Raw genomic sequence first — 57,671 nt, forward strand, 5'->3', positions numbered from 1 at the left:
GCTTGTCGTTGGGGTCGAGGGGGAAGTGGTAATAAGGGATCTGATGCCAATCAGCCAAGGGCTTGAGATCCGGGTGGTTGGACACCACCGCCGCGACGTCCATCGACAACTGGCCGATGCGCTGGCGGTAGAGCAAGTCGTTGAGGCAGTGATCGGCCTTGGAGACCATGATCACTACTTTCGGCCGGTAGTTCGGCGCCGTCAGTTCGAAGACCATGCCGAACGCCTGCCCACGCTCGGCGAGGCCGGCGCGGAAGGACTGTTCGTCGAAGCCATCGGGCTGACGGAATTCCACACGAATGAAGAAACGGCCCGATAGCCGGTCATCGAACGAGTGGTGCTCGGTGACGTAGCAACCCTGCTCGAACAGAAAACGCGTCACCGCGTCCACGGTGCCGAGCACGCTGGGGCAGTCGGCGGTCAGAATCCATGTGTCTGGGGCGCGGCTCATGGGGCGGTGACTCCTGTTTCAAACGCGGTGTTCACAGAGGGCCCGGTACTGGAGCTGGCCTGTGCTGGAATGCCTTTTTGTGGCGAGGGGGCTTGCCCCCGTTCGGCTGCGAAGCAGTCGCAAACCTGCGAATCCGATTTACCTGATGAAACACGTTGGCTGGTTTTGGGGCGGCTTCGCCACCCAACGGGGGCAAGCCCCCTCACTACAAAAAGCAGCCATAACCGTCAATCGTGTCAGGCCTGGACGCTGAGGCCGTACTCGGCCGACGCATCCTGCAACCACAACCACCAGTAATCCGAGAAGCTGCGGCGGATCAGCAGTTCCCAGGTGTCTTCGGCGGTGTGGCGAATCATCAGCTGCGACTTGGCGAACACCGTGCCGACCGCTTTGCCGACCGGAAAGTTGTTCGGGTGCACGTCGTAGCTGGTGGACTTCATCAGCACCTGACGCACGTTCGGCCCGCTGAGTTCGAGCACTTGCTGGCCGCCGCTGACGTTGACGATCGCAATGTGCAGATCGCCCAGCGCTTCGCGCAGTTTCTGTTCGGCGGCGAACTCTTCACCGCTCGGCACGATCAGCAGCCACTCATCCGGGCCCATCCATTGCAGGCTGGTTTCGCCTTTGACGATCACGCTCAGGGCGCCGGGCAATTCGATGCCCAGGGCCTTGTGCACACCGGCGGCGAAGGCTGCATCGTGGCCATCGCCACGAATGGTCAGATGGCCGAGAAGTTTCTTTTCACGCACGATCACGCCGGCGTTCTTGCGGCCCTTGCCGACCAGGCTGGCGAGGTCGGCATGGTGCAGCGACGACTCGGCACGGGCACCGGTGGTTGGGCGTTGTTGGTACACGTTGGCTGTGGTCATAAAGCACCTTCCTGAATTCTGACTTGAACCCTTTGCAAGCAGATCTACCGCTATCGCGAGCAGGCTCACTCCTACAAGGGGTACGCGATCACCTGTAGGAGTGAGCCTGCTCGCGATGAAGTCACCGCGGTGCGACTGCACTCCACAGGAGCCGAACCATCAAATGTTCTGCCGATCACCCTTCGGATCGAAGAACACCGAAGAAACAATCTCCGCCTCGATCACGCTGCCATCGGCCAGCGGTGCAAACACTCGCTCGCCCATGCGTTTGAGACCCCCCTTGACCACACCCATGGCAAACGAATAGCCGAGGGAGTTGTGCGCGTAGCTCGAGGTCACGTGGCCGACCATGGTCATCGGGATCGCCTGCTTGGTGTTGAACACCAACTGAGCGCCTTCCGGCAGCCAGACGTTCGGATCGATCGGCTTCAGGCCCACCAACTGTTTGCGCTGATCACGCACGCAGTCTTCACGGTTCATGCCGCGCTGGCCGATCCACGAAAACGGTTTGGTACGACCCACGCACCAACCCATGTTCAGGTCGTCCGGGGTCATCGAGCCGTCAGTGTCCTGACCAACGATGATGAAACCCTTCTCGGCACGCAGCACGTGCATGGTTTCAGTGCCGTACGGCGTCAGGTTGTACTGCTTGCCGGCCTCAACAATCTTCTCCAGAACCCCCATCGCGTAGTCGGCCTGCACGTTGACTTCGTACGACAGCTCACCGGTAAACGAGATGCGGAACACCCGCGCCGGCACACCGCCGACCAGACCTTCTTTCCAGGTCATGAACGGGAACGCTTCGTTGCTCAGATCGATGTCGGTCACGGCGCTGAGCAGCTTGCGGCTGTTCGGCCCGGACAGGGTCATGGTCGCCCAGTGGTCGGTGACGGACGTGAAGTACACCTTCATCTCCGGCCATTCGGTCTGGTGATACAGCTCCAGCCATTGCAGCACGCGAGCCGCGCCGCCAGTGGTGGTGGTCATGACGAAATGGTTGTCGGCCAAGCAGGCCGTCACGCCGTCGTCGAAGACCATGCCGTCTTCTTTGCACATCAGGCCGTAACGGGCCTTGCCCACGTCGAGCTTGGTCCAGGCGTTGGTGTACACGCGGTTGAGGAACTCGCGGGCATCCGGGCCTTGAATGTCGATCTTGCCCAGGGTCGAGGCGTCGAGCAGGCCGACGCTGTCGCGCACGGCTTTGCATTCGCGCTTCACGGCCGCGTGCAGGTCTTCACCGTTTTTCGGGAAGTACCAAGGACGCTTCCACTGGCCGACGTCTTCAAACTCGGCGCCGTTCTTCACATGCCAGGCATGCAGCGCGGTGTAGCGAACCGGTTCGAAGATGTGCCCACAGTGACGACCCGCTACTGCACCGAAGGTCACCGGCGTGTAGTTCGGGCGGAACATCGTGGTACCCATCTGCGGGATGGTCACGTTCAGCGAACGCGCGGCAATCGCCAGACCGTTGACGTTGCCGAGCTTGCCCTGATCGGTGCCGAAGCCCAGCGCGGTATAGCGTTTGACGTGCTCGACCGACTCGAAACCTTCGCGGGTCGCCAGTTCGATGGCGGCGGCGGTGACGTCGTTTTGCAGGTCGACGAATTGCTTCGGTGCCCGCGAGGTGCCCTTCTCGTGCGGCACCTGGAACAGCGCCAGGGTCGCTTCTTCGAGACGGCTCAGGGCTTTGGGCAAGGTGCCTTCGACCACACCGAAACCGGCTTCACTGGCAGCGCGAGCGCCCCCTTCGAAACCATCGGCCAGCGAATCGCCGAGGCCGTAGACGCCGTTGATGCCACCGACGCACACACGTTTCTGCGGCGCTTCGCCCGGTACGAAACCGAGGATGTCTTCACGCCAGGTCGGCTTGCCGCCGAGGTGCGAAGCCAAGTGCACAACCGGGCTGTAACCGCCGGAACTGGCGATCACATCGCAGTCGAGCCATTCACCCGGGCTGGTCACGGTGTGGGCTTTGACATCGATCGCAGCAACGCGGGCAGCGGTCACACGCTTGCTGCCACGTGCCTCGATCACGGCGCTGCCGGTGAGGATGCGGATGCCTTTGGCGCGAGCTTCTTCCACCAGCGCACCACGCGGGTTGCTGCGCGCATCGGCGATGGCTACCACTTGCAGGCTGGCGTCGAGCCAGTCCAGCGCCACGCGGTAGGCATGATCGTTGTTGGTGGTCAGCACCAGCTTCTTGCCCGGTGCCACGCCGTAACGGCGCACATAAGTCGAGACCGCACCGGCGAGCATGTTGCCCGGCACGTCGTTGTTGCCGTAGACCAGCGGACGCTCATGCGCACCCGTCGCCAGCACTACACGCTTGGCGCGAACGCGGTGGATGCGCTGACGCACCTGACCGATTGGCGCACGGTCGCCGAGGTGATCGGTGAGGCGTTCGTGAATGGTCAGGAAGTTGTGATCGTGGTAACCGTTGACCGTGGCGCGCGGCAACAGCAGCACGTCCGGGGTGTTCTTCAGTTCAGCGATGACGCTGGCCACCCACTCCACCGCCGGCTTGCCGTCGAGGCTTTCGCGGGAGTCGAGCAGGCTGCCGCCGAACTCTTCCTGCTCGTCAGCCAGAATCACCCGGGCACCGCTGCGCGCAGCGGCCAGGGCTGCGGCGAGACCGGCAGGGCCCGCGCCGACGATCAGCACGTCGCAGTGCTGGTTCATGTAGTCGTAGGTGTCCGGATCGACTTCGGTCGGCGAACGGCCCAGGCCGGCAGCCTTGCGAATGTACTTCTCGTACGTCATCCAGAACGATTGCGGGTACATGAAGGTTTTGTAGTAGAAACCCGGCGGCATCAGCTTGCCGCCGACCTTGCCGAGAATGCCCATCATGTCGTTGTTGACGCTCGGCCAGCCGTTGGTGCTGGTGGCGACCAGGCCTTGGTACAGCGCCTGTTGCGTGGCGCGCACGTTGGGAATCTGGGTGGCTTCGGTCGCACCGATCTGCAGCACCGCGTTTGGCTCTTCGGCACCGGCGGCGAAGATCCCGCGGGGACGCGAATATTTGAAGCTGCGGCCGATGATGTCGACGCCGTTGGCGATCAGGGCCGAGGCCAGCGAGTCGCCCTCGAAGCCTTTGTAGCTCTGACCGTTGAAGGTGAAGCTCAGCACTTTGTTGCGGTCGATCCGTCCACCGTTGGACAGGCGATTGGTCTGGCTCATACCTTCTCTCCCAGCGCCGTCGTGGCTGTTTTCGCCGTATCAGCCTTGTCGGTGAATTGCGGCTTGGTGCCGATCTTGTAGGTTTCGAGAATCTCGTAGGTCACGGTGTCGCGGGTGACGTTGAAGTACTGGCGGCAACCGGCGACGTGATCCCACAGCTCATGGTGCAGACCGCGCGGGTTGTCGCGGAAGAACATGTAGTCGCCCCACTCTTCATCAGTGCAGGCAGCTGGATCCAGTGGACGCGGAATGTGCGCCTGGCCGGATGCGTGGAATTCCTCTTCGGAGCGCAGTTCGCCGCAGTGAGGACAGAAGATATGCAACATGGGGATTTCTCCTGTTAGTGGGCAACCGCAGCAGCGCCGTGTTCATCGATCAACGCACCGTTGTGGAAACGGTCGATGGAGAAAGGTGCGGCCAACGGGTGCATTTCACCCTTGGCCAGGCTCGCGGCAAACACGTTGCCCGAGCCGGGAGTTGCCTTGAAGCCGCCGGTGCCCCAACCGCAGTTGAAGAACATGTTCGGCACCGGGGTTTTCGAAATGATCGGGCAGGCGTCCGGCGTGGTGTCGACGATGCCGCCCCACTGCCGGTTCATGCGCACCCGCGACAGCACCGGGAACATTTCGACGATGGCCTGGATGGTGTGTTCGATCACCGGGTACGAACCGCGTTGGCCGTAGCCGTTGTAGCCGTCGATACCGGCGCCGATCACCAGGTCGCCCTTGTCGGACTGGCTGATGTAACCGTGCACGGCGTTGGACATGATCACGCTGTCGATAATCGGTTTGATCGGCTCGGACACCAGCGCTTGCAGCGGGTGGGATTCGATCGGCAGACGGAAACCGGCGAGCTTGGCCATGTGCCCGGAATTACCGGCAGTGACCACGCCGACGCGCTTGGCGCCGATGAAGCCCTTGTTGGTTTCAACGCCGATGCACACACCGTTTTCCTTGCGGAAACCGATCACTTCGGTCTGTTGGATCAAGTCCACGCCCAATGCGTCAGCTGCACGGGCGAAGCCCCAGGCCACGGCATCGTGCCGGGCGACGCCGCCGCGACGCTGGACGGTGGCGCCCATCACCGGGTAGCGGGTGTTTTTCGAGCAGTCGAGGTACGGGATCTCGTCCGCGACTTGCTTGGCGTTGAGCAGCTCGCCATCGACGCCGTTAAGGCGGTTGGCGCTGACCCGACGCTCGGAATCACGAATGTCCTGCAGGGTGTGGCACAGGTTGTAGACGCCACGCTGAGAGAACATCACGTTGTAGTTCAGGTCCTGCGACAGGCCTTCCCACAACTTCATCGCGTGTTCGTACAGGTGCGCCGACTCGTCCCACAGGTAGTTGGAGCGCACGATGGTGGTGTTGCGCGCGGTGTTACCGCCGCCCAGCCAACCTTTCTCGACCACGGCGACGTTGGTGATGCCGTGCTCTTTGGCCAGGTAATAGGCGGTCGCCAGACCGTGCCCACCACCGCCGACGATGACCACGTCGTAGACCTTCTTCGGCGTTGGCGTGCGCCACATGCGCTGCCAGTTTTCGTGGTGGCTGAGGGAGTGTTTGAAGAGGCCGAAGCCCGAATAGCGTTGCATAGTCATTTACTCCAAACCGCTCAGCGATAAACCGGGTAGTCGGCGCACAGTGCCGCGACGTTCTTGGCCACATTCGCTTCAACGTCGGCGTCACCGAGGTTGTCGAGAATGTCGCAGATCCAGCCGGCCAGCACTTCGCACTGAGCGACCTTGAAGCCACGCGTGGTGACGGCCGGGGTGCCGATGCGCAGGCCCGAGGTCACGAACGGCGATTGCGGGTCGTTCGGCACGGCGTTCTTGTTGACGGTGATGTGGGCGCGGCCGAGGGCAGCGTCGGCATCTTTGCCGGTCAGGCCCTGACGGATCAGGCTGACCAGGAACAGGTGGTTATCGGTACCGCCGGACACTACATCGTAGCCACGTTTGATAAACACGCTGGCCATGGCCTTGGCGTTGTCGATCACTTGCTGCTGATAGGCCTTGAAGCCTGGCTCCAGCGCTTCCTTGAAGCACACCGCCTTACCGGCGATGACGTGCATCAGCGGGCCGCCCTGGGCGCCGGGGAATACCGCGGCGTTGAGCTTCTTCTCGATCTCTTCGTTGGACTTGGCCAGGATCAGCCCGCCACGCGGACCGCGCAGGGTTTTGTGGGTGGTGGTGGTGACCACGTCGGCGTACGGTAGCGGGTTCGGGTACAGACCGGCGGCGACCAGACCGGCCACATGGGCCATGTCGACGAACAGCAGCGCACCGACCTTGTCGGCGATCTGCCGGAAGCGCGGGAAGTCCAGGGTCTTCGAGTAAGCGGAGAAACCGGCAACGATCATCTTCGGCTTGCACTCGACGGCCAGACGCTCGACTTCGTCGTAATCGATCAGCCCGGTGTCGGTGTTGATCCCGTACTGCACGGCGTTGTACAGCTTGCCCGAGGACGACACTTTGGCGCCGTGGGTCAGGTGACCGCCGTGGGCCAGGCTCATGCCGAGGATGGTGTCGCCCGGCTGGATCAGCGCCAGGTACACGGCGCTGTTGGCCGACGAACCGGAGTGCGGCTGGACGTTGGCGTAATCGGCGCCGAACAGTTGCTTGGCGCGCTCGATGGCCAGCGCTTCGACTTTATCCACATGCTCGCAGCCACCGTAGTAGCGCTTGCCCGGATAACCTTCGGCGTATTTGTTGGTCAGGCCGCTGCCTTGCGCTTGCATCACGCGTTTGCTGGTGTAGTTTTCCGACGCGATCAGCTCGATGTGATCTTCCTGACGTTGCTCCTCGGCATTCATCGCCGCCAGCAGTGCATCGTCGTAACCCTGGATCTGGTCTTGCTTGCTGAACATCGCGTCTCTCCCAGCGGCTTCTGTGCGCCATTTTGTCTTGGTCAGGCACGCCGCTTGCGACAGTGCCCTTTGATGCGATGGTATGACCGGCGCAGACAGCTCAAATGCCTACGGACGCCACGCAAAGGTGCGTTTACGACATGGCGGGAAATGACTCGGAGAATGCATTCCCCCTGTAGGAGCTGCCGAAGGCTGCGATCCTTTGACCTTGACTCTAAAAGATCAAAAGATCGCAGCCTTCGGCAGCTCCTACAGGGGTTATGCGATCAAGTGGCGAATAGCGAGCAACAGGAGGAAATGCGCGGGATAGAGCGCGTACGCCCAGCGGCGCATAGGCAACGGATGGATAGAACCGGAGTGTCGCAACAAGAACATCCCAAGCAATGGCGCCATCAGACACGCCGCGATGCCGAGGACTGCCACGACATTGCCGAACTCTGCCGCCTCATACAGCACCTGCCACTGATTGCCCGCCAGACACACCAGCCCCGGCAGCAGGCTGAAATACCAGGGGCGACGGAACACCAGCAGCAACGCCAGCGGCAACAGCACGCCGAATACGCCGAACATCAGCCACGGTGAAAACAGCGCGGCCAGCAACAAGGCTCCGACGCCCAACAGTCGCGACAGCAGCGTGCGATCCTGCCAACCCCGTGCCACCAGCAGCCCCAGCGCCAGGGTCGGCATCACGTTCAAGGTGTCGGGATCAGGAATGTACAAGCGGTAAGGAATTTCACTCACCGCGCTGAACAGCAACAGCCAGCCGAGATAGCGCCATTCGGTCTTCTGCGCACCGGCACGGGAAAGATTCGCCGCCATCGCCAGACAGAACCACGCAAACGCCATGCGCCCCGGAACATACAGCCAATCGGCGCTGATCCCGACATATCGCAGGTGATCGAGCAGCATGCTCAGCAGCGCCAGCCACTTGAGCAAATCCAGCGCGCCGTCGCGTTTAGTCACGTGCATAATCGGGCCACAAACTGGTAATTTTCTGACAGCGACATCCCGTGTGCTCCCCGGAAGATCTTCGGTAAAGTGCGCACCCTCATTGACCACGAGCCTTCACAAGAGTCTCGACCACGGAAGCCGGCCATGACCGACAAGAGCCAACAATTCGCCAGCGACAACTACTCCGGTATCTGCCCCGAAGCCTGGGCTGCCATGGAACAGGCCAACCACGGCCACCAGCGCGCTTATGGCGACGATGAATGGACCGCACGCGCGGCCGACCATTTCCGCAAACTGTTCGAAACCGACTGCGAAGTGTTCTTCGCCTTCAACGGCACCGCCGCCAACTCACTGGCACTGTCGTCGCTGTGCCAGAGTTACCACAGCGTGATCTGCTCGGAAACCGCCCACGTCGAAACCGACGAATGCGGCGCGCCGGAATTCTTCTCCAACGGCTCTAAACTGCTGATCGCCGGCACCGAAAACGGCAAGATCACCCCGCAGTCGATCCGTGAAGTTGCGCTCAAGCGCCAGGACATCCACTACCCGAAACCGCGCGTGGTGACCCTGACCCAGGCCACGGAAGTCGGCAGCGTCTACACCCCGGAAGAAGTCCGCGCCATCAGCGCCACCTGCAAGGAACTGGGCCTGCACCTGCACATGGACGGCGCACGTTTTTCCAATGCCTGCGCGTTCCTGGGCTGCACGCCAGCCGACCTGACCTGGAAGGCCGGCGTCGACGTGCTGTGCTTCGGCGGCACCAAGAACGGCATGGCGGTGGGTGAGGCGATCCTGTTCTTCAACCACAAACTGGCCGAAGACTTCGACTACCGCTGCAAACAGGCCGGGCAACTGGCGTCGAAAATGCGTTTCCTGTCGGCGCCGTGGGTCGGCATCCTCGAAAACGACGCCTGGCTCAAATACGCCCGTCACGCCAACCACTGCGCGCAATTGCTGGCTGAGCTGGTCAGCGACATCCCGGGCGTGGAGTTGATGTTCCCGGTACAGGCCAACGGCGTGTTCCTGCAACTCTCGGAACCGGCCATTGCCGCCCTGACCGCGAAGAACTGGCGCTTCTACACCTTCATCGGCAAGGGCGGCGCACGCTTCATGTGCTCGTGGGACACCGAAGAAGAGCGCGTACGCGAACTGGCTCGCGACATCCGCGAAGTCATGTCCGCCTGATTACATGGCAAATGAACTCCTGGATGAGGGGATCTCCTGTAATGAGTTGACCCCTTGTGGCGAGGGAGCTTGCTCCCGCTGGGCTGCGTAGCAGCCCCAAAACCTGAGTGGGCGGCTCGTCAGACAAACCGTATTGCCTGGGTTTACGACTGCTGCGCAGCCGAGCGGGAGCAAGCTCCCTCGCCACAAGTTCACTTCGCCGCCCCTATCGCGACAGCTGCTTGGTCTACATTGTTTGTCGAGCCTCCGCTCACATAACAATAAGCAGGAGCATCGGCATGTCGTTACAAGGCAAAACCCTGTTCATCACCGGCGCCAGCCGTGGCATCGGGCGTGAGATTGCGCTGCGGGCCGCGAAGGACGGGGCCAATATCGTGATTGCGGCCAAGAGCGCCGAAGCCCATCCGAAATTGCCCGGCACCATCCACAGCGTCGCCGCAGAAGTCGAAGCGGCCGGCGGCAAAGCGTTAGCCCTGCAAGTGGATGTGCGTGATGACGACGCCGTGCGCCAGGCACTGGCCCAGGCCAACGAGCATTTCGGCGCGATCGATGCACTGGTGAACAACGCCGGGGCGATCAAGCTGACTGGCGTGCAACACATCGAACTCAAGCGCTTCGACCTGATGCACCAGATCAACACCCGCGCCGTGCTGCTATGCAGCCAAGCCGCCCTGCCCTATCTGAAAAAGTCCGCCGGGCACATCCTCAACCTGTCGCCGCCGCTGAACCTGGCGAGCAAGTGGTTTGCCCAATTCAGCCCCTATACCGTGACCAAGTACGGCATGAGCATGCTGACGATGGGCATGAGCGAGGAATTCGCCAGTTACGGCATCAGCGTCAATTCGCTGTGGCCGCAGACGATGATTGCCACGGCGGCGATCGAGTTTCAGCTGGGCAGCCGGGAGTCGTTCAAACAGGCGCGGACACCGGCGATCATGGCGGATGCGGCGCATGTGATTTTGAGCAGCCGTGGGCGGCAGATCACTGGGCGGTTGTTGATTGATGAAGAGATTTTGCGTGAGAGCGGCGCGACTGAATTCGATCATTACCGCTTCGAGCCGGACAGCAGCGCGGCACTGATGCCTGACTTATTTGTAGATTGAAATACTTACCCCTGTAGGAGCTGCCGAAGGCTCGGGCCGCGATCGGACGATCTTTTGATCTTGTTTTTAAGATCAAGATCAAAAGATCGCAGCCTTCGGCAGCTCCTACAGGGGGGCGCGATCAGAATTCGATTCTGACGTCGCCTTTGGGCACACTGCAGCACGACAAGATAAACCCTTCCGCCTCGTCGTCCTCGGTAATCCCGCCGTTGTGCTCCATCTCCACTTCGCCCCCGAGCTTCATCACCTTGCAGGTCCCGCAAATCCCCATGCCGCAGGCTTTCGGGATCATCAGCCCCAGCTTGGCCGCCGCCGCATGCACCGTCTCGCCCGGTGCCACGCGAATGCTCTTGCCGGACGCGGTGAACTCGACCTGATGCAGATCCGCCGCATCGATTTCCGGTGCCTCGGCGGCCTGTTCGGCTTGTTCCACTGCATCGGCGCGGGCTTCCGGTGGCGTGGCGCCGAAGGATTCCTCGTGGTAACGCGACATGTCGTAGCCAGCGGCTTCGAGCAGGCGCTTGACCGCAGTCATGTACGGTGTCGGGCCGCAGCAGAACACTTCGCGCTCAAGGAAGTCCGGCACCATCAGTTCCAGCATCTTGTGATTGAGGTAGCCGCGATAGCCGGCCCATGGCTCGCCCAAGCCATGCTTCTCACAAATCAGGTGCAAGCTGAAGTTGTCAATCCGCGACGCCATGTGTTCCAGCTCGCGGTGATAAATGATGTCTTTCGGCGAGCGCGCGCTGTGGATAAAGGTCATGTCGACGTTGGCGTTGGTGTCGTAGAACCAGCGCGCCATCGACATGCACGGGGTGATCCCCACGCCGCCGCTGAGATAAAGCACTTTCGGGCTCGGGAAGTCGATGGCGTTGAACAGCCCGACCGGGCCGTGCACCGCCAGCTCCTGCCCTTCATGCAACGTGTCGTGCAGCCAGTTGGAGACCTTGCCGCCCGGCACGCGCTTGATGGTCACCGAAAAGCTGTACGGCACCGACGGTGAGCTGGAGATGGTGTATGAACGCATGATCGGCTGGCCTTCGATTTCCAGCTCCAGGGTCACGAACTGCCCGGGCTTGAAGAAGAACAGGATCGGCTGGTCGGCCATGAAGCAGAAGGTGCGCACGTCCCAGGTTTCCTGGATGACTTTGACGCAACGGACGATGTGGCGGCCATTGGCCCAGGTCTGGGTGGTGACCGGATTCAGGAAGCTGTTGGACATGCTGTTCTCCACGGCCGACTGCCGGCCTTAATGTGGCGATTCTGCGTATAGCGCGAACCGCCCGTTTACCTATCCGCGACATCGGCATACTTATCGCGACCAGCCCCCAACCACCGGGGGTTGCGCGTCGGGAACAGATTGCGCCATGTCGCCCATGGATAAGGTTCCGGGCAGCGCCGGCCCCACACTCGCCTCACACAAGACGAAACCTTTACACCTTGCGTAGCACCCTGATCAGCCACTTTTCATCGGCCACACAGAATGGCCTCGAGGATCACATCGATGGACGTCACCGCAAAAATCAGCCTGGGCGATCCGCTGGAACCCGCACGCAAGGCCACTGCACAAATGCTGCAAGAGCGCGAGCGCACTTTTTCGCTGCCGCAACCGTTCTACAGCGATGAGCGCCTGTTCGATATCGACATGCAGGAGATCTTCCAGAAAGAGTGGTTGATCGCCGGCATGACCTGCGAAATCCCGGCCAAGGGCAACTACTTGACCCTGCAGGTCGGCAAGAACCCGATCATCGTCATCCGTGGCGGCGAGGGTGTGGTGCATGCTTTCCATAACGTCTGCCGCCACCGTGGCTCGCGCCTGTGCACCAGTGAAAAAGGCAAGGTCGCCAAACTGGTCTGCCACTATCACCAGTGGACGTACGAGCTGGATGGTCGCCTGCTGTTCGCCGGCACCGAAATGGGCGCCGACTTCGACATGAAGCAATACGGCCTCAAACCGGTGAACGTTAAGACCGCCGGCGGCTACATCTTCATCAGCCTGGCGGAAAATCCGCCGGCCATCGATGACTTCCTGTCGACACTGAACCACTACATGGAACCGTACGACATGGAGAACACCAAGGTGGCGGTGCAAACCACCTTGATGGAAAAGGCCAACTGGAAACTGGTGCTGGAAAACAACCGCGAGTGCTACCACTGCAACGCCTCGCACCCGGAACTGCTGAAAACCCTGCTGGAATGGGACGACGTTACCGATCCGCGCGCCGATCAGGCGTTCAAGGATCACGTCGCCGCCTCCGCCGCTGCGTGGGAAGCCGAAAAGATCCCTTACGCCCACGCCAGTTTCGGCCTGCGCAACCGTATCGTGCGTATGCCACTGCTCAAGGGCACCGTGTCGATGACCCTGGACGGTAAACAGGGCTGCGCCAAACTGATGGGCCGGATCAAGAATCCGGACCTGGGCTCGATGCGCATCCTGCACCTGCCGCACTCGTGGAACCACTGCATGGGCGACCACATCATCGTCTTCACTGTGTGGCCGATCAGCGCCCAGGAAACCATGGTCACCACCAAATGGATCGTGCACAAGGACGCGGTGGAAGGTGTGGACTACGACATCGAGCGCATGCGCCAGGTGTGGGATGCGACCAACGACCAGGACCGGCGTCTGGCCGAAGAGAACCAGCGCGGGATCAACTCCACCGCCTACCAGCCCGGGCCGTACTCCAAGACCTATGAGTTTGGTGTGGTCAACTTCGTCGACTGGTACAGCGAGCGGATGCTGAGCAACCTTGGCGCAGAGCCAGCGCCGTACCTCAAGGGCGTTCCGGTTCAGGGCTAAACAAGAACGAAAGATCGCAGCCTGCGGCAGCTCCTACCTGAGGAATGCATTTCCCCTGTAGGAGCTGCCGCAGGCTGCGATCTTTTGACGTCTGCGCTCACACACCAGCAGAATTGTATGAAATCCGATCAACCGTGATTCGGACCTTACCTGGCGGGGCCCGCAGGGTTTGGCAAACAAGTTATCCACATAGCCACCCACAGCAAATGGGGACAACTGTGGATGAGATGGAAAAATAGCGGTGAATAAGTAAAGAAAAAACGTGACTTATCCAGAAGAGCGGTTTGAGAAATGGATTGTACGCTTTTTGATCAGATATCTATAAGCCACGTCTTTCATGGCCTGTAGAGGATGGCGAACACGTTATCCACAGAAGCGCCAACAGACTTCGGGGGTAACTTTGCAGGTTCTGTGGAAAAGCTTCTGAGACTGTGAAAAACCGGGCTCTACTGAGCGTCTTCGCGGTGAGAATCAGCAACTTGATCATTTTTTAATCAACCCCATGTAAGCCACGTTTTATATGGCTCTTAGGGGATAGCGAACATCTTATCCACAGAAGCGCCAACAGAGATTGGGGGCAACTTGTGCCGTTAGTCTTTGGAAAAAACCAGAAAAAACCGTAACTTAGGCTGGTTGTTTTTTGATCGGACGGCTGCAGGGCTTGATTGGCGTGGGGTCTGGGGATGGGCGAACACGTTATCCACAGATCCGCCAACAGGGTTTGTGGGTAAATACCACGATATCGCCGAACGGCACATACCTGTAGGAGCTGCGGCACGCTGCGATCTTTTGATCTTGATTTTAAAGATCAAAAGATCGCAGCCTCGTTTCACTCGACAGCTCCTACACGGGGTTTGCGGGATGTCAGCGGACGACGCCCTCTTCGATCAGGAGTTTGAGGATCGCTTCAGCGCCGGCCTGCGCCGTGACGCCCTTGAGTACCTGCCCACCGCCACCACTGGCCTTGGCCGTGGCAGCTTTCATCCGGTCAGCGCCGCTCTTGGCCTTGATCACTTTCAAGCGTTTCGGCCGTGGTTTGGCCGGTTGCAACGTGGCGACGGCCAGCAGTTCATCGTCCAGCACCTCCACGTCTTCGGCATTCAACATACCGCGTCGCGCCGGGCCGTAAGCGCTCTGCCGCGGCTTGGGCGCGGCGTTATCCACAGTCGCCAGAAACGGCAGGCGCACCTTCAACCGCCGCCGCTGCCCGCGAGGCAAGGCTTGCAGCACCAGCGCCGCACCGTCGTTGATCGACTCGACCTGCGCCAGCCCCACCACCAGCGGCCAGCCCAGCCCTTCGGCGAGCAGAAACGGCAGCATCCCCGAACCTTCACCGGTTTCTGCCTGACTGCCGGTCAGCACTACTTGCGCACCGGCGTCGCGCAGGTACGCAGTCAAGGCCGGCAAGGCATCGGCGCCAGCAGGCTGTTCCAGTACATGCATTTGCTCCAGGCCCATGCCCAGATAAGCGCGCAACGCCGGTTCCGCGACATCGCCTGCATGCAGCACTTGCAGGTTATCCCCAGCCAGTTGCAGGCCCAGTTCCACGGCGCGGGCGTCCTGCTCGGCGCGGCGTGGCCGTCCCGAGGTCGGGTGGGCGCCGATGGAAACCAGGCTGATGACATTGGTGTTCATAACTGTGTCCTTCCCTTAAGCCGCATCGCGCTTGGCGTCGTTGCGGTAAGCCGCTACCGCCGCGATCAAGGCTTGAAGAATCTCCGCGCTCTCGCCGATCACCGACAGGTCGGCGCGTTTGATCATGTCGCAACCCGGGTCGAGGTTGATCGCCACCACCTTGTCGCAGGCCCCGATGCCCTGCAGGTGCTGGATCGCCCCGGAGATACCCACAGCCACGTAAACCCGCGCGGTGACCCAGGTGCCGGACGCGCCGACCTGACGGTCGCGAGCCATGAAGCCATCGTCCACCGCCACTCGCGAGGCGCCTTCGGTGGCGCCGAGCGCAGCAGCCGTTTCATGAAACAACTGCCAGTCCTTGACCCCGTTACCGCCGGAGAAGATGAATTCGGCTTCAGCCATCGGAATCGCCGCCGGATCCACCGCCACGGCGCCCAGATCTTCGATCCGCGACAGGCTGCGCGCCACCGTTGTGGATAACTCCACGGGCAGTGCTTCGTGACGGGTTTCGCTGACCGGTTCCGCACATTCGGCCGAGGCCAGAATCAGGCGGGCGATAGGTCGCGCCAGGTCTTGCAGGCCCGCACCGGCGCGGCCGATGCACGCTTGATCCTTGACCTGCCACACCCGCGTCGCCGGGCGTTCGCCCAGTGCTGCAGCAAAACGTCGGCCGAGTTCGCCGCCACCGCTGCGGCTGTCCGGCAGCAGCCAATGGCGCGGATTGAATTGGTTATCCACAGCCCGCAGGCCTTGTACGCGTTGCTCCGGTGCATAACCACTGAACTCGTCGCCCTCCAGCACCAGCAAGCGATCGACGCCTGCCGTGGCGAAGGCGTTTTCCTTGTGTTCGCCGAACACCACCGCCAGCACTGCGCCGTCCTTGCCGGCCAGTTGGTGAGCCAGGCCCAGCAAGTCGCGGTCGTGGCTGCTCAGGCGGCCGCCGACCATGTCCGGCACCACGCTGATGTAGAACGCCGGGGCCGGTACCTGATGCAGTGGCAATTGCACTTCAACCGTGGCCGAGCGCTTGACCGCCCCGCCCTGCTGCGCGCCGCTGCGGTCAATACGCTTGATGCCGTTGGGGCCGATAAAACCGATGCCGTGCAGGTTCTTGCGGATGATGCCGTTGGGCCCCATCCAGCTGTGTTGCGCCGGTTGCATCGCCGCGTGCAGCGGGTGCAGACGGTTACGCGCAATCCATTCGGCGCGTGGGTCGCGGCGGATAATGTCGCTCATCAGTGGGCCTCCGCAGGTTCACGTTTGGCCGGGGTAGTCGGCTTGCTTGGTGCGGCGTCTTCGAGCAACGCATCGGCCACCAGTTCGGCGATGTCCTTGATCAGCGGACGCGGTTCGACCACGCCTTCGAGCATCGCCGTGCACTGTGGGCAACCTACGGCCACCAGTTCGGCACCGGTCTCGCGAATGTCTTCCATGCGCATGTCGGGAATCCGCTGCTTGCCCGGAATGTCAGTGATCGGCGCGCCGCCACCGCCGCCGCAGCAGCGAGAACGGAAGCCGGAACGTTGCATCTCTTTGACCTCGATACCGAGGGCGCGCAGCACTTCACGCGGCGCCTCGTACTCGCCGTTGTAACGGCCGAGGTAGCACGGGTCGTGATAGGTCACGCTGTTGCCTTTGTGCTGACCGAGGTTCAGCGCGCCGGCCTGAATGATCTCCGCCATGTAGGTGCTGTGGTGCTGCACCAGGTAATCACCGTCGAAGGCGCCGTACTCGTTTTTCAGCACATGGAAGCTGTGCGGATCGCAGGTGACGATGCGGTTGAAGCTGTATTTGGCCAGGGTCTGGATATTGCGTTTGGCGAGTAACTGGAAGGTCGCTTCGTCACCGAGACGACGGGCCACATCGCCACTGTCGCGCTCTTCCAGGCCGAGCACGGCGAAGTCGATTTTCGCGGCTTTCAGCACTTTGACGAAGGCGCGCAAGGTGCGCTGGTTGCGCATGTCGAAGGCGCCGTCGCCGACCCAGAACAGTACGTCGGTAGATTTCTTCTCGCTGAGCAGATTGAGGTTCAGATCCGCCGCCCAGTTCATCCGCCCGCCCGGAGCGAAACCGCCAGGGTTGTCGGTGGCGATCAGGTTTTCCAGAACCTCGGCGCCCTTGTTCGGGGTCGCGCCTTTTTCCAGAGTCAGATGGCGGCGCATGTCGACGATGGCGTCGACGTGCTCGATCATCATCGGGCACTCCTCGACGCAGGCGCGGCAGGTGGTGCATGACCAGAGGGTCTCGGCATCGACCAGACCGTTGACGATCGGCTGATGCGGATTACCGCTGTGTTCGCCCACAGGTTTGCCCGGATACGGGCTGCCAGCGAACTTCGCGTCAGTGCCGCCAGCCAGGCCGACGACCATGTCCTGAATCAGTTTCTTCGGGTTCAGCGGCTGGCCGGCAGCGAAGGCCGGGCAAGCGGCTTCGCACTTGCCGCACTGCACGCAGGCGTCAAAACCGAGCAGTTGGTTCCAGGTGAAATCCTTGGGTTTTTCCACGCCCAATGGCGCGCTCGGATCATTCAGATCCAGCGGTTTCAAACCGGTGGAACGGCCGCCGCCAAAGCGCTCGGCGCGACGGTGCCACGCCAGATGCAGGGCACCGGCGAAGGCGTGCTTCATCGGCCCGCCCCAGGTCATGCCGAAGAACAGTTCCGACACGCCCCACAGCACGCCGATCCCGAGAATCGCTGCGAGCAACCAGCCGCCGAAGTTCTCCGGGAGAATTCCGGCCACCGGCAGCGTCACCAGAAAGAACGAGGCGGAAAACGCCAGCAGGCTTTTCGGCAGGCGCATCCACGGGCCTTTCGACAGCCGTGCCGGCGGGTTGAGCCGGCGCCGGTAAACGAAGATCGCACCGACGAACATCACCGCCGTCATCAGCAGCAGCGCATAACCGAGGATGCGGTTATGCAGGCCGAAACCGTGCACCAGAATCGCCAGCACGATTGACGCCACCGCACCGCCCGCCGTGGCGACGTGGGTGTTGGCGATGTATTTGTCCCGCGCCACCACGTGGTGCAAGTCGACCATGTAGCGCTTGGGCATGGCGAACAGGCCGCCGATCAGGTCGACCTTCGAGGCCCGGCCCCGACGCCACATGGCCACCCGTCGCAACGCGCCCAGCACCGCAAGGCCCAGGGCTGCGAACAACAGGATTGGAAGAAGGGTGTTCAACATAGGTGAAGCTCCCACCAGTACAGCCTGGAGAAACACGGTCTAGGTGTAGGAGCTGCCGAAGGCTGCGATCTTTTGATCTTGCTTTGAACAACAAAAGTCAAAAGATCGCAGCCTTCGGCAGCTCCTACAGGGTCATGTGCAAGTCCTTAGAAATCCTTGCAGAGGCGCAGGGCGTCGTAGATGGCCGCGTGGGTATTACGCTGCGCCACGCAGTCGCCGATGCGGAACAGCAAGTAGCCGTCGCCGGTGGTGCTCAGCGAAGGCTGCGGCTTGATCGCGAACAAGGCGTCAATGTCGATCTGGCCCTTGTTACGCGAACCGTCCTTTAGCCCGTAATACAGCTCCTCGTCCGGACGCACGCCGTTTTCCACCACCACCTGATCGACCACCCGCTCCTCTTTCGCGCCGGTGTATTCGTTCTCCAGCACCGCCACCAGCTTGTCGCCTTCGCGGTAGACCTTCTCCAGCATCATGTCGCCGGTCATGATCACTTCTTTCGGGTACATGCTGCGGTAATAGGTCGGGAACGACGTACCGCCGATGGCCACGCCCGGCTTGATGTCGTCGGTGACGATCTCGACCTGGCTGCCCTTGTCGGCGAGGAAGTCGGCGACCGACATCCCGGTGAATTCGCAGATGGTGTCGTAGACCAGCACGTTTTTGCCCGGCGCGACCTTGCCGTCGAGCACGTCCCAGCTGCTGACCACCAGCCCTTCGGCGGCGCCCCAGTGTTCGTTCTGCTCGAGGAACGGATGACCGCCCACCGCCAGCACGACCACATCCGGACGCAGATCGAGGATGGTCGCCGCATCCGCAGCAGTGCCCAGACGCAGGTCGACTTTCAGCCGCGCCAACTCCAGCTGGAACCAGCGGGTGATACCGGCGATCTGGTCACGTTGCGGCGCTTTCGATGCGGTAGTGATCTGCCCGCCGATGAATTCTTTCTTCTCGAACAGGGTCACGTCGTGGCCACGCTCGGCGGCAACGCGTGCGGCTTCCATCCCGGCCGGGCCGGCACCGACTACCACGACTTTGCGTTTCGGCCCGGTGGATTTCTCGATGATGTGCGGCACGCCCATGTATTCACGGGAGGTCGCGGCGTTCTGGATGCACAGCACATCCAGCCCTTGGTACTGACGGTCGATGCAGTAGTTGGCACCGACGCACTGCTTGATCTGGTCGACCTGGCCCATCTTGATCTTGGCGATCAGGTGCGGGTCGGCGATGTGCGCGCGGGTCATGCCGACCATGTCAACGTAACCGCCTTCGAGGATGCGCGTGGCCTGGTTCGGGTCCTTGATGTTCTGCGCGTGCAGCACCGGCGCTTTCACCACTTCCTTGATCCCGGCCGCCAGGTGCAGGAACGGCTCCGGTGGATAACTCATGTTGGGGATAACGTTGGCCAGGGTGTTGTGGGTGTCGCAGCCCGAGCCGACCACGCCGATAAAGTCGATCATGCCGGTGTCATCGTAGTACTTGGCGATCTGCTTCATGTCCTCGTGGGACAAGCCGTCCGGGTGGAATTCATCACCGCACAGACGGATGCCGACGCAGAAATCGTCGCCGACTTCCTTGCGCACAGCCTTGAGTACTTCGAGGCCAAAACGCATGCGGTTTTCGAAGCTGCCGCCCCACTCGTCGGTACGCTTGTTGACGCGCGGGCTCCAGAACTGGTCGATCATGTGCTGGTGCACGGCGGACAGTTCGACACCGTCCAGACCACCGGCCTTGGCCCGTGCAGCGGCGGTGGCATAGTTGCCGATGACGCGCCAGATTTCTTCCGGCTCGATAGTCTTGCAGGTCGCGCGGTGCACCGGTTCACGGATGCCCGACGGCGACAGCAGGGTCGGCCAGTGCTCGCCGTCCCAGCGCGAGCGACGGCCCATGTGGGTAATCTGGATCATGATCTTGGCGCCATGCTTGTGCATGGCGTCGGCCAGATTCTGGAAGTGCGGAATGATCCGGTCATCCGCCAGGTTCACCGATTTCCACCAGCCTTGCGGGCTGTCGATGGCCACACTGGAAGAACCGCCGCAGATCGCCAGGCCGATGCCGCCCTTGGCTTTCTCTTCGTAGTATTTGACGTAACGGTCGGTGGTCATGCCGCCGTCAGTCGCGTAGACCTCGGCGTGCGCGGTGCTGAGCACGCGATTGCGGATGGTCAGTTTGCCGATCTGGATCGGCTGGAACATTGCTTCGAAAGCCATGGCGCGGTCCTCGACTTACAACGGCTTGACGATGAACAGGCCGTCGTCGTGGCCCTCTTCGGAACCACCGTAGACCTGCTCGGCCACGGTGCGGATCTGGCTGCCGCGTGCGGCGAGGATCTGATCCATGGCGCCGGCAAACCAGCCGGTGAACATGTAGTCGACCTTGCGCCCGACCTTGCCGTAGACGTAGACGAACGCCGAGTGTTCGAGCTTGACGCTGGCGGTGCCTTTGTCGAGGTCGATGTCCTGAATCTTGAACAGGCCCCAGCCGCGTTGCGACAGGCGCTTCATGTAATGCTCGAACACTGCAACGCCTTCCAAGCCGTGGCATTCGGCTTCTTTTTCACACCAGTGCCAGGCGGACTTGTAGCCGGCCTTGTAGAGGATTTCGGCGTAGGCGTCGGCGCCCAGCACTTCCTCGATGCCCATGTGGTTGTTGACGAAGAAATGCCGCGGTACGTACAGCATCGGCAGGGCGTCGGAGGTCCAGACACCGGTTTCGCTGTCGACTTCGATTGGCAATTGCGGGGCGATCTTGGCCATGGAAACTTAACTCCAGAAAATTCGGTTTGTTGCCCCCGGCACGGACGGCCGGGGGAAAGGATTCAGAGAAGCGGCTTACTCGCCCCAAACGTCCTTGAGAACGTTCACCCAGTTTTCACCCATGATCTTGCGTACCACGCGCTCGGAGTGGCCGCGCTTGAGCAGGGTTTCGGTCAGGTTCGGGAACTCGCCGACGGTGCGGATGCCCAGCGGGTTGATGATCTTGCCGAAGCTGGTCAGACGACGGGCGTAGCCCTTGTCGTGGGTCAGGTATTCGAAGAAGTCCTGACCGTGACCCTGGGTGAAGTCGGTGCCGATGCCGATGGCGTCTTCGCCGACGATGTTCATGGTGTATTCGATGGCTTCGGCGTAGTCGTCGATGGTCGAATCGATGCCCTTGGCGAGGAACGGCGCGAACATGGTCACGCCGACGAAACCGCCGTGATCGGCAATGAACTTCAGCTCTTCATCGGACTTGTTGCGTGGGTGCTCTTTCAGACCCGACGGCAGGCAGTGGGAATAGCAGACCGGTTTTTTCGATTCGAGGATGACTTCTTCGGAAGTCTTGGAACCGACGTGGGACAGGTCGCACATGACGCCGACGCGGTTCATCTCGGCGACGATTTCGCGACCGAAGCCCGACAGGCCGCCGTCACGCTCGTAGCAACCGGTGCCAACCAGGTTCTGGGTGTTGTAGCACATCTGCACGATGCCGACGCCGAGCTGCTTGAACACCTCGACATAGCCGATCTGGTCTTCGAACGCATGGGCGTTCTGGAAGCCGAAGAGGATGCCGGTCTTGCCCTGCTCCTTGGCGCGACGGATGTCGGCAGTGGTGCGCACCGGCATCACCAGGTCGCTGTTTTCGCGGATCAGCTTCTGGCTGGCGGCAATATTGTTCACGGTCGCCTGAAAACCTTCCCACACCGACACAGTGCAGTTGGCTGCCGTCAGACCGCCCTTGCGCATGTCTTCGAACAGCTCGCGGTTCCATTTGGCAATGATCAGACCGTCGATAACGATGCTGTCGGCGTGTAATTCGGCTGGGCTCATCAGGCGTCCCCTTATTGGCGATTCATGCGCCGAATCGTCTGCCGGCGCTTTGGGGCCAGCATATGCCTCGGTGCCGGGGCGACCGGGTGCAAAAACGACAGGGGAATTGCCGAAAGCGTCAATCCGCGACAAAGGGTCACCAGGCGACCCGACCGGCCACCTGTTCAAGCCCGCAAGCTTGAGCCAGAATCTCCCGCATCTTGGATACACCACTGGATTAGAGCGGCGACAACCATGAAATCGATCTTCCTGGCCCTGGCACTGATTGCGACCGGCGTACACGCCGCCGAAGACACCGACAACAACCCCTGCGACGCGGTGGAAAACGACGTCCAGACCCTGGAATGCTCAACCTACAGCCGCACCACCGCCGAAGACCTGCTCAAGGACAACTACGCCAGCCTCAACGAGCGCATGCAGGCCACCTACGGCAAAAACGCGACGCAACTGGCCGACATCACCGCCAAGCTGAAGACTGCCCAGCAGCAGTGGCTGAAGACGCGGGATGCCGATTGCGCGGTGGAAGCATTTCCGGCGACGACGGGAAGCAAGGCCTTTACGATTGCGCAGAATGATTGCGTGGCGCGGATGAGTGATGAACGGTCGGAGTTTTTGGAGTCGATTGGGCAGGAGTGATTCTGGAAGTTCGGCAACATGCCGACAAACGTTGTTGATTGGCCGATTGGGAAATATAAGTAAAGATTCGAATATCTTATGAAAGACTTATATTTCCAGCGCCATGAATCAATCTGCCGACATCCAAATCATCAACGATGCCGAGGGCAATCCCGCCTTCGTAGTCATTCCCTATGCGCAATACGTCGCACAGAAAATGCAGCCCGACCTGATCCCGCATGAGGTGGTCAGTCGAATGGTCGACGGGGCGACACCGATCCGTGCCTGGCGCGAACACCTGAACCTGACTCAGGAAGAAGTGGCGAAACGTCTGGGAATTTCCCAGCCGGCGTTCGCTCAACAAGAAACGGTAGCGAAGCCACGCAAGGCAACCCGCGAGAAAATTGCAGCAGCATTCGGCATCACGCCCACTCAACTTGAGTTGTAGGCTGCCCTCTTCATTCAAAGGAATTCCCATGAACATCTGCGGCATTGAAATCAAAGGCAGCGAAGCGATCATCGCCGTGGCCTCCCTTGACGGGGCAACGCTGAGCCATGTGGCGCTCAACACCAAGAAAATCGCCCTCGACGATGACGACGAGGCAGCCAACGTCAAACGCTTCGCGGCGCAGGTCGCTTCGTTTGTGCGCGAGCATTCGATTGACCGGATTGCGATCAAGAAGCGCAGCAAGAAGGGTGAGTTTGCCGGTGGGCCGACGACGTTCAAGATCGAGGGGGTGTTTCAGTTGCTGGAGGGCTGTGAGGTGACGCTGTTGTCGCCGCAGACTATCAATGCGCAGGCAAAGAAGCATAATTTCGAGCTGCCGGGGACGCTGAACAAGTATCAGCATGAGGCTTACAAGGCGGCCTGTTCGGCGTTGCTGAAGAAGTAACAGGATCAAACTGTAGGAGTGAGCCTGCTCGCGATGACGGAGTGCCAGTCGACATCATTGCTGTCTGATTGACCGCTATCGCGAGCAGGCTCACTCCTACAGGGGGTTTGTGTGCATTCATTCAGGCTTGCGCAGTACGCCGGTCTTCACGGGGGCAGCGCGTAAAGCGTGCGCGGTAGCTACGGGTGAAATACGAAGGTGATTCAAAGCCGCAGGCGATGCTGACTTCAAGCACGCTCATATCCGTCTGGCGCAATAACTGCCGCGCCTTCTCCAGCCTCAAACGCAGATAGAAATTGCTCGGTGTATCGTTCAGATGCAAGCGGAACAAGCGCTCCAGCTGCCGCCGTGTCACCTTGATCGATTCCGCCAGTTGCAGCGTGGTCAGCGGTGGCTCGCTGTGTTGTTCCATCTCACCAATCACCTGGACCAGCTTCTTGTTGCTGATGCCATAGCGCGTGGCGACTTCCATGCGCTGGTGGTCCTTGCGCGGGCGGATCCGCCCCAATACAAACTGCTCGCTGACCTGAATCGCCAGTTGCGGGCCGTGGGCCTGGGCGATCAGATCGAGCATCAAATCGATGGACGCGGTGCCGCCCGCCGAGGTGATGCGCCGGCGGTCGATCTCGAACAGTTCCTGGGTCACGCTGAGCTGTGGATAAGATTCCTTGAACGCATCGATGGCTTCCCAGTGCAGGGTCAGGCGATGACCGTCGAGCAGGCCCGCTTCAGCGAGAACGAAGCTGCCGGTGTCGATGGCGCCGAGGGTCACGCCTTCGTTGTCCAGCCGCCGCAGCCAGTGCTCAAGGGTTGGCGTGACGAACTTCAGTGGTTCGAACCCCGCCACCACCAACAAGGTCGCGCCTTTCTTCAACGGCTCCAGCGCCGCGTCGGCGTTGACCGACATGCCATTGCTCGCCAGCACCGCCCCGCCATCGGCGCTGAGCACATGCCAGCGGTACAACTCGCCACGAAAGCGGTTGGCCACACGCAGCGGTTCGATCGCAGAGATGAAACCGATGGCGGAGAACCCCGGCATCAGCAGAAAGTAGAAATCCTGGGACATGGGCGCACTCGATTCGCGGGTAACGAGAGGGAGGGGAGCGTGGATCGTTGATACGCCGATTGTCGTCAGCGTTCAAGCGCACAGGTCGCTACAGTGCAAGAGCCAGTCGCCGCAGTGCGCTTTCACGGGGGCATTGCTGCGTAACTTGGCATCACCGGCGCATCAGACGCCGGGAACCACAATAAACGACCTGCCGAGGAACCCGACATGAAACGACTGATCAGCAGCTGTGTTCTTGCACTCAGCGGTACCGCTTTCTTGAGCGCCAGCGTCATGGCGGCCGAACCCGCCTCGTGCCAGAACGTACGGATGGGCGTAGTGAACTGGACCGACGTGATCGCCACCAGTGCCATGACCCAGGTCCTGCTCGACGGCCTCGGCTACAACACCAAACAAACCAGCGCCTCCCAGCAAATCATCTTCGCCGGGATCCGCGATCAGCGTCTGGACTTGTTCCTCGGCTACTGGAACCCGCTGATGACCCAGACCATCACCCCGTTCGTCGACGCCAATCAGGTCAAGGTTTTGCCGGCGCCAAGTCTGAAGGACGCCCGCGCTACCCTCGCGGTGCCGACCTATCTGGCGGACAAGGGCCTGAAGACCTTCGCCGACATCGCCAAATTCGAGAAGGAACTGGGCGGCAAGATCTACGGCATCGAACCGGGTTCGGGCGCCAATACGCAGATCAAGGCAATGATCGCCAAGAACCAGTTCGGCCTCGGCAAATTCCAGCTGGTCGAATCCAGCGAAGCCGGCATGCTCGCCGCCGTTGATCGGGCCGTGCGCCGCAAGGAAGCCGTGGTGTTCTTCGGCTGGGCGCCGCACCCGATGAACGTCAACGTAAAAATGACTTACCTCACCGGCAGCGACGACGCCCTCGGCCCGAACGAAGGCATGGCCACGGTGTGGACCGTCACCGCGCCGAAATACGCGGAACAATGCCCGAACGTCGGCCGTCTGCTGAGCAACCTGACGTTCACCGCCGAAGACGAGAGCCGGATGATGCAGCCGCTGCTCGATCACAAGGACGCCTTCGAATCGGCCAGACAGTGGCTCAAGGATCACCCAGAAGACAAGCAGCGCTGGCTCGACGGTGTGACCACCTTCGACGGCAAACCGGCCGCTGAAAACCTGCAACTGACCAGTCAATAACTCACCCCGAATCAACCCTTCGCAGCCCGAAAAAGGGCTGCGAACAGACCCATCACGCCTGAAGGAAACCGCACCATGAACCACGACGTCATCATCACCTGCGCACTCACCGGTGCTGGCGACACGACCGCCAAGAGCCCCCACGTGCCGGTCACCCCGAAACAGATCGCCGCTGCCGCCGTAGAAGCTGCCAAGGCCGGCGCCACCGTTGTGCACTGCCATGTGCGCGACCCGCAGACCGGCAAGTTCAGCCGTGACGTGGCGCTGTACCGCGAAGTGATGGAGCGCATCCGCGAGGCCGACGTCGACATCATCGTCAACCTCACCGCCGGCATGGGCGGCGACCTGGAGATCGGCCCGGGCGAGAAGCCGATGGAGTTCGGCCCGAACACCGATCTGGTTGGCCCGCTGACCCGTCTGGCCCACGTCGAAGAACTGCTGCCGGAAATCTGCACCCTCGATTGCGGCACCCTGAACTTCGGCGACGGCGACACCATTTACGTCTCGACGCCTGCGCAACTGCGCGCCGGTGCCAAGCGCATCACCGAACTGGGCGTGAAGGCCGAGCTGGAAATCTTCGACACCGGTCACCTGTGGTTCGCCAAGCAGATGATCAAGGAAGGCCTGCTCGATAACCCGTTGTTCCAGCTGTGTCTGGGTATCCCGTGGGGCGCCCCGGCGGATACCACCACCATGAAGGCCATGGTCGACAACCTGCCCGCCGACGCGGTGTGGGCCGGGTTCGGTATCGGCCGGATGCAAATGCCGATGGCCGCGCAAGCGGTGCTATTGGGCGGCAACGTGCGGGTCGGGCTGGAAGACAACCTGTGGCTGGACAAGGGCGTGCTGGCAACCAACGGCCAACTGGTCGAACGCGCCACCGAGATCCTCAGCCGCCTCGGCGCCCGGGTGCTGACCCCGGCTGAAGGTCGCAAGAAAATGGGCCTGACCCCGCGCGGCTGACCTATCCCCAACACGGGCCTGACTGTCCCCATCTTCAACCTGTAGGAGCTGCCGAAGGCTGCGATCTTTTGACTTTGATTTTTAGAAGCAAGATCAAAAGATCGCTGCCTTCGGCAACTCCTACAGGGATCACCTTACTCGGGAAAATCACTATGAGCTTTATCACCGACATCAAAACCTTCGCCGCCCTCGGCAGCGGTGTCATCGGCAGCGGCTGGGTCGCCCGTGCCCTCGCCCATGGCCTCGACGTGGTGGCCTGGGACCCGGCGCCCGGCGCTGAAGCCGCGCTGCGCAAACGCGTGGCCAATGCCTGGGGCGCGCTGGAGAAAAACGGCCTGGCGCCCGGCGCATCGCAGGATCGCCTGCGCTTTGTCGCGACCATCGAGGAATGCGTGCGCGATGCCGACTTCATCCAGGAAAGCGCCCCGGAACGCCTTGAGCTGAAGCTGGAGCTGCACAGCAAAATCAGCGCGGCGGCCAAACCCGATGCGCTGATCGGTTCGAGTACTTCGGGCCTGTTACCGAGCGAGTTCTACGAGAGTTCGACCCACCCTGAGCGCTGCGTGGTCGGGCACCCGTTCAACCCGGTGTATCTGTTGCCGCTGGTGGAAGTGGTCGGTGGCAAGCACACCGCGCCCGAGGCCGTGCAAGCGGCAATGAATGTCTACGAATCCCTCGGCATGCGCCCGCTGCACGTGCGCAAGGAAGTACCCGGTTTTATCGCCGACCGTTTGCTCGAAGCGCTGTGGCGTGAGGCGCTGCACCTGGTCAACGATGGTGTAGCGACCACCGGTGAGATCGACGACGCGATCCGTTTTGGCGCCGGTCTGCGCTGGTCGTTCATGGGCACGTTCCTGACTTACACGTTGGCCGGTGGCGATGCCGGGATGCGTCACTTCATGTCGCAGTTCGGCCCGGCATTGCAGTTGCCATGGACTTATCTGCCAGCGCCGGAACTGACCGACAAGCTGATTGACGATGTGGTCGATGGCACCAGCGACCAGCTCGGTCGTCACAGCATTTCGGCGCTGGAGCGCTATCGTGATGACTGCCTGCTGGCGGTGCTTGAGGCGGTGAAGACCACCAAAGAGAAGCATGGGATGAGTTTCAGCGAGTAAACATCAACATCTGTGGTGAGGGAGCTTGCTCCCGCTGGACTGCGCAGCAGTCCCAAAACCCTCACATGCGGTTCATCAGCCAGAACGCATTCACCGGTTTTACGACCGCTGCGCGGCCGAGCGGGAGCAAGCTCCCTCGCCACACAGTTGCATGTCAGACAATATTTTGGAGTTCCGCCATGCCCACCCTCACCACCTACCAGACCACAATCATCCCCGACTGGGTCGACTACAACGGCCACCTGCGCGACGCCTTCTATCTGCTGATTTTCAGCTACGCCACCGATGCCCTGATGGACCGTCTCGGCATGGACAGCAATAACCGCGAAGCCAGCGGCCACTCGCTGTTCACCCTCGAGCTGCACCTCAACTACCTGCACGAAGTGAAGCTCGACGCCGAGGTCGAAGTGCGCACGCAGATCATCGGTCACGACAGCAAGCGCCTGCACCTTTATCACAGCCTGCACCTGACCGGTGACGACAAGGAACTGGCCGGCAACGAGCAGATGCTGCTGCACGTCGATCTCGCCGGCCCGCGTTCGGCGCCGTTCACCCCGGACACCCTGAGCCGCCTGCAAGCCATCGTCACCGAGCAAGTCGACCTGCCGGCCCCGGCTTACATCGGTCGGGTCATCGCCCTGCCACCCGCCCGGTAACCCCTCCAACACAAGGAGCCACCATGAACACCGCTGCCGCTGTTGCCGACTTCCGTACTTATCCGTTGATCAGCGCGCTGAGCGGCGTGCAGAGTCTGGCGGATCGCGTTTCGATTGCCTGGGCCGATGGCCGCATCAGTCCGTTTCACCATGTCTGGCTGCGGGATAACTGCCCGTGCGAGCAGTGCGTCTACAACGTCACCCGCGAGCAGGTATTCGAGATCGTCGATGCCGCGCCGGATCTGGCCCTCGCCAGCGCCCAGATCGACAGCGACGGCTGCCTGCGCATCGACTGGCAGGACGGCCACCGCAGCCGCTTCGACCCCGGCTGGTTGCGCGCCCACGCTTATGACGACGCCTCCCGCATCGAACGCCTGGCCGCCAAGCCCAAGGCTTACCTGTGGCGCAGCGATTTGCAGTTGCCGGTGTTCGACTACGCCACGCTGATGAATGACAACGGCGCCCTGCTGCAATGGTTGATCGCGGTGCGTGACATCGGCCTGACTCAGGTGCGCGGTGTGCCCACTGAGCCTGGCTCGCTGAAGCTGATCGCCCAGCGTATTTCGTTCATCCGCGAGAGCAATTTCGGCGTGCTGTTCAACGTGCAATCGAAGGCCGATGCCGACAGCAACGCTTACACCGCTTTCAACCTGCCACTGCACACGGACTTGCCGACCCGCGAGTTGCAACCGGGGCTGCAATTTCTGCATTGCCTGGTGAATGATGCCGAGGGCGGCGAAAGTATTTTTGTCGATGGTTTTGCGATTGCCGATGCGTTACGGCTGGAAGCGCCGGAGCTGTTTCAGGCGCTGTGCGACATCCCCGTGGAATTCCGTAACAAGGATCGCCACAGCGACTATCGCTGCCTGGCGCCGATCATTGCCCTGGATGCGTTGGGCCGGGTCGCGGAGATTCGCATGGCGAACTTTCTGCGCGGCGCGTTCGATACGTCGGCGGAACAAATGCCGCTGCTGTACCGCGCCTATCGACGCTTGATTGCGCTGACCCGCGAGCCACGGTTTCGGCTGATGCAGCGGCTTAATCCGGGGGAACTGTGGTGCTTCGATAACCGCCGCACATTGCATGCGCGCAATGCGTTTGACCCGGCCACCGGGGCGCGGCATTTCCAGGGCTGCTACATCGATCGGGATGAGCTCTTGTCGCGGATTCTGGTGTTGCAACGCTGATCCGCTAAAAGCAAAAGATCGTCCGAAGGCTCTGGCCGCGATCGGACGATCTTTTGACTTTCATTAAATTAAAAAAGCCCCGATACAAGCCGTGACAGGATCGGGGCAGAGGGTACTGTTGAGGAGCTGCCAGTCGAGGGTGACCAAACCGTCTGTAGCGAGCTTGCGCCAGTGTGCCCACTCCATTTTCCAATGAGTTAGCCGAAAACGACCTGTTCATAGCCGTCGCAGCCACTGCGACAAATCGCCCTTGCCGTCACTCCCCATGCCTACCAGAATCGAGCCACGACCTCCGTTGCCAAAGAAGGATGCGCGTCATGATGTATGCCGATTTGATTGATCAGGAAGATTTGTTGGGCCAGCTCAAGGCGCTGGGTTTTCAAGTGCCGAGCGGCTCGACCGCCGAGCAGGCCTGTGAGTGTGCCGTACGAGGCCTGGATAACGTTCGCGCGTTTGAATTGCGCAAGATGGTCAAGGACATGTACACCAGCGGCGCCAGTATCCAGCCTGCGGTGCGTCAGGCGATCGACAAGCAGTTGTTGCCGGCGTTGGCGGATTACCAGCAAAGCCATAGCGCCTGACAGACGATCAAAAGATCGCAGCCTGCGGCAGCTCCTACAGTTGAAATGCGTTCCCCTGTAGGAGCTGCCGCAGGCTGCGATCTTTTGCTTTACAGCCTTACGCTGGCAAACGTCGACTCATTGCGCGCCTGACTCAACGCCGACATCGGCCCCGACAGCGGCGACATCACGATCGCCTGCGGCAGCGGCATCATCGCCACTTGCTGCGTGGTATTGGAGCCTACGCGCTCGTCACGCGGCGGAATGCCGAAGTACTCGCGGTAGCACTTGGAGAAGTGCGGCGTCGACACGAAACCACACACCGAGGCCACTTCGATGATCGACATCGGCGTCTGCTTGAGCAGTTGCCGCGCGCGGATCAGGCGCAGCTTGAGGTAGTAGCGCGACGGCGAGCAGTGCAGGTATTTCTGGAACAGCCGCTCCAGTTGGCGACGGGACACGGCGACGTACACCGCCAGTTCGTCGAGGTCGATCGGCTCTTCGAGGTTGGCTTCCATCAGCGCGACGATTTCCTGCAGCTTCGGCTGGTTGGTGCCGAGCATGTGCTTGAGCGGCACCCGCTGATGATCCTGCTCGTTGCGGATGCGTTCGTAGACAAACATTTCCGAGATCGCAGCGGACAGTTCACGACCGTGATCGCGGCTGATCAGGTGCAGCATCATGTCCAGTGGCGCGGTGCCGCCGGAACTGGTGAAACGGTTGCGATCGAGGGTGAACAGACGGGTGCTCATCGCTACGCGCGGGAAAGCTTCCTGCATCGCCGCCAGACATTCCCAGTGCACGCTGCAATCGAAACCGTCGAGCAGCCCGGCGCAGGCCAGGGCCCAACTGCCGGTGCACACCGCGCCAAGACGCTTGGACTGACGCGCCTGGCTCTGCAGCCATGACACGTGTTCACGGGTCACGGTGCGTTGAATGCCGATCCCGCCGCAGACGATCACAGTGTCCAGGGGAGGGGCTTTGTGCATGGAGGCATCCGGAGTGATTTGCAGACCGTCACTGGCCCACACCTGGCCGCCATCGACGGTAAGGGTGCTCCAGCGATACAGCTCACGACCAGACAATTGGTTGGCCATGCGCAGGGGTTCGACTGCGGAGGCCAGAGAAATCAGCGTGAAATTGTCCAGCAGCAGAAAGCCGATGGATTGAGGCGCACGGTTCTGGGGTTGGGCCCCGGAGTTGAACGTCGTCATCGCGGTATCTCCTCACACAAAGCGGGTGATGGCCTCAGGCGGAGGCTCTTGTTATTGCCATCGTTCTCGCGTGGGAGACGGGCTTTGTTATGACAGAGCAATTGCCATGCCTAAAATTGAATGGCCGTTCAATAACTCCTGAAAACGACGTCGCGACGTGTCTATTCAAGACGTCCGGCAAAGGCTGATTCGAAGTGCCATCAGCGGCGCTGAAAGCCCTGCCCCGGTGCCTGTGAGCAGATCGGTAGCACTTGTGGGAACGGGCTTGCGCGCGGTTGTTTCGGAGTGTCACCGCAAGCACGGGTGACGGACGGTAGGGGGCGCAAATGACGCACTGCGGGTGGGAAAGACTCTTATCTGATTGCGACGCGCTAAAAGGTGGCGTGATTTGATTAGCGTGTTCACTTGGTGAGCAGTTTTGACTGGTCTGGCGCTATCGCGAGCAGGCTCACTCCTACAGGGGAACGCATTCCAAGTGTAGGAGTGAGCCTGCTCGCGATGCGGCCGACTCGGTCTCAGCACTCGACCGCGCTAACAGCCAGCCCACCGCGCGATGTCTCTTTATATTTGTCGTGCATATCCGCACCGGTATCGCGCATGGTGCGGATCACTCGGTCCAGCGAAATGAAATGCTGACCATCCCCGCGCAAGGCCATCTGCGCCGCGTTGATCGCCTTCACCGCCGCAATCGCATTGCGCTCGATGCACGGCACCTGCACCAGGCCACCGACCGGATCGCAGGTCAGGCCCAGGTTATGCTCCAGGCCGATTTCCGCCGCGTTGCACAGTTGCTCAGGCGTCGCACCAAGGATCTCCGCCAGCCCGGCCGCCGCCATCGCGCAGGCCGAACCGACCTCGCCCTGGCAGCCCACTTCAGCACCGGAGATCGAAGCATTCTTCTTGCACAGAATGCCCACCGCCGCCGCACCCAGAAAGTAGTCGACGACGTTGGCGTCGGTGACCGCCTCGCTGAACTTCATAAAGTAGTGCAACACCGCCGGGATGATCCCCGCCGCGCCGTTGGTCGGCGCCGTGACCATGCGCCCGCCCGCCGCGTTCTCTTCATTCACCGCGAGGGCAAACAGGTTGACCCACTCCATGGCACTGAGGGTCGAGCCGATCACGTTGGGCTTGTTCAATTCCTGCAGGCTGCGATGCAACTTCGCTGCACGCCGGCGCACGTTCAGGCCACCGGGCAAGATGCCCTCGTGCTTGAGGCCCTGCTCGACGCAATCCTGCATTGCCCGCCACAGCGTCATCAGCCCGGCACGAATTTCCTCTTCGCTGCGCCAGACCTTTTCGTTGGCCATCATCAATTCGGCGACGCGCAGATTGTTCTGCTTGCACAGCTCCAGCAGCTCCACCGCGCTGGAAAAGTCATAAGGCAATTCGGTGCGATCCAGATCGACCACGCCGCTGGACGCCTGCGCTTGATCCACCACAAAACCGCCACCGACCGAATAGTAGGTATCGCGATGAATCTCCCCGTGATCGCCTTCGACAATCAGGGTCATGGCGTTGGGATGGAACGGCAGGTTCTCGTCGATCAGGCGCATGTCGCGTGCCCAGACAAACGGCACCGACAAGCGACCATCCAATAGCAGGGTGTGGGTTTCACGCAGCGCCTGGATTCGCGGACCGATCTGCGACGGGTCGATTGCGTCCGGCCACTCGCCCATCAAACCCATGATCACCGCGTTGTCGCTGCCGTGACCGATGCCTGTCGCCGACAGCGATCCGAACAATTGCACTTCTATACGACGCACCTGTTCGAGCAGGTGCCGGTCGCGCAGCGATTCGACAAACAGGGCGGCGGCGCGCATCGGGCCGACGGTGTGGGAACTGGACGGGCCAATGCCGATTTTGAACAGGTCGAAAACGCTGATAGCCATTGCTGCAGAGCTCCTGAGGATGCCGTTCCCGGGCATTAAGCGCCCGCTGGCGGAGCTGCTACGCTCAAGCTGCGATCCGCCGGAATGCCCGCATCATCGGGCTTTTGTCAGGTCGCCCGGCGTCTGACACCGACGCACTCATGCCCACCAGCGCCGCGCCGTTTTCGTCCCGGTTTTTCGCCGTTTTTATGCAGTTCAGATGGCCGATCGGGGCAGAAAAAAGCTGTAAACGACGTCACTGACACTAGATACGACCATCCCTGTACTGGATACGACGCACCCTGTAGGCGTCAGATTTTCACTGGTACATGATCGTTATGACTCGATTGCAAGGCGCCGTGGTAGAGCTGTCTCCAGAACGCCATCCAACCGCAACCCATAAGTGCGGTGGTCCAGTCGGAACACTGCCAAAAAAAACACCTAGGAGTCCATCCATGAAAGGTTCCCCGTCGTTGTTGTTGGCCGCCATGCTGAGTCTGCCGTTACTGGCTCAAGCTGCAGAACCCGCTCAGTGCAGTACCGTGAACTTCTCCGATGTTGGCTGGACCGACATCACCGCGACCACCGCCACCACCTCGGTGGTACTTAACGCCCTCGGCTACAAGACCAAGACCACCATGATTTCCGTGCCCGTGACCTACAAGTCGCTGGCCGACGGCAAGAACATGGACGTGTTCCTCGGTAACTGGATGCCGACCATGGAAAACGACATCAAGGCTTACCGCGATGCCGGCACCGTCGAAGTGGTACGCACCAACCTCAAGGGTGCCAAGTACACCCTCGCCGTACCGCAAGCCCTGTACGACAAGGGTCTGCATGACTTCGCCGACATCGCCAAATTCAAGAAAGAGCTCGATGGCAAGATCTACGGCATCGAACCTGGCAACGACGGCAACCGCCTGATCCAGAGCATGATCGACAAAGATGCGTTCGGCTTGAAAACCGCCGGTTTCAAGGTCGTCGAATCGTCCGAGGCGGGCATGCTCTCGCAGGTCGACCGCGCGCAGAAACGCGACACCGCCGTGGTCTTCCTTGGCTGGGCGCCGCACCCGATGAACAAACGCTTCAAGATTCAATACCTGACCGGCGGCGATGACTTCTTCGGCCCCGATTTCGGTGCTGCGACTGTGGCGACCAACACCCGCAAGGGCTACGTCGCCGAATGCAGCAACGTCGGTCAGTTGCTGAAAAACCTGGAGTTCACCGTCGACATGGAAAGTACCCTGATGGGCAACATCCTCGACGACAAGATGAAGCCTGAAGCGGCCGCCAAGGCCTGGCTGAAGAAGAACCCACAGGTGCTCGATACCTGGCTCGCTGGCGTGACCACCATTGACGGTAAACCTGGCCTGGAGGCCGTGAAAGCCAAGCTCGCACAGTAATTGCCTTACGCCGGGCGAGTTCGCTCGCCCGGGCTGTTTATTCCTTGCATGCGGACGTTCACTACCATGCTGATTGATCAGAAAATCCCTTTAGGCCAGTACATCGCGGGCTTCGTTGAATGGTTGACGCAACACGGCGCCAGCACCTTCGACGCAATCGCCGTGACACTGGAAACGATGATCCACGGCGTGACGTTTGCGCTGACCTGGTTCAACCCGCTGGTGCTGATCGGCCTCATCGCCCTGCTGGCCCACTTCATTCAACGCAAATGGGGGCTGACGGCGTTCGTCATCGCCTCGTTCCTGCTGATCCTCAACCTGGGGTACTGGCAGGAGACCATGGAAACCCTCGCCCAGGTCATGTTCGCGACCCTGGTCTGCGTGGTCATCGGCGTGCCGTTGGGCATCGTCGCCGCGCACAAGCCGATGTTCTACACTGTAATGCGTCCGGTACTCGATCTGATGCAGACCGTACCGACCTTCGTTTACCTCATTCCTACCCTGACCCTCTTCGGGCTGGGTGTGGTGCCAGGCCTGATCTCCACGGTGGTATTCGCCATCGCTGCGCCGATCCGCCTGACTTACCTGGGCATCCGCGATGTCCCACAAGAACTGATGGACGCCGGCAAGGCCTTCGGCTGCTCGCGTCGCCAATTGCTCTCACGGATCGAACTGCCTCACGCCATGCCGAGCATCGCTGCCGGCATCACCCAGTGCATCATGCTGTCGCTGTCGATGGTGGTGATCGCGGCACTGGTGGGCGCCGACGGACTCGGCAAACCGGTGGTCAACGCACTGAACACTGCTGATATCGCCCTGGGCTTCGAAGCGGGCCTGGCGATCGTACTGCTGGCGATCATGCTCGACCGTATCTGCAAACAACCCGACGCCAAAGTAGGGGGTGACGCATGAGCATAATTCGCTTCGAAGACGTCGACGTAATCTTCTCCAAGGATCCACGCGAAGCACTCAAGCTGCTGGATCAGGGCATGACCCGCAACGAGATCCTGAAAAAGACCGGGCAGATCGTCGGCGTGGAAAAGGCCAGCCTGGACATCAACAAGGGCGAGATCTGCGTGCTGATGGGCCTCTCCGGTTCCGGCAAGTCGAGCCTGCTGCGCTGCATCAACGGCCTGAACACCGTGAGTCGCGGCAAGCTGTTCGTCGAACACGAAGGCAAGCAGATCGACATCGCCTCCTGCACGCCTGCCGAACTGAAGATGATGCGCACCAAACGCATCGCCATGGTGTTCCAGAAGTTCGCCCTGATGCCGTGGCTGACGGTGCGCGAGAACATCAGTTTCGGTCTGGAGATGCAGGGTCGTCCGGAGAAGGAACGGCGCAAGCTGGTGGATGACAAGCTCGAACTGGTGGGCCTGACCCAATGGCGCAACAAGAAGCCCGATGAACTCTCCGGCGGCATGCAGCAGCGTGTGGGCCTGGCCCGGGCGCTGGCGATGGACGCCGACATTCTGCTGATGGACGAACCGTTCTCGGCACTCGACCCGCTGATCCGCCAGGGCCTGCAGGATGAACTGCTGGAACTGCAACGCAAGCTGAGCAAGACCATCGTGTTCGTGAGTCACGACCTCGACGAGGCGCTGAAACTCGGTAGCCGCATCGCGATCATGAAGGACGGCCGGATCATCCAGTACAGCGTGCCGGAAGAGATCGTATTGAACCCGGCGGACGACTATGTGCGCACCTTTGTCGCCCACACCAACCCGCTCAACGTGCTCTGCGGCCGCAGCCTGATGCGCACGCTGGACAACTGCAAACGCATCAACGGCTCGGTGTGCCTCGATCCGGGCGGCGACTCGTGGCTGGACCTGGCTGAAGGCAACACCATCAAGGGCGCGCGGCAGAACGGTTCGGTGCTGAACCTGCAGAACTGGGCACCAGGGCAAGCGGTGGAAGGGCTGGAGCGCAAACCGACGCTGGTGGACTCGAACATCGGCATGCGGGACGCGCTGCAGATTCGCTACCAGACCGGCAACAAACTGGTGCTGCACGACAACAACCATGTGGTGGGGATTCTTGGCGACAGTGAGCTGTATCACGCGTTGCTGGGCAAGAACCTGGGGTAATCCCCGCACACACAAAAACGCCGCGAGAGGATCGCGGCGTTTTTGTTAGTGCAGGTATCTAGCTGTAAACAGAGAACCTGTGGCGAGGGGGCTTGCCCCCGTTGGGCTGCGAAGCGGCCCCAAACCCAGACATCGCGGTATTTCAGATAAACCGTGCTGTCAGGGATTACGACGGCTGCGCCGCCGAACGGGGGCAAGCCCCCTCGCCACAATGGTGCGGCGATGCAGATGACTGCACCGCAGCACTACGACTTAGCTATACACCCGGCCAAGGAGCTGCCGATGGCTTTCAAACTGATCGAGCACGTCCCGCGTGATCTGATCCTGCGTGAAGCCCATCAGGTCGTAATCCTGGCTACCGTTGTGCAGGTACACCTCGGCGCGGTAGTAACGCTGGCGCGCTTCATCGGACTGGGCCGATTCGGTCGGGGTCGCCAGGTAGCCGTCCAGGCTCACTTCGTAAACGAAAGGGTTGCCCTCTTCCATCTCGACGCGCACGCCCATGCAACGCTTGGATTTGCCCAACAGCGTCTGCACTTCCAGACCCTGCGCACGCATCTGCGCTGTCGCATTTTCCAGCGCCGGGCTGACTTGCTTGTCCATGAAACGCTGCACCACCGACTGGCTCGGCTGCAGATCCAGTTGCGTCAGACGCTCGCTGAAACCACGACGACCGCGTTCAGCCAGTTGCGCTTGCTCCTGTTCGATCTGCACGTCCTGACGCATTGCCTTGTGCAGGCCGAACATGAAGAACACCAGCACCACCGAGAACGGCAGACCGGCCAGCACCACCATGGTCTGCATGGCTTCGAAGTTACCGGCGAACAGCAGACCGATGGTCACCAGCGTGATCACCACCGACCAGAAGATCCGCAGCCAGTGCGGTGCGTCTTCGTCGACGTTGCCGCCCTTGCAGGACAGGTTTGCCATCATCACCGCACCGGAGTCGGCCGGGGTCAGGAACAGCACGAAACCGACAAAGATCGACACCCCGATAACGACTTTCGATGCCGGGTAGTGTTCCAGCAACTGATAGATCGCCATCGACGGCTGTTCCAGCGCCGTCTTCCCAAGCTCAACCGCCCCCTGATTCATCACCAGGTCCAGTGCCGAGTTACCGAAGATCGACAGCCAGGCCAGGGTGAAGCCCAGCGGAATCAGCAGCACGCCAGCGACCAGCTCACGCACGGTACGTCCACGGGAAATACGCGCGATGAACATGCCTACGAATGGTGCCCAGGAAATCCACCACGCCCAGTAGAACAGGGTCCACAGGCCCAGCCAGCGATCCGACTTGGCGCTGTCGCCTTCATAGACGTACAGGTCGAAGGTCTTCAGCACCACGCCGTTGAGGTAATCGCCGATGTTCTGCACAAAGCCGTTGAGCAGGTGCAGGGTCGGGCCGAACAGCAGGACGAAAATCAGCAGACCGCTGAACAGCACGATGTTCAGGTTGGACAGGCGACGGATGCCGTTCTCCACGCCGGACACGGCAGCGATAGTCGCCACGGTGCTCATCACGATGATCACGATCAGCAGGTTGGTGTTGCTGTGTTCCATGCCGAACAGATTTTCCAGGCCCGAGGACACTTGCAGCGAGCCGATCCCCAGGTTGGTCACCAGACCCAGCAGGGTCACGAACATGCCGAAGCCGTCCACCGCATGACCGGCAGCGCCTTTGACCCAACGCTCGCCCACCAGCGGATACAGCGCCGAACGCAGGGCCAGCGGCTGGTTATGACGGTAAGCGAAGTACGCCACGGCCAAACCGACCAGTGCGTAGATCGCCCAGCCGTGCAGGCCCCAGTGCAGGAATGTCAGCTGCACCGCCTGACGCGCGGCCAGGTTGGTGGCCGCTGCGCCTTCCGGCGGATTGAAGTAGTGGTCCAGCGGCTCGGAGGCGCCGAAATACAGCAGCGAAATACCGATACCCGACGAGAACAGCATCCCCGCCCAGGCGCCGTAACTGAAATCCGGGGTGTCGTCCTTGCTGCCCAGTTTGAGTTTGCCGTACGAAGAAAACGCCAGGCCCACCACAAACACCAGGTAAGCGGCGATCACCACCATGTAATACCAGCCGAAGCTGCGGGACAACCAGGCCTGAGCCATACCCAACATTCTGCCGGCCTCTTGCGGGGCGATAATCAGAATGGCGGTCAACAACAGAATCAGCGCGGTAGAGGTGTAGAACACCCAACCGTTGACCGTCACCTTCTCGGGCGGGGTCTTTATAAGCGAGGCAGAACTCATGGCACAAATGCTCCAGGCAGTGCGAGAGAAGAACACAAGGCAACACGGAACCCGACCAATCGGTTAGTTGGCAGCCGACCGGCGGGTGATATAAAGACACCCCGAAAAAGCCCGAACCTGCCGAAATGGCGCCGCGAATCGCTTTCGTGGCCGAGGTCCGGACGTTCATCCGAAACCTGGCCCCGAGCGTCTTGCCCATTCAACACGTCCATCGAACAGCGAACCGCGCCATGCCCCATACAGGTTTCAAGCATTTTCGGATGTCGGTTTATCGCCATTTACACGTAGGAAAAATTTGTAAATCGCGACGATTTGTCGCAGATCTTATTCTTTGTTGATTGAACGTTCAATCAAAACAAAATAGACTGGCCCTCAATCCGGTAGCCGTTTTTCGTCTGCCGGAAGGCCTAAGGAGATGTGCAAGATGCCCAAGGTCGGTATGCAACCCATCCGCCGCCAACAACTGATCGAAGCCACGTTGCAAGCGGTCGATCAGGTCGGGATGGGGGACGCCAGCATTGCGCTGATCGCCCGTTTGGCCGGTGTCTCGAATGGCATCATCAGTCACTATTTTCAGGACAAGAACGGCCTGATTGCCGCCACGATGCGGTATCTGATGAATGTCCTCAGCGAGAACGTCACCGCGCGCCGTCAGGCGCTGGCAGACAGCAGCCCACGGGCGCATCTGCAGGTGATCATCGAAGGCAACTTCGACGCCAGCCAGGTCAATGGCCCGGCAATGAAAACCTGGCTGGCCTTCTGGGCCACCAGCATGCACCAGCCGTCTTTGCACAGGTTGCAGCGGATCAACGATCACCGTCTGTATTCCAACCTGTGCTGCGAGTTCCGCCGTGTGCTGCCGCTCGAAGATGCGCGCAACGCAGCGCGTGGACTGGCAGCGTTGATCGACGGTTTGTGGTTGCGCGGCGCCTTGTCGGGAGATGCTTTCGACACGGTGCAGGCGCAACAGATCGCTTACGAATACATGGATTTCCAATTGGCCAAGCAGGTGAGCTAGAGCACACAGAAAACGCTCGGCCCCTGAACCGCCACCGCAGCAGTACCGCGGTGGTCAACGCCAACCACTCATGCACTTGCGAGGACACTATGGCCCGTTTCGAACTGCAAAAACTCTACATCGATGGCGCGTACTCCGACGCTGGCAGCGATGCCACCTTCGAAGCCATCAACCCGGCGAACGGTGAAGTCCTCGCCAAAGTGCAACGTGCGACCAAGGAAGACGTCGAGCGTGCTGTGGTCAGCGCTGAAAAAGGCCAGAAAATCTGGGCTGCGATGACCGCCATGGAGCGTTCGCGCATCCTGCGTCGCGCCGTGGACATCCTGCGCGAGCGCAACGATGAACTGGCCGCTCTGGAAACCCTGGACACCGGCAAGGCTTACTCCGAAACCAAATACGTCGACATCGTTACCGGCGCCGACGTGCTGGAATACTACGCAGGCCTGGTGCCAGCGATCGAAGGCGAGCAGATCCCGCTGCGTGATACCTCTTTCGTTTACACCCGTCGCGAGCCGCTGGGCGTAGTGGCCGGTATCGGCGCGTGGAACTACCCGATCCAGATCGCACTGTGGAAATCCGCACCCGCCCTGGCCGCGGGTAACGCGATGATCTTCAAGCCGAGCGAAGTCACCTCGCTGACCACCCTGAAACTGGCCGAGATCTACACCGAAGCCGGCCTGCCAAACGGCGTGTTCAACGTGCTGACCGGTAGCGGCCGTGAAGTCGGCACCTGGCTGACCGAACACCCGCGCATCGAGAAAGTCTCGTTCACTGGCGGCACCGACACCGGCAAGAAGGTGATGGCCAGCGCTTCGGCTTCGTCGCTCAAAGACGTGACCATGGAACTGGGCGGCAAGTCGCCGCTGATCATCTGCGACGACGCCGACCTGGATCGCGCCGCCGACACCGCGATGATGGCCAACTTCTACAGCTCCGGTCAGGTCTGCACCAACGGCACGCGCGTGTTCGTACCGAGCCACCTCAAAGCCGCTTTCGAAGCCAAGATCGTCGAGCGCGTAGCGCGCATCCGCATCGGCAACCCGGAAGACGAAAACACCAACTTCGGCCCGCTGGTCAGCTTCGCGCACATGGAGAGCGTGCTGGGCTACATCGCCAAGGGTAAAGAAGAAGGTGCCCGCGTCCTGTGCGGCGGCGAGCGTCTGAACGACGGCGAGTTCGCCAAAGGCGCGTTCGTCGCGCCGACCGTGTTCACCGATTGCACCGATGAGATGACCATCGTCCGTGAAGAAATCTTTGGCCCGGTGATGGCGATCCTCTCCTACGAAACCGAGGAAGAAGTGATCCGCCGCGCCAACGACACCGACTTCGGCCTGGCCGCCGGTATCGTCACCAAAGACCTGAACCGCGCACACCGCGTGATTCATCAACTGGAAGCCGGTATCTGCTGGATCAACGCCTGGGGCGAGTCCGACGCAAAAATGCCGGTGGGCGGTTACAAGCAGTCGGGCGTAGGCCGCGAAAACGGCATCAGCTCGCTGACCAACTACACACGCATCAAATCGGTACAGGTCGAGCTGGGCGATTACGTCTCGGTGTTCTGATCAGCTAGCTGATCAGCTGCAAGCGGCAAGTTTCAAGCTGCAAGTAAAAGCAGTTTGGGGTTGCCGCCCTCCCCGATTTCGAAGCCACAGTTCGCTGCTTTTACTTGCAGCTTGAAGCTTGTGACTTGTAGCTCCCCCAGGAGAATTTATGACTACAGAATACGACTACATCATCATAGGGGCCGGTTCTGCGGGTAACACCCTGGCGACCCGTCTGACTGAAGACGAAGGCGTCACCGTTCTGCTGCTCGAAGCCGGCGGCCCGGACTACCGTTTCGACTTCCGTACGCAAATGCCGGCCGCGCTGGCATTTCCGCTGCAGGGTCGTCGCTACAACTGGGCGTACGAAACCGATCCAGAGCCACACATGGACGGTCGCCGGATGGAATGCGGTCGCGGCAAAGGCCTCGGCGGCTCCTCGCTGATCAACGGCATGTGCTACATCCGTGGCAACGCGATGGACTACGACGGCTGGGCGAAACTGCCAGGTCTGGAAGACTGGTCGTACCTGGACTGCCTGCCGTACTTCCGTAAAGCGGAAACCCGCGATATCGGCCCGAACGACTACCACGGTGGCGACGGCCCGGTCAGCGTGACCACGCCGAAGGCTGGCAACAACCCGCTGTTCCACGCCATGGTTGAAGCCGGCGTGCAGGCCGGTTACCCGCGCACCGAAGACTTGAACGGCTACCAGCAGGAAGGTTTCGGCCCGATGGACCGCACCGTGACGCCAAACGGTCGTCGTGCCTCCACCGCCCGTGGCTACCTCGACGTCGCCAAGAAGCGTTCGACCCTGACCATCGTCACTCACGCCCTGACCGACAAGATCCTGTTCGAAGGCAAGCGTGCGGTCGGCGTGCGTTACCTGGTCGGCTCGGCCGAAGAGCGCGTTGAAGCCAAAGCACGCAAGGAAGTGCTGCTGTGCTCCGGCGCCATCGCTTCGCCGCAGATCCTGCAACGCTCCGGCGTCGGCCCGGCGAAACTGCTGGAAAGCCTCGACATCCCGGTGGTTCACGATCTGCCGGGCGTCGGTGAAAACCTGCAGGACCACCTTGAGCTGTACCTGCAATACGCTTGCACCCAGCCAGTTTCGCTGTACCCGTCGCTGCTCTGGTACAACCAGCCGGCCATCGGTGCCGAGTGGCTGTTCAACGGCACCGGTATCGGCGCCAGCAACCAGTTCGAAGCCGGCGGTTTCATCCGCACGCGCGAAGAGTTCGAATGGCCGAACATCCAGTACCACTTCCTGCCGGTCGCGATTAACTACAACGGTAGCAACGGTGTGAAAGAGCACGGTTTCCAGGCACACATGGGTTCCATGCGTTCGCCGAGCCGTGGTCGCATCCAGGCCAAATCCAAGGATCCGCGTCAGCACCCGAGCATCCTGTTCAACTACATGGCCACCGAGCAGGACTGGCAGGAGTTCCGTGACGGCATCCGCCTGACCCGCGAAATCATGCAACAGCCGGCACTGGACGCCTTCCGTGGCCGCGAAATCAGCCCGGGTATCGAAGTGCAAACCGATGAGCAGCTGGACAAGTTCATCCGTGAGCACGCCGAAACCGCGTTCCACCCGTCGTGCTCGTGCAAGATGGGCACCGACGACATGGCGGTGGTGGATGGCGAAGGTCGCGTGCACGGCATGCAGAGCCTGCGTGTGGTCGATGCCTCGATCATGCCGATCATCACCACCGGCAACCTCAACGCGCCGACGATCATGATCGCCGAGAAAATCGCCGACAAGATCCGTGGCCGCAAGCCACTGCCGCGTAGCAATGCTGCCTACTACGTCGCTGGCGGTGCGCCGGTGAAGGGCAAGCCGATGCGTGATATCACGCCTGTTTCTCAGTAATTCAGCGACACCGCGTCAAGGCTGATCGCGAGCAGGCTCACGCCTACAGTTAATCTCCAAGTTGTGTGTTCACTGGAGATCCTTGTAGGAGTGAGCCTGCTCGCGATGAGGCCCTGCAAATCCCCCCCTCTCCCTGACTCACAGTAAATCCTCCTACACCCCCTCTTCACTTGATCCTACCCCCACGCAGGCCTACTCTAGTCCTCGCGCAATCGTTTCACCCCTCCCCGCCGAATCGCTTTACCCCGCAACTCCATAACAAGGAGGTTCCCGAATGTTCGATTTCCACCCCCAGCTCAAGCAGCGCTTCGCTGCCTTGCGCACGGGCGCTGAGTTCTTTTCCCTGCGGTATGTGCGCGAGTCCGGCCAGTATCTGTCAGTGCGCAAGAACGTCGCCGAACCGCCGAGCCTGAGCCGCGACGAAGGCGCCATGCTCACCGTGCGCGTCAACGGAGTCGAGGCCTACGCCGCCACCAACGACCTGTCGCAGCAAGGCCTGCAAGGCGCCCTCGAACGTGCCGAACAGCAGGCCCGGCGGCTCAAGCCCCACGCCTTGCTCGACCTGCGCGACCAACCGGTGTCGAGCGACCGCGCCGACTACTTTTCGCCCAATATCGAGCAAGCCTTCCCGTCCCTGAGCGAATGCTTCGAGCTGCTCGGCGCGGAATCCGCCTCGGTGCCAAAGGATGAGCGCCTGGTGAATTGGGAAGCGAGCATCGGCATCACCCACGTCGAGCAGATCTACCTGAGCAGCGCCGGTGCCGAATTGCGCCAGGCCCAACGCTTCGTCTACCCGAGCCTCGACGTCACCGCCTACGACGGCAACGACAGCCAGACCCGCAGCCTCGGCCGCGAGAACTTCGGCCAGCAGGGTGGCGCGGACGTGATCAGCCGTTGCGGCCTGGTCGGCGCCGGCCCCAAAGTGGCCGATCAGGCCCTGCAACTGCTGCTCGCACCGAACACCCCGCAAGGCCCACGCGACCTGCTGCTGATGCCTGACCAGATGATGCTGCAGATCCACGAGTCCATCGGTCACCCGCTGGAGCTCGACCGGATCCTCGGTGACGAGCGCAACTACGCCGGCACCAGCTTCGTCAAAACCAGCGACTTCGGCAGCCTGCAATATGGTTCGAAGCTGCTCAACGTGACCTTCGATCCGGACATTCCCGAAGAACTGGCGAGTTACGGCCACGATGACGACGGCTCAAAGGCCAGCAAGCAATTCCTGATTCGCGAAGGCCTGTTGCTGCGGCCATTGGGCGGCGCGCTGTCGCAGTTCCGCGCCGGTCTCGACGGTGTTGCCAACAGCCGCGCCTGCGGCTGGAACCGGCCGCCGATCGACCGCATGGCCAACCTCAACATCGAGCCGGGCGATCAGTCGCTGACGCAACTGATCAGCGGCATCGAGCACGGCATTCTGATGAGCACCAACCGTTCGTGGTCGATTGACGATGCGCGCAACAAGTTCCAGTTCGGTTGCGAGTGGGGTCAGTTGATCGAAAACGGTGAACTCAAGGGTGTGGTGAAAAATCCGAACTACCGAGGCATTTCCGCGCAGTTCTGGAAAAGTCTGCGCGCAGTCGGCGATGCCGGTACCCGCAGAGTGCTGGGCACGCCAAACTGCGGCAAGGGCGAACCGAACCAGGTGATCCGCGTCGGCCACGCTTCGCCGGCCTGCGTATTCAGCAACGTTGATGTGTTTGGGGGAGACGCCTGATGAGCATTTCGAAGAGTCAGTCCGACGCCTTCAAGGTCATGGTCAATTGGCTGCGCGACAGCGTGCGCGAGCCGGAACAATTCACCCTCAGTTATGCCGCCGAATCCTCGGCATTCGTGCGGTTCAACCACGCCAAGGTGCGTCAGGCCGGCCAGGTGCAGCAGGTCGATGTCGGGCTGAAGCTGATCAACGACGGCCGCCACGCCGACCTGCACATCACCCTGTCCGGTGATCAGGAAGCCGATCTGCAGCGCCTCGCCGAAGGCCTGCAACAACTGCGCGAAACCCTGCCGCTGCTGCCGCAGGATCCGTACCTGCTGCTCAACCACAACGGCTGGCAGAGCAACAACGTGCAGGACCATCCGCTGCCGGACACGGAGCTGGTGGTCGAGGAGATCTGCGCCGCCGCTGAAGGTCTGGATCTGGTCGGCTTTTATGCCGCAGGTCCGATCAGCCGTGGTTTCGCCAGTTCCTCGGGGGCGTTTGGCTGGCATCAGGCCAACAGCTTCAACTTTGACTTCAGCCTGTTCCACGAGAATGGCGAAGCGGTGAAAGCCAGCTACGCCGGCCACGAATGGAGCAGCGAAGGCTTCGCCCGACGCTTCCAGCAGGCCCGCGAGCAACTGGCGTTTCTCGGTCGACCGTTGCGCACCCTCGCACCGGGGCAATACCGGGCGTATCTGGCGCCAGCCGCACTGGAAGAAATCATGGGCATGCTGAGCTGGGGCGGGTTCTCCGCGCAGTCGATTGCCAGCAAAAGCAGTCCGCTGCAGAAGCTGTATGTCGGCGATCAGGCGTTCAGTCCGCTGGTGTCGCTGGATGAAAAAGTCAGCGACTCGTTGAGCCCGGCGTTTTCCGGCGAAGGGTATCCGCGCAGCGATCTGCGGCTGGTCATCGAAGGCAAGGCCGGTGATCAACTGGTCGGTTCGCGCAGTGCCGCCGAATACGGCCTGACCGCCAACGGTGCCAGCGGCGGCGAATCGCCGAGCGCGCTGAACATGGCGGCCGGGGACCTGTCACAGGCCGAGATTCTCAAGCAACTGGGCACCGGCCTGTACATCAGTAACCTGTGGTACCTGAACTTCTCCGATCAGCCGGCCGCGCGCCTGACCGGGATGACCCGGTTTGCCACGTTCTGGGTCGAGAACGGCGAGATTCAGGCGCCGGTCAGCACCATGCGTTTCGACGACAGCGCCTACAGCCTGCTGGGTTCGCAGCTGGAAGCGCTGACCGCCGAGCGCGAGTTGCTGCTGTCGGCGAGTACGTATAGCCAGCGCAATACCTCGTCGGTGTTGCTGCCGGGGGCGCTGGTCAGCCGTCTCACGCTAACGCTGTAGATAAACCCGTGGCGAGGGGGCTTGCCCCCGTTCGGCGGCGAAGCCGTCGTAGTCCGACTGAGCGGTATTGCTGTCGAACGCACCGGCCGGTTTTGGGGCTGCTACGCAACCCAACGGGGGCAAGCCCCCTCGCCACACATGATCCTTCGCCCGAATCAGCGCCAAGACAAGAATCCAGATTAACCACCCACCAGAGGTTCCATGCCCAACCGCCCGCCTCTCGACGCCATCACCGCCCGCTGGTTGCCGTGGGTCGTCGCCATCGCGTTCTTCATGCAGTCCCTCGACGGGACCATCCTCAACACCGCCCTGCCGGCCATGGCCCGGGATCTGGCCGAAGACCCGTTGCGCATGCAAGGCGTGGTCATTGCCTACATGCTCACCGTGGCATTGCTGATTCCGGCTTCGGGTTGGATCGCCGACCGCTTCGGCACCAAGAAGATCTTCTTCGGCGCGATCCTGCTGTTCAGTTTCGGCTCACTGCTCTGCGCGTTGTCCAGCAGCCTGAGCATGCTGGTCGGCGCGCGGGTGATCCAAGGCCTGGGCGGCGCATTGATGCTACCGGTCGGACGCCTGGTAGTGCTGCGCGCCTACCCACGTTCGGAGCTGGTGCGGATCATGGGCTTCATCACCATTCCCGGCCTGCTCGGTCCGCTGATCGGCCCGACCATGGGCGGCTGGATGGTGCAATACCTGACGTGGCACTGGATCTTCCTGATCAACCTGCCGGTCGGCGTGCTCGGCTGCTACGCGGTATGGAAATTCATCCCCGACCTGCGCGGCACTGAACGCACGCGCTTCGACAGCCTCGGTTTCCTGCTGTTTGGCGCCGCAATGATCCTGATCACCATTGCCATGGAAGGCCTTGGCGAACTGCACCTGCCGCATCTGCGAGTGATGTTGCTGCTGTTCGGCGGTCTGGCCTGTCTGGCGGCGTACTGGTTGCGCGCCGGGCACGTCGAAAATCCGCTGTTCGCCCCTTCGCTGTTCAAGACCCGCACCTTTGCCGTCGGCATTCTCGGCAACCTGTTCGCCCGTCTGGGCAGCGGCGCCCTGCCGTTTCTGGTGCCGTTGCTACTGCAAGTGGCGCTGGGTTATTCGCCGTCACAGGCCGGGATGAGCATGCTGCCGCTGGCCGCCGCGGCCATGTTTGCCAAGTGGATGGCGCGCCCGCTGATCGAACGCCTTGGCTATCGCATCGTGCTCACCGGCAACACCCTCGCACTGGGGATCATGCTGGCGAGCATGGGCCTGGTCAGCGAACAGACGCCTTACTGGCTGCTGCTGTGTCTGCTGGCGATTCTCGGGGCGATCAACTCGCTGCAATTCACCGCGATGAACACCGTGACCCTGATCGACCTCGACGACGCCAGCGCCAGCAGCGGCAACAGCCTGCTGTCGGTGGTGGCGCAATTGTCGTTGAGCCTGGGGGTGGCCTGCGCCGGTGCGCTGCTCGGCGGCTTCACGGCCGAGATCGGCAATGATGGCGTCGAGACCGTGCTGGGCGCGTTCCAACTGACGTTTGTCACGGTCGGGATCATGGCGATGCTCGCCGCGACGATCTTCTCGCAACTGTCGAAAGAGGACGGCCGGCGGGCCAAGCGCCCGGAAGAACACATCGAACACTGATGTGTGATGAAGGGCTTTTGTGGCGAGGGAGTCGCTGTTCGTCCAGAACTTTCGAGGAAAGTGGCACGGGGCTGCTACACTGCGCGACATTTTGTTTTGCAGGCCAGTCCCGTGACCACCATCGCCACCGCTTTTAATACTCTGCCGCTGTCCGCCGCCATGCTGGCTAACCTCGAATCCCTCGGTTATGCCCAGATGACGCCGATCCAGGCGCAGAGCTTGCCGGTGATCCTCAAGGGGATGGACCTGATCGCCCAGGCCAAGACCGGCAGCGGCAAGACCGCCGCGTTCGGCATCGGCCTGCTGAACCCGATCAATCCGCGCTACTTCGGCTGCCAGGCGCTGGTGATCTGCCCGACCCGTGAGCTGGCCGACCAGGTCGCCAAGGAAGTCCGTCGTCTGGCCCGTGCCGAAGACAACATCAAGGTTCTGACCCTGTGCGGCGGCGTGTCGTTCGGCCCGCAGATCGCTTCGCTGGAGCACGGCGCGCACATCATCGTCGGCACCCCGGGGCGTATCCAGCAGCACCTGCGCAAAGGTTCGCTGGTGCTCGACGGCCTGAACACGCTGATCCTCGACGAAGCCGACCGCATGCTCGACATGGGTTTCTACGACGCCATCGAAGACATCATCGAGCAAACCCCGTCGCGCCGTCAGACCCTGCTGTTCTCCGCCACCTACCCGGTGGGCATCAAGCAACTGGCCTCGAAATTCATGCGTGATCCGCAGACGGTGAAAGCCGAAGCGTTCCACGACGACACGCAGATCGAACAGCGTTTCTACGAGATTTCCCCGGAAGAACGCATGAGCGCAGTGACCAAAGTCCTGCACCACTTCCGCCCGGCCTCCTGCGTGGCGTTCTGCTTCACCAAGCAGCAGGTGCAGGAAACCGTCGATCACCTGACCTCCAAAGGCATCTCCGCCGTCGGCCTGCACGGTGATCTGGAACAGCGTGACCGCGATCAGGTGCTGGCGATGTTCGCCAACCGCAGTACGTCGGTACTGGTCGCCACTGACGTGGCCGCCCGTGGCCTGGACATCGATGCGCTGGACATGGTGATCAACGTCGAGCTGGCCCGCGATTCGGAAATCCACATTCACCGCGTTGGCCGTACCGGTCGCGCTGGCGAGAAAGGCATCGCGGTCAGCCTCGTCGCACCGTCCGAAGCCCATCGCGCGCAAGCCATCGAACAGTTGCAGAAAGCCCCGCTGAACTGGGATCAGGTGGACAACCTCAAGTCCCAGGGCGGCGCCCCGTTGCAGCCACCGATGAGCACGCTGTGCATCGCTGGCGGGCGCAAGGACAAAGTGCGTCCGGGCGACATCCTCGGCGCACTGACCGGCGATGCCGGCATCCCGGGCGCCCAGGTCGGCAAGATCGCGATCTTCGACTTCCAGTCGTATGTGGCGGTTGAACGCACCGTGGTCATGCAGGCGCTGCAGCGTTTGAACAATGGCAAGATCAAGGGCCGTTCGCTGCGCGTGCGTGTTTTGTAAGCACAACGCATTTCCCCTGTAGGAGCTGCCGCAGGCTGCGATCTTTTGACTTTGTTTTTAAAGAGCAAGATCAAAGATCGCAGCCTGCGGCAGCTCCTACAGTTCGTTTTGTGGTGACATTTGTGAGGACACCGTTTTGCGCTCTACCGAAGTCGTGATCATTGGCGCTGGCGCCGCAGGGTTGATGTGTGCACTGACCGCCGCCGGGCGCGGGCGTGAAGTGTTGCTGCTCGATCATGCGAACAAGGCCGGCAAGAAAATCCTGATGTCCGGCGGTGGCCGCTGCAATTTCACCAACATGTACACCGAACCGAGCAATTTCCTCTCGCACAACCCGCATTTCTGCAAATCCGCACTGGCGCGTTACACCCAGTGGGATTTCATCGGCATGGTCGGCAAGCACGGCGTGCCGTACCACGAGAAGAAACTCGGCCAGCTGTTCTGCGATAACAAATCCAGCGACATCCTCGGCATGCTCCTCGACGAGTGCGATCAGGTCGGCGTCGAGCTGCACCTGGACACCTCGATCCAGACCATCGAGAAAGTCGAAAACGGCTACCTGCTCGACACCACCCTCGGCCAGCTCCAGTGCCAGTCGCTGGTGATCGCCACCGGCGGGCTATCAATCCCGACGCTGGGCGCCACCGGTTTCGGCTATCAGGTGGCCAAACAGTTCGGCCATGAGCTGCTGCCGACCCGCGCCGGCCTGGTGCCGTTCACCATCACCGATCAGCTCAAGGAACTGTGCACCGAGCTGTCCGGCACGTCGGTGGATTGCCTGGTCAGCTGCAACGACCAGAGCTTTCGCGAAAACATCCTGTTCACTCACCGTGGCCTCAGCGGCCCGGCGATTCTGCAGATCTCGTCGTTCTGGGAGCCGGGTGACACCGTGGAGATCAACCTGCTGCCGGACCACGACACCGCCGCATGGCTGCAACAGCAAGTGGCCGAACGCCCGAACAGCGAACTGAAAACCCTGCTCGGCGAGATCTTCACCAAGAAAATGGCCAACCTGTTGGCGGACAACTGGTTCGTCTCCAAACCGATGAAGCAGTACACCCACGCCGAACTGGCGCAGATCGCCGACAAGCTGGGCAGCTGGAAAGTCGTGCCGGCCGGCACCGAAGGCTATCGCACCGCCGAGGTCACGCTGGGTGGCGTCGACACCCGCGAAGTGTCGTCCAAGACCATGGAATCGCTGAAAAGCCCGGGGCTGTACTTTGTCGGCGAAGTGCTCGACGTGACCGGGCATCTGGGCGGCTTCAACTTCCAGTGGGCATGGGCTTCCGGCTACGCGGCCGCGCAGTACGTCTGATCGAAACAACACCCTCCCCTGTAGGAGCTTGCCGAAGGCTCCTACAGTTGTTATGCGTGATGCAGTAAGGAACACTTTTTGCTGTCAGATGTGATCGACGCCATTGCGTCGGCGTCATTACTGGCTCAATTTAGCGGCATCGCCTCGGAAGGCCTTCGCACTTCATGTCCTCGACCTCGTTTCGTCAGTCTTTGCGGCGCCTGTGGGCGCTGGATAAATTCAGCTACAGCGTACGGGTGTTCATCGCCCTGACCGGCAGCATGGCGCTGTGTTGGTATCAGGATGAAATGGGCCTGCTGATCCCGTTGTTCCTGGGGATTATCGCCAGTGCCCTGGCCGAGACCGACGACAGCTGGCAGGGCCGCCTCAACGCGCTGGCGGTAACACTGGTGTGTTTCAGTATCGCCGCGCTGTCGGTGGAACTGCTCTTCCCCTACCCCATCGTGTTTGCCATCGCCCTGGCCCTGGCCAGCTTCGGCCTGACCATGCTCGGCGCACTCGGCGAGCGTTACGGTGCGATTGCTTCGGCGACATTGATTCTGTCCGTGTACACCATGATCGGCGTCGATCAGCGCGGCGGTGCGGTCACCGATTTCTGGCACGAGCCGATGCTGCTGGTGGCCGGTGCCGCGTGGTACGGACTGCTGTCGGTGCTGTGGCAGGCGCTGTTTTCCAACCAGCCGGTGCAGCAGAGTCTGGCGCGGCTGTTCCGTGAACTGGGTTTCTATTTGAAGCTCAAAGCCTCGCTGTTCGAGCCGATCCGCCAACTGGATGTCGAAGCGCGGCGACTGGAACTGGCGCAGCAGAACGGTCGGGTGGTGGCAGCGCTGAACAGCGCCAAGGAAATCATTCTGCACCGAGTCGGCAACGGTCGCCCGGGGTCGAAAGTCAGCCGTTATCTGAAGCTGTATTTCCTCGCCCAGGACATACACGAACGCGCCAGCTCCTCGCACTATCCGTACAACGCGCTGGCCGATGCGTTCTTCCACAGCGACGTGCTGTTCCGCTGCCAGCGCTTGCTGCGCCAGCAGGGCAAGGCCTGTCGGGCACTGGCCGAATCGATCCAGATGCGCCAGCCGTTCATCTACGACGCCAGTTTTGCCGAAGCGCTGAGCGACCTCGACGCCTCTCTGGAACACCTGCGCATCCAGAGCAACCCGGCGTGGCGCGGTCTGCTGCGCTCGTTGCGCGCACTGGCAGCCAACCTTGGCACCCTCGACCGTTTGCTCAGCGATGCGAGTAACCCCGACGCCTTGGCGGACGCCACCGACAGCAGTCTGCTCGACCGTTCGCCGCGCAACCTCAAGGACGTGTGGGTGCGCCTGCGCACGCAACTGACGCCGACCTCGTTGCTGTTCCGTCATGCCCTGCGCCTGCCGCTGGCGCTGAGTATCGGCTACGGCATGGTGCATCTGATTCACCCGTCGCAGGGCTACTGGATCATTCTCACCACGCTGTTCGTCTGTCAGCCGAACTACGGCGCGACGCGGCGCAAACTCGGTCAGCGGATTCTCGGCACGGCCATCGGCCTGACCGTGGCGTGGGCGCTGTTCGATCTGTTCCCCAGTCCGTTGGTGCAGTCGTGCTTCGCCATCGCCGCCGGGGTGGTGTTCTTTACCAACCGCACCACACGCTACACCCTGGCGACGGCGGCCATCACGATCATGGTGCTGTTCTGCTTCAACCAGATCGGCGACGGCTATGGACTGTTCCTGCCGCGCCTGTTCGATACCCTGCTCGGCAGCCTGATCGCCGGCCTGACGGTATTCCTGTTCCTGCCAGACTGGCAGGGCCGGCGCCTGAACAAGGTGCTGGCCAACACCCTGACCTGCAACAGCATCTACCTGCGCCAGATCATGCAGCAATATGCCGCCGGCAAGAGCGACGACCTCGCCTATCGCCTGGCCCGCCGCAACGCGCACAACGCCGACGCGGCGCTGTCGACCACGCTGGCGAACATGCTGATGGAACCGGGGCATTTCCGTAAGGAAGCGGATGTCGGTTTCCGTTTTCTGGTGCTGTCGCACACCCTGCTCAGTTACTTGTCCGGGCTGGGTGCGCACCGCGAGACGCAGTTACCGGCGGACGTGCGCGAACACCTGATCGACGGCGCCGGGGTGAAGCTGGCCGCGAGCATCGACGACATCGCCCAGGGGCTTGCGAACAAGCAGCCAGTGGCGATTCAGAGCGACGAAGAAGAAGCGCTGGCCAATGAGCTGGAGCAGATGCCCGACGAGATCGATGAAGGACAGCGGTTGGTGCAGACGCAACTGGCGTTGATCTGTCGGCAGCTGGGGCCGTTGCGTACGTTGGCGGCGCACCTGATCAAGGACACCAGCGAGGCCAGCGGCGGCTGAGAAGACGCCATCGCGAGCAGGCTCACTCCTACAGGGGGAACGCATTTCAAACTGTAGGAGTGAGCCTGCTCGCGATAGGGCCATCAGCCACTCAACAAATTCCGGATCAGACGCTTACATCCCATGCTGGCGCATCAACTTGTCATAACTGCCATCCGCCTTCATCGCCGCGATCGCCTTATCAAACCCCGCCACAATCTGCTCATGCTGCGGATTCTTCAGGCTCACCAGAATATGCAGGCTGTTCTCGCTCAGCGGCTTGGGCAGGAACTCCACGGCATTGCGCACCTTGGGTGATTCGCGCGCCAGGTAATACCGCGCGACATATTCATCCTCCAGGGTCAGCTTGACCCGATCCGCCGCCAGCATGCGCACCGCCATGGCAAAGTTGTGCACAGGGACTTTCTCCAGCGCGGTATCGGCGTCGAACGCCTGCGAATAGGCATAACCGCGCACCACGGCAATCGGGTACGTGTGCAGTTGCTCCAGATTGTTGTATTCGAGCGGGGTGTCTTTGCGCTTGAGAAAACGAATGCGGTTGAGCAGGTATTCGTCGGAGAACTGACCGAGCCTGGTGCGCTCGTCGTTGTACCAGGCGTTGACCAGCACGTCGTAACGCCCTTCGCCAACCCCGAGCAGCGCCCGCGCCCACGGCACCTGTTCATAGTCGCTGGCGTAACCGGCCCGGGCCAGCGCGGTGCTGACGATGTCCGTGGCCAGGCCACCGTTGACCAGCGTGTCGTCGGTAAAGGGCGGCCAGATATCAAACACCAGTCGCAACTTTTCCGCAGCGGCGGGTGGGGCCAGCAAGAGCAATCCGATCAAAGCAAAGGCTCGATGCAGTCGCGGCATGCTTGAAAATCCTTAGCGGGCGAGCTGCCCAGCGTGTTTTCAGTCAAAACCCCAAGGCCCCTTACCGGCGAAACCCAGGCCCTAACATTAGCTCATTGAAGCCAGTGCACAGCGCTTTCCAGCAGATTACACAAAGCAGCTACCGATGCGAGAAAGGAATGATGGCATTTTGACCTTTATCACAGACTCTTACGCCATACAGACATCCGAAGGCTGTGCGCTTAGTATCGGGCGACAGCGTTCAAGGAGCCGGAAGATGACAATCGAGTGGATCTGCAAACATCACAGCGATCTGGGCAAAGAGCAGTTGTACGCATTGTTGAAGCTGCGCTCGGAGGTGTTCGTGGTCGAACAGAAATGCGCCTACCCGGACCTCGACGGTCAGGATCTGGACGGCGACACCCATCACTTGATGGGTTGGGAAGACGATCAGTTGATGGCCTATCTGCGCCTGCTCGATCCCGAGTCCCAGGGCGGTGACGTGGTGATCGGCCGCGTGATCATCGCACCGCAGGGCCGGGGCAAAGGACTGGGGCACACGATGATGGAACACGCACTGAAACAGGCCGAGAAGCATTGGCCGCAGGTGCCGATCTATCTGTCGGCCCAGGCGCATTTGCAAGGGTATTACGGCCGGTACGGGTTTGTCGTGGCGGGTGAGGAATACCTGGAGGATGACATTCCGCATATCGGGATGCGTCGTTCTTAACGCCCTATCGCGAGCAGGCTCACTCCTGCATTTGATCGCATTCCATCTGAAGGAACCCGATCTACTGTAGGAGTGAGCCTGCTCGCGATGGCGTAATCACCATCACCACAGACTCAGGGATACTCCAACACAGCCTTGATCTGCCGCAAATTGCGCTCGATCCACCCCCGGTCAATCGCCCCCCACTCACGAATCCGATAGCGCCCGGCATGGTTACGCGCGCCCTCTTCCTGCTCGAATTCACAGACGATATCCAGATCCGCCAACGCGGCAATCGTGTCCTGCGCCGTGCGCCGGGGCATGCCGGTGACGTCGGTCAGCGCCGGCACGCTGGCGGCCAGGCCGCTGTCGATCAGGTAGGCCACGTACAGGCGACGGTAGAAACTGCTTTTGGTCTTGCTGACGTCCATCCACCCGCTCCTTGTTGCGGCTATTGCAGATCCCGCCACGTCAGGTACACCCGCAGATCGAACTCGACCTGGTGATACCCCGGCAGCATGTGTTCACACAATTTGTAGAAAGCCTTGTTGTGATCCGACTCTTTGAAGTGCGCCAGCTCATGCACGACGATCATCTTCAGAAACTCGGGCGCCGCCTCCTTGAACAGCGAGGCAATGCGAATCTCTTTCTTGGCCTTGAGCTTGCCGCCCTGCACTCGCGATACCGTGGTGTGCAGGCCCAGCGCGCGGTGAGTCAGGTCGAGGCGGTTGTCGAACAGCACCTTGTCGATGGCCGGCGCGTTGCGCAGGTATTCCTGTTTCAGGTCCAGCGCGTAGCTGTACAGCGCCTTGTCGCTCTGCACATCGTGACGCGCGGGATAGCGTTGGCTCAGGTAGTCACCCAGACGCTGTTCGGCGATCAGTTGGCGCACCTGATCCTGCAATTGCGCGGGATAGGCCTGGAGGTATTTCAACGCAGTCATGGACACGGCAACACGGTTCGAAAAGAGCGCCAGTGTAGCGAATTCAACCGGGCAGCGCGCTCCAGTCAAACGGCTCGGCGAAGCTGGCGGCGTCGTCGGCCATCATCGGCCGCGCCACCAGGAAGCCCTGTACGTATTCGCAACCATGGGCTTGCAGCCATTGGTATTGCTCGATGGTTTCCACGCCCTCGGCAATCACCAGCAACCCGTATTGTTTGCACAGACTGATCACCGTACTGACCAATGAGGCGTCGCGTTTGGAGTCCGGCAATCGAGCAATGAGATGGCGATCCAGCTTTAGGGTATCCAGCTCCAGATCGCGCAGATGCGCCAGCGAACACGGCCCGGAACCGAAGTCATCCAGCGCCACGCGCACACCCAGATTGCGCAGCAAACGCAGCTGTTTGCGGGTTTCGTCGGGATTTTGCATCAGCGCTTCTTCCGTGACCTCGACCTCCAGTTGCCGAGGCTGCAAGGCGTGCCGCTCCATCACCTGACGCAACTCGGTGGCCAGATTCGGCAGGCTGAACTGGGTGTTGCTCAGGCTCACGCCGAGCACCAGGTCTTCGGCAAACAGGGTTTCCCAGGCTTTGCGCTGGCCGGCCCCGCGATGATAAATCCAGCTGCCGAGACGGCTGATCAGCCGCGCTTCTTCCAGCAATGGCAAAAACAGCCCCGGCGGCACATCGCCGACACTCGGATGCTGCCAGCGCAGCAAGGCTTCAAAACCGCGAATCTGGCCAGTGTCGATAGCTACTTGCGGCTGATAGACCAGATTGAAATCGCGGTTCTCGATGGCGGCACGCACGCTCTCTTCGAGCATCAACCGCGAGCGCGCCCGGCCATTCATTTCATGATCGTAGAAACGATATTGCTGACGTCCGGCGCGCTTGGCTTCGTACATGGCGATGTCGGAGGCACGCAGCAATCCGTCAAGGTTAGAACCGCAGTCCGGGTAAGTGGCGATGCCGATGCTGGCGCCGAGAGCGATGTCCAACCCCTCGATCTGCTGACAGATCGACACCCGCTCGATGAGTTTTTCGGCAATCTTCGCCGCTTGCTCAGGAAACTCCAGATCCAGCAGCGCGGTAAACTCATCGCCGCCCATGCGCGCGAGAATGTCGAACGGTCGCAGGCACGCCTTCAATTGCTCGGAGACCCAGCGCAACACCCGATCGCCGGCGTCGTGACCGAGGGAATCGTTGACCCGCTTGAAGCCGTCGAGGTCCAGGTACAGCAAGACCCAACTGCTGTCGCTGCGCTCGCCACGCAGGAGCAGATTTTCAACGGTCTGGTAAAACCCGCGACGGTTGAGCAAACCGGTCAGTGGATCGGTCACCGCTTGAAATTCCAATTGCTGATGCAAGTGACGCACCACCGACATGTCCAGCACGGTCACCACCATTGCGTGTTGCTCGCTGGGCAGCGCGGCGCAGGATAACGCAACCGGCACTTGCTGGCCGGGCGCGGTGCGCAGCAAGGCGTCGTGCAGTCTCAACGTCTCGCCACGCTTGTAACTGGCATAAAACTCGGAATCGGCCCACAGCGCAATGTGCGGTTTCTGCAGGTAATCGAGAAACTCCTTACCTTCCAGCTCCTTCACCGGCGCATTCAGCAAGCGTGAAATCGCCGGGTTGGCGAAGCGGATCAAACCATCCTCGCCCACCACCAATATCCCCTCGGCAGCGTTATCCAGCACCGAGGCATTGAAAGCGCGCGCCACTTCCAGGTCATGACTCAGGCGCTGCAAGGCGCGGCGATTGCGCTGGTGTTCCAGCAACGCCTGCACCTTGGGCTTGAGGATCTGCGGGTCGAACGGCTTGAACAGGTAATCCACCGCGC

At 61.2% G+C, this 57,671-nt stretch carries 47 protein-coding genes (2 of these 47 cut by a window edge); 25 read left to right on the plus strand and 22 right to left on the minus strand.

The features are described from left to right. The 7 genes from purU to NN484_RS04380 form a co-directional block, all read right to left on the minus strand. On the minus strand, positions 1-451 hold the 5' portion of the coding sequence (gene purU, locus NN484_RS04350) for a formyltetrahydrofolate deformylase (protein WP_064589552.1). 407 nt of this gene lie to the left of the window's left edge; 451 of the gene's 858 nt are visible here — the first part of the coding sequence; the start codon lies at positions 449-451; the stop codon falls past the left edge of the window. 236 nt (positions 452-687) lie between these two features. Continuing rightward, the gene (locus tag NN484_RS04355; RefSeq protein WP_034155013.1) at positions 688-1,320 is read right to left on the minus strand and encodes a sarcosine oxidase subunit gamma; all 633 of its coding nucleotides are present in this window, start codon (positions 1,318-1,320) and stop codon (positions 688-690) included. A gap of 159 nt (positions 1,321-1,479) precedes the next feature. Continuing rightward, complete coding sequence (locus NN484_RS04360) at positions 1,480-4,497, minus strand: sarcosine oxidase subunit alpha (protein ID WP_215500699.1); 3,018 nt, start codon at positions 4,495-4,497, stop codon at positions 1,480-1,482. Beyond that, positions 4,494-4,823 carry a sarcosine oxidase subunit delta gene (locus tag NN484_RS04365; RefSeq protein ID WP_007962600.1) on the minus strand — a complete coding sequence of 110 codons (330 nt, stop codon included), beginning with the start codon at positions 4,821-4,823 and terminating at the stop codon, positions 4,494-4,496. The genes NN484_RS04360 and NN484_RS04365 overlap by 4 nt, the downstream gene beginning before the upstream one ends. A 14-nt stretch (positions 4,824-4,837) precedes the next feature. Then, the gene (locus tag NN484_RS04370; protein WP_003206307.1) at positions 4,838-6,088 is read right to left on the minus strand and encodes a sarcosine oxidase subunit beta; all 1,251 of its coding nucleotides are present in this window, start codon (positions 6,086-6,088) and stop codon (positions 4,838-4,840) included. A gap of 20 nt (positions 6,089-6,108) precedes the next feature. Then, the gene (gene glyA / locus NN484_RS04375) at positions 6,109-7,362 is read right to left on the minus strand and encodes a serine hydroxymethyltransferase (RefSeq protein ID WP_027610662.1); all 1,254 of its coding nucleotides are present in this window, start codon (positions 7,360-7,362) and stop codon (positions 6,109-6,111) included. 258 nt (positions 7,363-7,620) lie between these two features. Further along, positions 7,621-8,331, minus strand: coding sequence for a TraX family protein (locus tag NN484_RS04380; protein WP_274658639.1), 711 nt, complete (start codon positions 8,329-8,331; stop codon positions 7,621-7,623). 126 nt (positions 8,332-8,457) lie between these two features. On the opposite strand from NN484_RS04380, the gene NN484_RS04385 reads away from it, so the two are divergent. Next, positions 8,458-9,498: a threonine aldolase family protein gene (locus NN484_RS04385; protein ID WP_127647836.1), complete on the plus strand. Its 1,041-nt coding sequence runs from the start codon at positions 8,458-8,460 to the stop codon at positions 9,496-9,498. Between the two features lie 278 nt (positions 9,499-9,776). Next, entirely contained in the window at positions 9,777-10,601 is an 825-nt protein-coding gene (locus NN484_RS04390) for an SDR family oxidoreductase (RefSeq protein ID WP_274658640.1), read from the plus strand. A 121-nt stretch (positions 10,602-10,722) separates the two neighbouring features. Here the strand turns inward: NN484_RS04390 and gbcB are convergent, their stop codons facing one another. Next, positions 10,723-11,823, minus strand: a complete 1,101-nt coding sequence (gbcB, locus tag NN484_RS04395) for a glycine-betaine demethylase subunit GbcB (protein ID WP_127647838.1) — start codon at positions 11,821-11,823, stop codon at positions 10,723-10,725. A 282-nt stretch (positions 11,824-12,105) separates the two neighbouring features. On the opposite strand from gbcB, the gene gbcA reads away from it, so the two are divergent. Next, positions 12,106-13,401 carry a glycine-betaine demethylase subunit GbcA gene (gene gbcA / locus NN484_RS04400; protein WP_215500697.1) on the plus strand — a complete coding sequence of 432 codons (1,296 nt, stop codon included), beginning with the start codon at positions 12,106-12,108 and terminating at the stop codon, positions 13,399-13,401. An 864-nt stretch (positions 13,402-14,265) separates the two neighbouring features. Here the strand turns inward: gbcA and etfB are convergent. From etfB to NN484_RS04430, 6 genes are all read right to left on the minus strand, one after another. Continuing rightward, entirely contained in the window at positions 14,266-15,036 is a 771-nt protein-coding gene (gene etfB, locus NN484_RS04405; protein ID WP_274658641.1) for an electron transfer flavoprotein subunit beta, read from the minus strand. 15 nt (positions 15,037-15,051) lie between these two features. Then, positions 15,052-16,272: an electron transfer flavoprotein subunit alpha gene (gene etfA / locus NN484_RS04410; RefSeq protein ID WP_215500695.1), complete on the minus strand. Its 1,221-nt coding sequence runs from the start codon at positions 16,270-16,272 to the stop codon at positions 15,052-15,054. Continuing rightward, positions 16,272-18,221, minus strand: coding sequence for a dimethylglycine demethylation protein DgcB (gene dgcB / locus NN484_RS04415; RefSeq protein ID WP_274658642.1), 1,950 nt, complete (start codon positions 18,219-18,221; stop codon positions 16,272-16,274). Before dgcB ends, etfA begins: the two co-directional genes overlap by 1 nt. Positions 18,222-18,367: 146 nt before the next feature. After that, a complete protein-coding gene (dgcA, locus tag NN484_RS04420; protein WP_064589569.1) occupies positions 18,368-20,428 on the minus strand; it encodes a dimethylglycine demethylation protein DgcA in 2,061 nt (686 codons plus the stop codon). Positions 20,429-20,443: 15 nt separating this feature from the next. After that, positions 20,444-20,974: a DUF5943 domain-containing protein gene (locus NN484_RS04425; RefSeq protein ID WP_018612374.1), complete on the minus strand. Its 531-nt coding sequence runs from the start codon at positions 20,972-20,974 to the stop codon at positions 20,444-20,446. Between the two features lie 75 nt (positions 20,975-21,049). Beyond that, positions 21,050-22,027, minus strand: a complete 978-nt coding sequence (locus NN484_RS04430; RefSeq protein WP_027610650.1) for a dipeptidase — start codon at positions 22,025-22,027, stop codon at positions 21,050-21,052. 234 nt (positions 22,028-22,261) lie between these two features. Between NN484_RS04430 and NN484_RS04435 the strand changes: the two genes are divergently transcribed. The 3 genes from NN484_RS04435 (at position 22,262) to NN484_RS04445 (ending at position 23,535) form a co-directional block, all read left to right on the plus strand. Continuing rightward, positions 22,262-22,663, plus strand: a complete 402-nt coding sequence (locus NN484_RS04435; RefSeq protein ID WP_274658643.1) for a lysozyme inhibitor LprI family protein — start codon at positions 22,262-22,264, stop codon at positions 22,661-22,663. A gap of 103 nt (positions 22,664-22,766) precedes the next feature. Continuing rightward, the gene (locus NN484_RS04440) at positions 22,767-23,090 is read left to right on the plus strand and encodes a helix-turn-helix domain-containing protein (RefSeq protein ID WP_274658644.1); all 324 of its coding nucleotides are present in this window, start codon (positions 22,767-22,769) and stop codon (positions 23,088-23,090) included. Between the two features lie 28 nt (positions 23,091-23,118). Then, positions 23,119-23,535: a DUF3010 family protein gene (locus NN484_RS04445; RefSeq protein WP_274658645.1), complete on the plus strand. Its 417-nt coding sequence runs from the start codon at positions 23,119-23,121 to the stop codon at positions 23,533-23,535. A 121-nt stretch (positions 23,536-23,656) separates the two neighbouring features. Here the strand turns inward: NN484_RS04445 and NN484_RS04450 are convergent, their stop codons facing one another. Beyond that, positions 23,657-24,601, minus strand: a complete 945-nt coding sequence (locus tag NN484_RS04450) for a GlxA family transcriptional regulator (RefSeq protein ID WP_274658646.1) — start codon at positions 24,599-24,601, stop codon at positions 23,657-23,659. A gap of 207 nt (positions 24,602-24,808) precedes the next feature. Here NN484_RS04450 and NN484_RS04455 point away from each other — a divergent pair, with 207 nt between their 5' ends. The 6 genes from NN484_RS04455 to NN484_RS04480 all read left to right on the plus strand — a co-directional run bounded on the left by NN484_RS04455 (position 24,809) and on the right by NN484_RS04480 (position 30,258). Then, complete coding sequence (locus tag NN484_RS04455; RefSeq protein ID WP_274658647.1) at positions 24,809-25,753, plus strand: choline ABC transporter substrate-binding protein; 945 nt, start codon at positions 24,809-24,811, stop codon at positions 25,751-25,753. Between the two features lie 75 nt (positions 25,754-25,828). Continuing rightward, entirely contained in the window at positions 25,829-26,716 is an 888-nt protein-coding gene (cdhC, locus tag NN484_RS04460; RefSeq protein WP_127647847.1) for a 3-dehydrocarnitine:acetyl-CoA trimethylamine transferase CdhC, read from the plus strand. Between the two features lie 152 nt (positions 26,717-26,868). Next, on the plus strand, positions 26,869-27,834 hold the full coding sequence (locus NN484_RS04465) for an L-carnitine dehydrogenase (RefSeq protein ID WP_215500690.1): 966 nt from the start codon (positions 26,869-26,871) through the stop codon (positions 27,832-27,834). A gap of 179 nt (positions 27,835-28,013) precedes the next feature. Further along, positions 28,014-28,490: a thioesterase family protein gene (locus NN484_RS04470; RefSeq protein WP_274658648.1), complete on the plus strand. Its 477-nt coding sequence runs from the start codon at positions 28,014-28,016 to the stop codon at positions 28,488-28,490. 23 nt (positions 28,491-28,513) lie between these two features. Next, entirely contained in the window at positions 28,514-29,677 is a 1,164-nt protein-coding gene (locus tag NN484_RS04475; RefSeq protein WP_274658649.1) for a gamma-butyrobetaine dioxygenase, read from the plus strand. Positions 29,678-29,994: 317 nt separating this feature from the next. Further along, positions 29,995-30,258, plus strand: a complete 264-nt coding sequence (locus tag NN484_RS04480) for a hypothetical protein (RefSeq protein WP_007962640.1) — start codon at positions 29,995-29,997, stop codon at positions 30,256-30,258. An 89-nt stretch (positions 30,259-30,347) separates the two neighbouring features. On the opposite strand, the gene gbdR is transcribed toward NN484_RS04480, so the two are convergent. Both gbdR and NN484_RS04490 read right to left on the minus strand, forming a co-directional pair. After that, positions 30,348-31,451, minus strand: coding sequence for a choline metabolism transcriptional regulator GbdR (gene gbdR / locus NN484_RS04485; protein WP_127647851.1), 1,104 nt, complete (start codon positions 31,449-31,451; stop codon positions 30,348-30,350). Between the two features lie 515 nt (positions 31,452-31,966). Beyond that, complete coding sequence (locus NN484_RS04490; RefSeq protein ID WP_274658650.1) at positions 31,967-33,343, minus strand: L-serine ammonia-lyase; 1,377 nt, start codon at positions 33,341-33,343, stop codon at positions 31,967-31,969. A 434-nt stretch (positions 33,344-33,777) separates the two neighbouring features. Between NN484_RS04490 and NN484_RS04495 the strand changes: the two genes are divergently transcribed. From NN484_RS04495 to choV, 3 genes are all read left to right on the plus strand, one after another. Further along, entirely contained in the window at positions 33,778-34,725 is a 948-nt protein-coding gene (locus tag NN484_RS04495) for a choline ABC transporter substrate-binding protein (RefSeq protein ID WP_127647853.1), read from the plus strand. A gap of 66 nt (positions 34,726-34,791) precedes the next feature. Next, complete coding sequence (choW, locus tag NN484_RS04500; RefSeq protein WP_127647854.1) at positions 34,792-35,637, plus strand: choline ABC transporter permease subunit; 846 nt, start codon at positions 34,792-34,794, stop codon at positions 35,635-35,637. Then, a complete protein-coding gene (choV, locus tag NN484_RS04505; protein ID WP_025108532.1) occupies positions 35,634-36,812 on the plus strand; it encodes a choline ABC transporter ATP-binding protein in 1,179 nt (392 codons plus the stop codon). Before choW ends, choV begins: the two co-directional genes overlap by 4 nt. A 252-nt stretch (positions 36,813-37,064) precedes the next feature. Here the strand turns inward: choV and betT are convergent, their stop codons facing one another. Beyond that, entirely contained in the window at positions 37,065-39,062 is a 1,998-nt protein-coding gene (gene betT, locus NN484_RS04510; protein ID WP_127647855.1) for a choline BCCT transporter BetT, read from the minus strand. 424 nt (positions 39,063-39,486) lie between these two features. Between betT and betI the strand changes: the two genes are divergently transcribed. The 9 genes from betI to yccS all read left to right on the plus strand — a co-directional run bounded on the left by betI (position 39,487) and on the right by yccS (position 53,346). Next, the gene (gene betI, locus NN484_RS04515; RefSeq protein WP_127647856.1) at positions 39,487-40,080 is read left to right on the plus strand and encodes a transcriptional regulator BetI; all 594 of its coding nucleotides are present in this window, start codon (positions 39,487-39,489) and stop codon (positions 40,078-40,080) included. A gap of 89 nt (positions 40,081-40,169) precedes the next feature. Further along, on the plus strand, positions 40,170-41,642 hold the full coding sequence (gene betB, locus NN484_RS04520) for a betaine-aldehyde dehydrogenase (protein WP_127647857.1): 1,473 nt from the start codon (positions 40,170-40,172) through the stop codon (positions 41,640-41,642). 148 nt (positions 41,643-41,790) lie between these two features. Beyond that, positions 41,791-43,494 (plus strand): choline dehydrogenase, encoded by a 1,704-nt coding sequence (gene betA / locus NN484_RS04525; RefSeq protein WP_274658651.1) that lies wholly within the window; start codon positions 41,791-41,793, stop codon positions 43,492-43,494. Positions 43,495-43,768: 274 nt separating this feature from the next. After that, entirely contained in the window at positions 43,769-45,211 is a 1,443-nt protein-coding gene (locus NN484_RS04530; protein ID WP_215500686.1) for a TldD/PmbA family protein, read from the plus strand. Then, the gene (locus NN484_RS04535; RefSeq protein ID WP_127647860.1) at positions 45,211-46,548 is read left to right on the plus strand and encodes a TldD/PmbA family protein; all 1,338 of its coding nucleotides are present in this window, start codon (positions 45,211-45,213) and stop codon (positions 46,546-46,548) included. Before NN484_RS04530 ends, NN484_RS04535 begins: the two co-directional genes overlap by 1 nt. Positions 46,549-46,749: 201 nt before the next feature. Next, positions 46,750-48,177: a multidrug transporter subunit MdtD gene (gene mdtD, locus NN484_RS04540; RefSeq protein ID WP_127647861.1), complete on the plus strand. Its 1,428-nt coding sequence runs from the start codon at positions 46,750-46,752 to the stop codon at positions 48,175-48,177. 159 nt (positions 48,178-48,336) lie between these two features. Further along, the gene (gene dbpA / locus NN484_RS04545) at positions 48,337-49,674 is read left to right on the plus strand and encodes an ATP-dependent RNA helicase DbpA (RefSeq protein WP_252191540.1); all 1,338 of its coding nucleotides are present in this window, start codon (positions 48,337-48,339) and stop codon (positions 49,672-49,674) included. Between the two features lie 136 nt (positions 49,675-49,810). Then, entirely contained in the window at positions 49,811-50,989 is a 1,179-nt protein-coding gene (locus NN484_RS04550) for a BaiN/RdsA family NAD(P)/FAD-dependent oxidoreductase (protein ID WP_127647863.1), read from the plus strand. Between the two features lie 164 nt (positions 50,990-51,153). After that, complete coding sequence (gene yccS, locus NN484_RS04555; RefSeq protein WP_274658652.1) at positions 51,154-53,346, plus strand: YccS family putative transporter; 2,193 nt, start codon at positions 51,154-51,156, stop codon at positions 53,344-53,346. Positions 53,347-53,460: 114 nt separating this feature from the next. Here the strand turns inward: yccS and NN484_RS04560 are convergent, their stop codons facing one another. Then, positions 53,461-54,198: a substrate-binding periplasmic protein gene (locus tag NN484_RS04560; protein WP_127647865.1), complete on the minus strand. Its 738-nt coding sequence runs from the start codon at positions 54,196-54,198 to the stop codon at positions 53,461-53,463. 256 nt (positions 54,199-54,454) lie between these two features. Between NN484_RS04560 and NN484_RS04565 the strand changes: the two genes are divergently transcribed. After that, on the plus strand, positions 54,455-54,907 hold the full coding sequence (locus tag NN484_RS04565) for a GNAT family N-acetyltransferase (RefSeq protein ID WP_215500684.1): 453 nt from the start codon (positions 54,455-54,457) through the stop codon (positions 54,905-54,907). Between the two features lie 113 nt (positions 54,908-55,020). Here the strand turns inward: NN484_RS04565 and NN484_RS04570 are convergent, their stop codons facing one another. The 3 genes in view from NN484_RS04570 to NN484_RS04580 are tightly spaced (at most 43 nt apart) and all read right to left on the minus strand, a layout consistent with a single transcriptional unit that may run on beyond the window. Further along, entirely contained in the window at positions 55,021-55,317 is a 297-nt protein-coding gene (locus NN484_RS04570) for a winged helix-turn-helix domain-containing protein (RefSeq protein WP_127647867.1), read from the minus strand. A gap of 20 nt (positions 55,318-55,337) precedes the next feature. Continuing rightward, on the minus strand, positions 55,338-55,829 hold the full coding sequence (locus NN484_RS04575; RefSeq protein ID WP_127647868.1) for a M48 metallopeptidase family protein: 492 nt from the start codon (positions 55,827-55,829) through the stop codon (positions 55,338-55,340). A gap of 43 nt (positions 55,830-55,872) precedes the next feature. Continuing rightward, positions 55,873-57,671, minus strand: the 3' portion of a protein-coding gene (locus NN484_RS04580; RefSeq protein WP_127647869.1) for a putative bifunctional diguanylate cyclase/phosphodiesterase. 325 nt of this gene lie beyond the right edge of the window; only the last 1,799 of its 2,124 coding nucleotides appear in the window; its start codon lies beyond the right edge, outside the window; the stop codon is at positions 55,873-55,875.

It is taken from the genome of Pseudomonas serboccidentalis (assembly GCF_028830055.1).
GTDB classification, from domain to species: Bacteria; Pseudomonadota; Gammaproteobacteria; order Pseudomonadales; family Pseudomonadaceae; genus Aquipseudomonas; species Aquipseudomonas serboccidentalis.

Coding starts and splice junctions, on each gene's coding strand:
- etfA (WP_215500695.1), bottom strand. CDS start 16,272: ATGAGCGACATTATCCGCCGCGACCCACGCGCCGAATGGATTGCGCGT.
- NN484_RS04435 (WP_274658643.1), top strand. CDS start 22,262: ATGAAATCGATCTTCCTGGCCCTGGCACTGATTGCGACCGGCGTACAC.
- NN484_RS04470 (WP_274658648.1), top strand. CDS start 28,014: ATGCCCACCCTCACCACCTACCAGACCACAATCATCCCCGACTGGGTC.
- gbdR (WP_127647851.1), bottom strand. CDS start 31,451: ATGACGACGTTCAACTCCGGGGCCCAACCCCAGAACCGTGCGCCTCAA.
- NN484_RS04390 (WP_274658640.1), top strand. CDS start 9,777: ATGTCGTTACAAGGCAAAACCCTGTTCATCACCGGCGCCAGCCGTGGC.
- etfB (WP_274658641.1), bottom strand. CDS start 15,036: ATGAACACCAATGTCATCAGCCTGGTTTCCATCGGCGCCCACCCGACC.
- NN484_RS04450 (WP_274658646.1), bottom strand. CDS start 24,601: ATGTCCCAGGATTTCTACTTTCTGCTGATGCCGGGGTTCTCCGCCATC.
- NN484_RS04455 (WP_274658647.1), top strand. CDS start 24,809: ATGAAACGACTGATCAGCAGCTGTGTTCTTGCACTCAGCGGTACCGCT.
- NN484_RS04535 (WP_127647860.1), top strand. CDS start 45,211: ATGAGCATTTCGAAGAGTCAGTCCGACGCCTTCAAGGTCATGGTCAAT.
- NN484_RS04425 (WP_018612374.1), bottom strand. CDS start 20,974: ATGGCCAAGATCGCCCCGCAATTGCCAATCGAAGTCGACAGCGAAACC.
- dgcA (WP_064589569.1), bottom strand. CDS start 20,428: ATGGCTTTCGAAGCAATGTTCCAGCCGATCCAGATCGGCAAACTGACC.
- NN484_RS04365 (WP_007962600.1), bottom strand. CDS start 4,823: ATGTTGCATATCTTCTGTCCTCACTGCGGCGAACTGCGCTCCGAAGAG.
- cdhC (WP_127647847.1), top strand. CDS start 25,829: ATGAACCACGACGTCATCATCACCTGCGCACTCACCGGTGCTGGCGAC.
- choV (WP_025108532.1), top strand. CDS start 35,634: ATGAGCATAATTCGCTTCGAAGACGTCGACGTAATCTTCTCCAAGGAT.
- NN484_RS04475 (WP_274658649.1), top strand. CDS start 28,514: ATGAACACCGCTGCCGCTGTTGCCGACTTCCGTACTTATCCGTTGATC.
- betA (WP_274658651.1), top strand. CDS start 41,791: ATGACTACAGAATACGACTACATCATCATAGGGGCCGGTTCTGCGGGT.
- NN484_RS04465 (WP_215500690.1), top strand. CDS start 26,869: ATGAGCTTTATCACCGACATCAAAACCTTCGCCGCCCTCGGCAGCGGT.
- NN484_RS04565 (WP_215500684.1), top strand. CDS start 54,455: ATGACAATCGAGTGGATCTGCAAACATCACAGCGATCTGGGCAAAGAG.
- gbcB (WP_127647838.1), bottom strand. CDS start 11,823: ATGTCCAACAGCTTCCTGAATCCGGTCACCACCCAGACCTGGGCCAAT.
- NN484_RS04530 (WP_215500686.1), top strand. CDS start 43,769: ATGTTCGATTTCCACCCCCAGCTCAAGCAGCGCTTCGCTGCCTTGCGC.
- NN484_RS04560 (WP_127647865.1), bottom strand. CDS start 54,198: ATGCCGCGACTGCATCGAGCCTTTGCTTTGATCGGATTGCTCTTGCTG.
- betB (WP_127647857.1), top strand. CDS start 40,170: ATGGCCCGTTTCGAACTGCAAAAACTCTACATCGATGGCGCGTACTCC.
- NN484_RS04360 (WP_215500699.1), bottom strand. CDS start 4,497: ATGAGCCAGACCAATCGCCTGTCCAACGGTGGACGGATCGACCGCAAC.
- gbcA (WP_215500697.1), top strand. CDS start 12,106: ATGGACGTCACCGCAAAAATCAGCCTGGGCGATCCGCTGGAACCCGCA.
- NN484_RS04440 (WP_274658644.1), top strand. CDS start 22,767: ATGAATCAATCTGCCGACATCCAAATCATCAACGATGCCGAGGGCAAT.
- NN484_RS04445 (WP_274658645.1), top strand. CDS start 23,119: ATGAACATCTGCGGCATTGAAATCAAAGGCAGCGAAGCGATCATCGCC.
- dbpA (WP_252191540.1), top strand. CDS start 48,337: ATGCTGGCTAACCTCGAATCCCTCGGTTATGCCCAGATGACGCCGATC.
- NN484_RS04355 (WP_034155013.1), bottom strand. CDS start 1,320: ATGACCACAGCCAACGTGTACCAACAACGCCCAACCACCGGTGCCCGT.
- NN484_RS04380 (WP_274658639.1), bottom strand. CDS start 8,331: ATGCACGTGACTAAACGCGACGGCGCGCTGGATTTGCTCAAGTGGCTG.
- dgcB (WP_274658642.1), bottom strand. CDS start 18,221: ATGTTGAACACCCTTCTTCCAATCCTGTTGTTCGCAGCCCTGGGCCTT.
- NN484_RS04570 (WP_127647867.1), bottom strand. CDS start 55,317: ATGGACGTCAGCAAGACCAAAAGCAGTTTCTACCGTCGCCTGTACGTG.
- mdtD (WP_127647861.1), top strand. CDS start 46,750: ATGCCCAACCGCCCGCCTCTCGACGCCATCACCGCCCGCTGGTTGCCG.
- NN484_RS04370 (WP_003206307.1), bottom strand. CDS start 6,088: ATGCAACGCTATTCGGGCTTCGGCCTCTTCAAACACTCCCTCAGCCAC.
- NN484_RS04490 (WP_274658650.1), bottom strand. CDS start 33,343: ATGGCTATCAGCGTTTTCGACCTGTTCAAAATCGGCATTGGCCCGTCC.
- glyA (WP_027610662.1), bottom strand. CDS start 7,362: ATGTTCAGCAAGCAAGACCAGATCCAGGGTTACGACGATGCACTGCTG.
- NN484_RS04385 (WP_127647836.1), top strand. CDS start 8,458: ATGACCGACAAGAGCCAACAATTCGCCAGCGACAACTACTCCGGTATC.
- betI (WP_127647856.1), top strand. CDS start 39,487: ATGCCCAAGGTCGGTATGCAACCCATCCGCCGCCAACAACTGATCGAA.
- NN484_RS04495 (WP_127647853.1), top strand. CDS start 33,778: ATGAAAGGTTCCCCGTCGTTGTTGTTGGCCGCCATGCTGAGTCTGCCG.
- NN484_RS04575 (WP_127647868.1), bottom strand. CDS start 55,829: ATGACTGCGTTGAAATACCTCCAGGCCTATCCCGCGCAATTGCAGGAT.
- choW (WP_127647854.1), top strand. CDS start 34,792: ATGCTGATTGATCAGAAAATCCCTTTAGGCCAGTACATCGCGGGCTTC.
- betT (WP_127647855.1), bottom strand. CDS start 39,062: ATGAGTTCTGCCTCGCTTATAAAGACCCCGCCCGAGAAGGTGACGGTC.
- NN484_RS04430 (WP_027610650.1), bottom strand. CDS start 22,027: ATGAGCCCAGCCGAATTACACGCCGACAGCATCGTTATCGACGGTCTG.
- yccS (WP_274658652.1), top strand. CDS start 51,154: ATGTCCTCGACCTCGTTTCGTCAGTCTTTGCGGCGCCTGTGGGCGCTG.
- NN484_RS04480 (WP_007962640.1), top strand. CDS start 29,995: ATGATGTATGCCGATTTGATTGATCAGGAAGATTTGTTGGGCCAGCTC.